The 57,671-nt window shown below is 65.9% G+C and carries 47 protein-coding genes, 1 pseudogene and 1 riboswitch (2 of these 49 only partly in view); of the genes and pseudogenes, 25 read left to right on the top strand and 23 right to left on the bottom strand.

Going from position 1 to position 57,671, the window contains the following annotated elements:
* From EV672_RS10950 to EV672_RS10905, 9 genes and pseudogenes are all read right to left on the bottom strand, one after another.
* Window positions 1–570: the 5' end (the start) of a type I restriction endonuclease subunit R gene (locus tag EV672_RS10950; RefSeq protein WP_133609120.1), read on the bottom strand. The gene continues 2,646 nt to the left of window position 1, outside the view; 570 of the gene's 3,216 nt are visible here — the first part of the coding sequence; the start codon lies at window positions 568–570; the stop codon falls past the left edge of the window.
* A gap of 220 nt (window positions 571–790) precedes the next feature.
* Complete coding sequence (locus EV672_RS10945) at window positions 791–2,182, bottom strand: ATP-binding protein (protein ID WP_243738630.1); 1,392 nt, start codon at window positions 2,180–2,182, stop codon at window positions 791–793.
* Window positions 2,183–2,196: 14 nt separating this feature from the next.
* The gene (locus tag EV672_RS10940; RefSeq protein ID WP_208110757.1) at window positions 2,197–3,486 is read right to left on the bottom strand and encodes a restriction endonuclease subunit S; all 1,290 of its coding nucleotides are present in this window, start codon (window positions 3,484–3,486) and stop codon (window positions 2,197–2,199) included.
* Between the two features lie 19 nt (window positions 3,487–3,505).
* Complete coding sequence (locus tag EV672_RS10935) at window positions 3,506–5,056, bottom strand: class I SAM-dependent DNA methyltransferase (RefSeq protein ID WP_133609114.1); 1,551 nt, start codon at window positions 5,054–5,056, stop codon at window positions 3,506–3,508.
* A 20-nt stretch (window positions 5,057–5,076) separates the two neighbouring features.
* Complete coding sequence (locus tag EV672_RS10930) at window positions 5,077–5,655, bottom strand: hypothetical protein (protein ID WP_133609112.1); 579 nt, start codon at window positions 5,653–5,655, stop codon at window positions 5,077–5,079.
* 226 nt (window positions 5,656–5,881) lie between these two features.
* Window positions 5,882–6,058, bottom strand: a pseudogene (locus tag EV672_RS19055) (IS91 family transposase); the annotation flags it as partial.
* A gap of 181 nt (window positions 6,059–6,239) precedes the next feature.
* On the bottom strand, window positions 6,240–9,080 hold the full coding sequence (locus tag EV672_RS10915) for a metallophosphoesterase (protein ID WP_166643543.1): 2,841 nt from the start codon (window positions 9,078–9,080) through the stop codon (window positions 6,240–6,242).
* Between the two features lie 636 nt (window positions 9,081–9,716).
* Window positions 9,717–9,956, bottom strand: coding sequence for a hypothetical protein (locus EV672_RS10910; RefSeq protein WP_058086778.1), 240 nt, complete (start codon window positions 9,954–9,956; stop codon window positions 9,717–9,719).
* Window positions 9,953–10,981 carry a PRTRC system protein D gene (locus EV672_RS10905; RefSeq protein ID WP_133609106.1) on the bottom strand — a complete coding sequence of 343 codons (1,029 nt, stop codon included), beginning with the start codon at window positions 10,979–10,981 and terminating at the stop codon, window positions 9,953–9,955. The genes EV672_RS10910 and EV672_RS10905 overlap by 4 nt, the downstream gene beginning before the upstream one ends.
* 1,016 nt (window positions 10,982–11,997) lie before the next feature.
* On the opposite strand from EV672_RS10905, the gene EV672_RS10900 reads away from it, so the two are divergent.
* From EV672_RS10900 to EV672_RS10890, 3 genes are read left to right on the top strand one after another with little or no spacing between them, the layout of a single operon-like run.
* Window positions 11,998–13,131, top strand: a complete 1,134-nt coding sequence (locus EV672_RS10900) for an integrase domain-containing protein (RefSeq protein ID WP_166643542.1) — start codon at window positions 11,998–12,000, stop codon at window positions 13,129–13,131.
* Window positions 13,089–14,186 (top strand): hypothetical protein, encoded by a 1,098-nt coding sequence (locus EV672_RS10895; RefSeq protein ID WP_133609101.1) that lies wholly within the window; start codon window positions 13,089–13,091, stop codon window positions 14,184–14,186. The genes EV672_RS10900 and EV672_RS10895 overlap by 43 nt, the downstream gene beginning before the upstream one ends.
* Window positions 14,183–14,809, top strand: a complete 627-nt coding sequence (locus EV672_RS10890) for a GTP pyrophosphokinase (RefSeq protein ID WP_125243784.1) — start codon at window positions 14,183–14,185, stop codon at window positions 14,807–14,809. Before EV672_RS10895 ends, EV672_RS10890 begins: the two co-directional genes overlap by 4 nt.
* A gap of 107 nt (window positions 14,810–14,916) precedes the next feature.
* On the opposite strand, the gene EV672_RS10885 is transcribed toward EV672_RS10890, so the two are convergent.
* Window positions 14,917–16,113: a tyrosine-type recombinase/integrase gene (locus tag EV672_RS10885; RefSeq protein WP_133609099.1), complete on the bottom strand. Its 1,197-nt coding sequence runs from the start codon at window positions 16,111–16,113 to the stop codon at window positions 14,917–14,919.
* A 99-nt stretch (window positions 16,114–16,212) separates the two neighbouring features.
* Entirely contained in the window at window positions 16,213–16,410 is a 198-nt protein-coding gene (locus EV672_RS18715) for a hypothetical protein (protein WP_166643541.1), read from the bottom strand.
* Window positions 16,411–16,655: 245 nt separating this feature from the next.
* Between EV672_RS18715 and EV672_RS10880 the strand changes: the two genes are divergently transcribed.
* Complete coding sequence (locus tag EV672_RS10880) at window positions 16,656–17,816, top strand: acyltransferase family protein (RefSeq protein WP_166643540.1); 1,161 nt, start codon at window positions 16,656–16,658, stop codon at window positions 17,814–17,816.
* Here the strand turns inward: EV672_RS10880 and trpE are convergent.
* Window positions 17,779–19,266: an anthranilate synthase component I gene (gene trpE, locus EV672_RS10875; RefSeq protein WP_133609094.1), complete on the bottom strand. Its 1,488-nt coding sequence runs from the start codon at window positions 19,264–19,266 to the stop codon at window positions 17,779–17,781. The two genes, EV672_RS10880 and trpE, sit on opposite strands and share 38 nt — an antisense overlap.
* Before the next feature lie 391 nt (window positions 19,267–19,657).
* Between trpE and EV672_RS10870 the strand changes: the two genes are divergently transcribed.
* On the top strand, window positions 19,658–20,320 hold the full coding sequence (locus tag EV672_RS10870; protein WP_133609092.1) for a chalcone isomerase family protein: 663 nt from the start codon (window positions 19,658–19,660) through the stop codon (window positions 20,318–20,320).
* A gap of 33 nt (window positions 20,321–20,353) precedes the next feature.
* Here the strand turns inward: EV672_RS10870 and gph are convergent, their stop codons facing one another.
* Entirely contained in the window at window positions 20,354–21,085 is a 732-nt protein-coding gene (gene gph, locus EV672_RS10865; RefSeq protein ID WP_133609090.1) for a phosphoglycolate phosphatase, read from the bottom strand.
* Between the two features lie 268 nt (window positions 21,086–21,353).
* Between gph and EV672_RS10860 the strand changes: the two genes are divergently transcribed.
* The gene (locus tag EV672_RS10860; protein WP_133609088.1) at window positions 21,354–22,826 is read left to right on the top strand and encodes a flavin-containing monooxygenase; all 1,473 of its coding nucleotides are present in this window, start codon (window positions 21,354–21,356) and stop codon (window positions 22,824–22,826) included.
* Between the two features lie 18 nt (window positions 22,827–22,844).
* Here EV672_RS10860 and EV672_RS10855 read toward each other — a convergent pair whose 3' ends face one another.
* Window positions 22,845–23,747: a DUF1571 domain-containing protein gene (locus tag EV672_RS10855; RefSeq protein WP_133609087.1), complete on the bottom strand. Its 903-nt coding sequence runs from the start codon at window positions 23,745–23,747 to the stop codon at window positions 22,845–22,847.
* A 117-nt stretch (window positions 23,748–23,864) separates the two neighbouring features.
* Window positions 23,865–23,999: riboswitch (yybP-ykoY riboswitch) on the top strand.
* A gap of 82 nt (window positions 24,000–24,081) precedes the next feature.
* Between EV672_RS10855 and EV672_RS10850 the strand changes: the two genes are divergently transcribed.
* The 9 genes from EV672_RS10850 (at window position 24,082) to EV672_RS10810 (ending at window position 34,037) form a co-directional block, all read left to right on the top strand.
* Entirely contained in the window at window positions 24,082–24,684 is a 603-nt protein-coding gene (locus EV672_RS10850) for a TMEM165/GDT1 family protein (protein WP_133609085.1), read from the top strand.
* The gene (locus EV672_RS10845) at window positions 24,681–25,580 is read left to right on the top strand and encodes a nickel/cobalt efflux transporter (RefSeq protein WP_133609083.1); all 900 of its coding nucleotides are present in this window, start codon (window positions 24,681–24,683) and stop codon (window positions 25,578–25,580) included. The genes EV672_RS10850 and EV672_RS10845 overlap by 4 nt, the downstream gene beginning before the upstream one ends.
* 147 nt (window positions 25,581–25,727) lie before the next feature.
* Window positions 25,728–26,528, top strand: a complete 801-nt coding sequence (locus EV672_RS10840; RefSeq protein WP_133609081.1) for an SDR family NAD(P)-dependent oxidoreductase — start codon at window positions 25,728–25,730, stop codon at window positions 26,526–26,528.
* 22 nt (window positions 26,529–26,550) lie between these two features.
* Window positions 26,551–27,738 (top strand): acetyl-CoA C-acyltransferase, encoded by a 1,188-nt coding sequence (locus EV672_RS10835; RefSeq protein ID WP_133609079.1) that lies wholly within the window; start codon window positions 26,551–26,553, stop codon window positions 27,736–27,738.
* Window positions 27,739–27,745: 7 nt separating this feature from the next.
* Entirely contained in the window at window positions 27,746–28,897 is a 1,152-nt protein-coding gene (locus EV672_RS10830) for an acyl-CoA dehydrogenase family protein (protein ID WP_133609077.1), read from the top strand.
* Window positions 28,898–28,941: 44 nt separating this feature from the next.
* Window positions 28,942–30,480, top strand: a complete 1,539-nt coding sequence (locus EV672_RS10825) for a CoA-acylating methylmalonate-semialdehyde dehydrogenase (RefSeq protein WP_133609075.1) — start codon at window positions 28,942–28,944, stop codon at window positions 30,478–30,480.
* A 49-nt stretch (window positions 30,481–30,529) separates the two neighbouring features.
* Window positions 30,530–31,444: a 3-hydroxyisobutyrate dehydrogenase gene (gene mmsB / locus EV672_RS10820; protein ID WP_133609073.1), complete on the top strand. Its 915-nt coding sequence runs from the start codon at window positions 30,530–30,532 to the stop codon at window positions 31,442–31,444.
* Window positions 31,445–31,486: 42 nt separating this feature from the next.
* Window positions 31,487–32,263: an enoyl-CoA hydratase gene (locus tag EV672_RS10815; RefSeq protein ID WP_133609071.1), complete on the top strand. Its 777-nt coding sequence runs from the start codon at window positions 31,487–31,489 to the stop codon at window positions 32,261–32,263.
* Between the two features lie 34 nt (window positions 32,264–32,297).
* Window positions 32,298–34,037, top strand: a complete 1,740-nt coding sequence (locus tag EV672_RS10810) for an ABC1 kinase family protein (RefSeq protein ID WP_133609069.1) — start codon at window positions 32,298–32,300, stop codon at window positions 34,035–34,037.
* Window positions 34,038–34,337: 300 nt separating this feature from the next.
* Here EV672_RS10810 and EV672_RS19050 read toward each other — a convergent pair whose 3' ends face one another.
* On the bottom strand, window positions 34,338–35,855 hold the full coding sequence (locus EV672_RS19050) for a CapA family protein (protein ID WP_243738629.1): 1,518 nt from the start codon (window positions 35,853–35,855) through the stop codon (window positions 34,338–34,340).
* Between the two features lie 87 nt (window positions 35,856–35,942).
* Window positions 35,943–37,547, bottom strand: coding sequence for a flavin-containing monooxygenase (locus EV672_RS10800; RefSeq protein WP_133609067.1), 1,605 nt, complete (start codon window positions 37,545–37,547; stop codon window positions 35,943–35,945).
* A 214-nt stretch (window positions 37,548–37,761) separates the two neighbouring features.
* On the opposite strand from EV672_RS10800, the gene EV672_RS10795 reads away from it, so the two are divergent.
* Both EV672_RS10795 and EV672_RS10790 read left to right on the top strand, forming a co-directional pair.
* Window positions 37,762–38,763, top strand: coding sequence for an AraC family transcriptional regulator (locus EV672_RS10795; RefSeq protein ID WP_133609065.1), 1,002 nt, complete (start codon window positions 37,762–37,764; stop codon window positions 38,761–38,763).
* Window positions 38,764–38,894: 131 nt separating this feature from the next.
* Window positions 38,895–40,226 (top strand): Hsp70 family protein, encoded by a 1,332-nt coding sequence (locus tag EV672_RS10790; RefSeq protein ID WP_133609063.1) that lies wholly within the window; start codon window positions 38,895–38,897, stop codon window positions 40,224–40,226.
* A gap of 30 nt (window positions 40,227–40,256) precedes the next feature.
* On the opposite strand, the gene EV672_RS10785 is transcribed toward EV672_RS10790, so the two are convergent.
* The 4 genes from EV672_RS10785 to EV672_RS10770 all read right to left on the bottom strand — a co-directional run bounded on the left by EV672_RS10785 (window position 40,257) and on the right by EV672_RS10770 (window position 44,686).
* Window positions 40,257–41,285, bottom strand: a complete 1,029-nt coding sequence (locus EV672_RS10785) for an NAD(P)H-quinone oxidoreductase (RefSeq protein ID WP_133609061.1) — start codon at window positions 41,283–41,285, stop codon at window positions 40,257–40,259.
* A gap of 8 nt (window positions 41,286–41,293) precedes the next feature.
* Window positions 41,294–42,352, bottom strand: coding sequence for a putative solute-binding protein (locus tag EV672_RS10780; RefSeq protein WP_133609059.1), 1,059 nt, complete (start codon window positions 42,350–42,352; stop codon window positions 41,294–41,296).
* Between the two features lie 134 nt (window positions 42,353–42,486).
* Window positions 42,487–43,644 (bottom strand): methionine aminotransferase, encoded by a 1,158-nt coding sequence (locus EV672_RS10775; RefSeq protein ID WP_133609057.1) that lies wholly within the window; start codon window positions 43,642–43,644, stop codon window positions 42,487–42,489.
* 28 nt (window positions 43,645–43,672) lie between these two features.
* A complete protein-coding gene (locus EV672_RS10770) occupies window positions 43,673–44,686 on the bottom strand; it encodes an AraC family transcriptional regulator (protein WP_133609055.1) in 1,014 nt (337 codons plus the stop codon).
* 90 nt (window positions 44,687–44,776) lie between these two features.
* Between EV672_RS10770 and EV672_RS10765 the strand changes: the two genes are divergently transcribed.
* The 3 genes from EV672_RS10765 to EV672_RS10755 all read left to right on the top strand — a co-directional run bounded on the left by EV672_RS10765 (window position 44,777) and on the right by EV672_RS10755 (window position 48,031).
* On the top strand, window positions 44,777–46,300 hold the full coding sequence (locus EV672_RS10765) for a flavin-containing monooxygenase (RefSeq protein ID WP_133609053.1): 1,524 nt from the start codon (window positions 44,777–44,779) through the stop codon (window positions 46,298–46,300).
* Entirely contained in the window at window positions 46,297–47,238 is a 942-nt protein-coding gene (locus tag EV672_RS10760) for an alpha/beta hydrolase (RefSeq protein WP_133609051.1), read from the top strand. Before EV672_RS10765 ends, EV672_RS10760 begins: the two co-directional genes overlap by 4 nt.
* A 97-nt stretch (window positions 47,239–47,335) precedes the next feature.
* Entirely contained in the window at window positions 47,336–48,031 is a 696-nt protein-coding gene (locus EV672_RS10755) for a class I SAM-dependent methyltransferase (RefSeq protein WP_133609050.1), read from the top strand.
* Window positions 48,032–48,046: 15 nt separating this feature from the next.
* Here EV672_RS10755 and rpe read toward each other — a convergent pair whose 3' ends face one another.
* Window positions 48,047–48,751: a ribulose-phosphate 3-epimerase gene (rpe, locus tag EV672_RS10750; RefSeq protein WP_133609048.1), complete on the bottom strand. Its 705-nt coding sequence runs from the start codon at window positions 48,749–48,751 to the stop codon at window positions 48,047–48,049.
* Between the two features lie 99 nt (window positions 48,752–48,850).
* Window positions 48,851–50,611, bottom strand: a complete 1,761-nt coding sequence (locus EV672_RS10745) for an alkaline phosphatase D family protein (RefSeq protein WP_166643539.1) — start codon at window positions 50,609–50,611, stop codon at window positions 48,851–48,853.
* A gap of 148 nt (window positions 50,612–50,759) precedes the next feature.
* Here EV672_RS10745 and apaG point away from each other — a divergent pair, with 148 nt between their 5' ends.
* Together apaG and tlpB are read left to right on the top strand one after the other, a co-directional pair.
* A complete protein-coding gene (gene apaG, locus EV672_RS10740; protein ID WP_133609044.1) occupies window positions 50,760–51,134 on the top strand; it encodes a Co2+/Mg2+ efflux facilitator ApaG/CorD in 375 nt (124 codons plus the stop codon).
* On the top strand, window positions 51,134–53,281 hold the full coding sequence (gene tlpB / locus EV672_RS10735) for a transporter-like protein TlpB (protein WP_133609042.1): 2,148 nt from the start codon (window positions 51,134–51,136) through the stop codon (window positions 53,279–53,281). The genes apaG and tlpB overlap by 1 nt, the downstream gene beginning before the upstream one ends.
* On the opposite strand, the gene EV672_RS10730 is transcribed toward tlpB, so the two are convergent.
* Window positions 53,239–53,427, bottom strand: a complete 189-nt coding sequence (locus tag EV672_RS10730) for a hypothetical protein (RefSeq protein ID WP_133609040.1) — start codon at window positions 53,425–53,427, stop codon at window positions 53,239–53,241. The genes tlpB and EV672_RS10730 overlap by 43 nt on opposite strands.
* A gap of 172 nt (window positions 53,428–53,599) precedes the next feature.
* Here EV672_RS10730 and mltA point away from each other — a divergent pair, with 172 nt between their 5' ends.
* From mltA to EV672_RS10715, 3 genes are all read left to right on the top strand, one after another.
* Window positions 53,600–54,709, top strand: a complete 1,110-nt coding sequence (gene mltA, locus EV672_RS10725) for a murein transglycosylase A (RefSeq protein WP_243738628.1) — start codon at window positions 53,600–53,602, stop codon at window positions 54,707–54,709.
* Between the two features lie 196 nt (window positions 54,710–54,905).
* Window positions 54,906–57,458, top strand: coding sequence for a right-handed parallel beta-helix repeat-containing protein (locus EV672_RS10720; protein WP_166643538.1), 2,553 nt, complete (start codon window positions 54,906–54,908; stop codon window positions 57,456–57,458).
* Window positions 57,459–57,630: 172 nt separating this feature from the next.
* Window positions 57,631–57,671, top strand: partial view of an MHYT domain-containing protein gene (locus EV672_RS10715; RefSeq protein ID WP_133609034.1) — the 5' end (the start) only. 3,415 nt of this gene lie beyond the right edge of the window; only the first 41 of its 3,456 coding nucleotides appear in the window; the start codon lies at window positions 57,631–57,633; its stop codon lies off the right edge, out of view.

The raw sequence follows: 57,671 nt of genomic DNA, 5'->3' as shown, positions 1-57,671 counted from the left end.
GACCAACACCTCGTTGTACTGGAACACATCGGGGATCTGGGCCTTGTAGGTCTGGATCTGGTCGTAGGCCTTCCAGATGTCGGCGACTTGGTCGGCAGGGTTCTTCAACTCCAGCAGCACCAGCGGCAGGCCATTGATGAACAGGATGATGTCGGGGCGGCGGGTGTGATGCGGTCCCTTGATGGTGAACTGGTTGACGGCCCAGAACTCGTTGCGCGACACGTCAGCCCAATCGACCAGGCGAACGAAGTCACCCCGGGTATCGCCGTCTTTCTGGTACTGCACCGGCACGCCGCCCACCAGCAGCTTGTGCAAAGCGCGGTTGGCAGGCAACAAAGATGGGATGCCGAGGTCCAGCACCTGCTGCAGGGCGTCTTCTCGCGCTGCGGTGGGGATGCTCGGGTTCAAGCGCTGGATGGCTTCGCGCAGCCGGAACGGCAGGATGACCTGGCGGTAGTCGGCGCGCTGAGGGTTGGCGCCGTCTTGCGCAATGTCCAGGCCGGAATGAACCGCATAGCCCACCTCGGCCAACCAGCCCAGTGCTTCTTGTTCGAGTTGGTCTTCGGTCATCGGCACCCTGATGCTTATTGCTTGCTTGACGCGAGGTAGTTAAAATGTAGCCCAAGTGGATTGGGGGTTCCCGGTTGGCGCTGCAGCCTCGGTGGGTTCATCGGGGCTTTTCGCTTTCTGCCAGTCGCGCCGTGTTTTGCGTTTAAGCACTTAAGCCGTTGAATTTAAAGACAAATTCCACCTCCGACCCTGTAGCAAAGGTTTTGCTTTTAAGCACTCTCTACGCCCAGAACGGCAGGTAGCGCGCATAGCGGGTGGACACGGTTTCAGACTCGTCAGCCTTGATGAGCCCCGCATCCTTGGTTGCGCCGATGACCTGTGAAGCCGTGGCCGCTTTGGACTCCGGCAACTTGAATCGCTCCCGCAGGCTCTGGTTGGACATGCGCTCGTTGCTGACGTACTTGAGCGCGCAGTGCTGATAACAGGCGCGAATTCGGTCGGCCTTGCTCATGTCGGCAAAATCTTGGTGAGCGAACAAAATGGCCGTTGTTCGGGTCTCACTGGTGCGAAAGTCTGGCGCAGGCAATTGGTAGACCTCGGCCAGATGCACCACCTTGTCGATGCCACTGCCCTTTTCCTCACACAAGCCCATCCGCCGCATCAACTCGGCCAGCCGCTCATTGCGTGAGCGAAACTCGTCGATGAAGCGCTCCACCTTGATGTTGGGCAGGCCGGGGTTGGACACCTCCAGGCGATCGGCATACATCTCGACCATGACGGATTGGCCCGTGGCCTCAAACTCCTGATGCACCAAGGCATTGGCAATCAGCTCGCGAATGGCCTGCCTGGGGAACATCTTGACCTCTTCACGCACCACCTGCTCCACAAAGTGATTCATTGGCGCAGATGAATGCACGAAGTCGATGAGGCTCTCAAAGGCGATGGCATAGCCTCGCACACCTGGCTTGTCATCACGCGTGACCAGCTTGTTCATGCCTTCATAGATCACGACCCTGGGCGCCTTGCGTGCCAGCTCCGGCGAGAAAGCGTCTAGGCGCTTGGCCAACAACACAGCGGCCAGGTTGCTGATGCACCAACCGCATGCTTGCGGCGCAATCAGGCGCTCTTGCGCCATGCGTGCCAGAACGCCTTCACGGTTGGTGGGGTATGGCAAGCCCATCAGCTCAAAGAAGGCCTGCGTGTCCAGCAGGGCCACGACCTCGTCAGGGCTGACGCCCTCACGGGCTGAGCGCTCAAACCAATCTGGCCCACCTTCGGACATGATGCGCCTGAGCTGATCGGCAGACATGGGCACCAGGTCTTCACCAGCACGCATGAGGTAGGCGCCTTCGTGGTGCAAAGGCGTGCCGGTGGGCCTTGATGGCACCGCGAACACCAGCACACGCCCCTGGGGGTGCGACAGCTCTTGCACGTCAACCCGAATTCGCAAGGCCGCCAGGATGCGCGCGGTGATGTCGCCCGGGTTCAAGAAGGCTTGGGTGCCAACCACATGCCTGGGGCGCTTGTCGGTGACGCCCAGCACCAAATGCCCGCCACCTTCATTCGCCAGGGCAACGCAATAGCGCAGCAGTTTGGTTGTGTCGTACTGTTGTTTGGCCTCTTTGAACTCAAGGTGTTCGCTCTCGGGCGCCGAAACCAGCCAGTGGTTCAAGGTGTCTAGCGTGATCATGCTGCGGCCTCTTCAATCTGGTGCTGGGCCTCGGGCAAGCGCAGTTGGCCAGAGATGAGGCGAGGGATGAGGGTATCGCGGAGAATGGCAAGTGTCCGCAGCTGCTGTTCGTTCTTGACAACTCGCCGGTCGATTGGAGACGTAAGCTCGTCGTACGCCCTAAGCACACCGTCGTCCGGAGAGATAACCGGCAGCGCTTGGAAGTCTTTCTTGTTGATGGAGCCAAAGACCGTGCCTTCCGAATCAAACATCTTGAACTGTTCGCCCAAGCTTCGCATCGCGTAGAAAGCAAATCCTCGATAGTCCTTGGGATGGCGAACCGATGCAACGCCTCGACCGATGCAGCAACGCTCAATAGCCATGTTGACATCTCCCACTGGAGCCCGAACACTGACCAATGTGTCGCCAACTTCTGCGATGCGACTGGGCTTCACACAAAACACACGTTGTGTCGGAAATCGAAACCCAAAGTCTGTCCGGCCTTGATAAAAGGCTAGTCCCTCAGCGGCATCGTTGTAGGTATCCCCTGGAGGCGACTGCCCCATCGTCAAGACGAATGACTCACCAACGGATGAGTACCCCCACCCCTTCGGCACCGCCCCCAACTCAGTATCTTCGAACGCTTCGGGGAAGAGCGCAGCGGTGGCCTCGTCCATGCCTTTGGGCGCGAGGCCAGCCAGCTTGGCACGCACGGGGTCGAAATCGACAAACCAGGATTTGAACAGGGCCTGGGCGATGGCCTCTAACGTAGTATTGGTTTCGCGCAGGACAGTGATACGTTCGTCGAACGCAGAGAGCACAGATGCAATTGCTCGCTGAGTGCGCACATCCGGTAAAGAAATCGGGAAGCTCTTCAAGTATCCAAGGTTGATCTTTGGAACGCCCGTGTGTTCGGAGTCGCGAATGATTTTTTCAATCGATTCACGTTGCGCCAGATAGTAATAGACGAATTCTGGATCGGCGCAAGCACCATCAACCCGCATGCGCATTTGATTAGATGAAAGCAGGTAAGTTGAATGCCTTCCAAAGGGAACCAACCCAATCTGCCCAAGGGTTCCCTTCTTCGTAAAAACGATGTCATTTGGCAAGCACAAGCTGCGTGAAAGCTGCCCTGCTGTCTCACTGGACACGTAGACAAACTCATCACTCTTAAAGCGCTCGGTTCCTTTGGTTAGATTACTGCCCCGAATAACGGGGACTCCAGCCTGTGTGTATGCGCTGCTAGGCAAATTTGAGCCGAACGGTCCATCAACTAAACCGTCCTTACCTGGCAAAGCGATGTCCACCAATCGGTGAGAGCGCCACTCAGAACTCATACCCCAGCCCCCCCAGCTTTTGCCGAATCAGCGCATCCAGCTCGGCGCCCTTGGCCATCTGCTCACCCAGCTTCTCCGAGAGCTTTTGCATCTTGTCGGCAAAGGCTTCGTCGTCGTCTTCCACTTCTTCGGCGCCAACGTAGCGGCCAGGCGTCAGCACATGGCCATGCTGGGCAATCTCGGCCAGCCTCACACTGCGGCAGTAGCCTGGCACGTCTTCATACGCGACTGCCTCGGCCTCGCCACGCCATGAAGCCACCGTGCCTGCAATGCGCTCGATCACCTCGTCGGTGAACTCGCACTGCACACGGCTGATCATGGTGGCCAGCTTGCGGGCGTCGATGAACAGCACCTCGCCCTTGCGCTGCTTCTGCTTGGCCAGGAACCACAGGCAGGCCGGGATCTGGGTGTTGAAGAACAACTGGCCCGGCAAGGCAAGCATCACCTCGACGACGTCGGCATCGACCATGGCCGCGCGGATCTGGCCTTCGTTGTTCTGGCTGGATGACATCGAGCCATTGGCCAGCACGATGCCCGCGCGGCCTGTTGGCTTGAGGTGGTGCAGCATGTGCTGCAACCAGGCGTAGTTGGCGTTGCCTTGCGGTGGGTCGCCATAGTGCCAGCGGGGGTCGCCTTCCAGGCTGCCGTGCCACCAGTCGCTGATGTTGAAGGGCGGGTTCGCCAGAATGAAATCGGCACGCAGGTCCGGGTGCTGGTTCTTGGTGAACGTATCGCCGGGCTCGCGGCCGAGGTTGAAGTCGATGCCGCGAATGGCCAGATTCATGGCGGCCAAGCGCCAGGTGGTGGGGTTGGCCTCTTGCCCGTAGATGGACACGTCGCCCAGGTGGCCACCATGCGCCTCAATGAACCTCTCGGATTGCACAAACATGCCGCCTGAACCGCAGCACGGGTCGTACACCTGCCCTTGATGGGGGGCCAGCACAGCCACCAAGGTTTTGACGATGCTGGCGGGCGTGTAGAACTGTCCGCCCCGCTTGCCTTCGGCGCTAGCGAACATGCCTAGGAAGTATTCGTACACCTGGCCCAGCACGTCGCGGGCGGTGCTGGCGTCGGTACCAAAGCCAATGGTCGAGATCAAGTCAACCAGCTCACCCAGCTTGCCATCGGGCAACTGGGCTCGGGCATAGCGTTTGTCGAGGATGCCTTTGAGCTTGGGGTTCTCTGCTTCGATCAGGCTCAGGGCGTCGTCGATGTGCTTACCTATGGTGGGCTGCTTGGCTGCGGCACGAATGGCTTCCCATCGGGCGGGCTCGGGCACCCAGAACACGTTGACCTCGCGGTAATAGTCGCGGTCTTCCAGCTCGGCATCAATGTCTTCCTGGCTGGCATCGCCATAGAAGTATTCATCCTTGGGGTCGCGCAGGCGGGTGCTCAACTCGGCGCGGCGGGCCGCAAAGGTGTCCGAGATGTACTTCACGAAAATCAGGCCGAGCACGAGGTGCTTGTATTCAGCGGCGTCCATGTTGGCGCGCAGCTTGTCGGCGGTGGCCCAGAGTGTTTTTTTGATGTCGTCAATCATGGGGCGATCTTATCGGGCGTTCAATCCTCTGTTTTCCGGCTTTTCAGACAGAAGCTGTAGACGTTGTGGGCCGTCCGCGATGGCAGGGCCAAGGCGGCATTGTCTCTAGTGCGCGGCGCCCAGGCCATGGATGCCAGCCAATGGCTCACCTGCCAACGCAGTCGGCACGTCGTCAGCCAACGGCCCAAAACACGCAACGGCAGGTACATCAGCACTACCGGCACGGTGAGCACCAGGCTCCGAACGTCCCAGGCAACCGCTGCGGCCAGGCCGCCAGCTAGGATGACCAGCACCGCCAGCGCATCGCACTTGCGCAGCAACATTGGCGGATCCTCTGACACGAAATTCACCTGCCGCCCCGTCGTCAGGTTGGCCAACCCGACCACCCAATCGCCCAGCAGCAGCACATTGACCTGATGCCCCCGCCGCGCAGGCATCACTCGGCCGTGAACAATGAGCTTGATGTCACGACCATCATCGGCGGCAATCCAGAACTCGCGCCGTTCGCGGGCAGGGTATTGCTCGCACCATCGCATCGGCACATTGATGTACCGCTGCAACTCGGCCAGCTCGCCGGTGATGTACCAAAACTTGCGCATGTCGGGTCTCCTTGCATTGACCCGATCACGGTCACATGCAAGCTTGGCGAGTCAACCCCGGTGAGCAGCTGTTCACGCGCAATAGAGTCTGCGACAGTCGTCCAACGGCGGCCCTCCTGCGCGGTCCTCGCCACGAGGAGGACGACCGGTCGGTGATGACCCCTTTGCAGCGGTAGCTGCCGTTGACGAATACCCGCTGCAGGGAATTCCTGTAACTCCTCAAAAACCCATCAACCAAGCAGACATGGAAGTACACATGACCGTTGAGGCTGGAGCCGGAACGGCGGATGAAGGCCACCGCACCGATTTACAGAGCACCCCTTCCCACATTTTCCGCATCGGGGCTGTGGTTCTGCTGGCTTTGCGCGATGATCCGCAGAAAAATACGCGGCAGCATGTTCACCTGTCGCTGGCCAAGGAGGCGCTCTATGAAACGCCTAATTGTTGGGCGGAGGTGGCGGGGTGAGGAAGATGCAGAAATGACGCCGTGCGATGTGCGATGTGAAGTTGACTTGGGTGCGCATGTGGAATTTGATGGGATTGAACGCCACGCTGTAATGGGGTTCTTGCTTCGGACTCTCAAGTTACTTTTTTGGGGAATTGACAAAGTTCAATGTCAGTTCATTCAATCCATCAAAGGCCATTTCTTCCGCTTTGGGCAACAGTTCACCGATCCGCACGTCCAATCCAATCCGCTCGGCGGCAACGATGCCTGCCTGCAACATCGGGACGGCCTGCTTTAGCTCAGGTTTTCTGGCCCCTTGCGCAGTAGCCTCTTTGGCATGTTTTTCGAAATAGCCCTTGGACGTAGCATCGAGACGCAGGGTTTGGCCCAAGACGACCACAGCCATGCGGGCATCGCGGAAAGCGGGGTCGCGGTATGCGTCATATAGGGCGCCGAACGGAACGCCCAAGCCAGTTAAAGATTTTTGGGCCTGAACGTTGTCGATTCGGCGCTGAGAGCTTTGGTCAGCAAGGGAATACGCGGCGAGCATGACGTTTTCTACGTCATGGCTGCATTCGCCCTCGGTCACCCCCCACTCGTAATAAAACGCTCTGTTCCCCTCAACCAGGGTTTTTATCTCCCTGAATACTCGTATCGCCTCGTCTGGTTTCTTTGCCCTGCGGTATAGGTTGGCGACATGGGTGCGAGTCAGGGAATTCGTCGGTTCTCGGTCAAGAACGGCCTCGGCAATGTGGAAGGCCAATTCATGTCGGTTTTGGGCCAGGAAATGGTTGGAAATTTCAAATCGCCACTGTTTCAAATTCTCGGGAGCGGGGATATGTGAAATATTTGAGTAATCAATTGCAGCTTGGCTCAGTTCAACATAACGCGCTCCAATATCTTCCCCAAACTCCTTCTCCAGTACCGATACCATCGTCTCGGCAATTCGCCAGTGGCGGGTAAAAATGAAGGACGAGGTGGTAGTGGCAGCCGCCTCCTGGCCTAGGGGTACCAGTACCTCACGATGCAATTTTTCCAATGGGCAGCCCAGAGCCTGTGCCAAGACTGGACGGGAGAGGAATTCCAGCCCTTCGGCGTGCATAGTGGCGATATAGGCCAGGGCATCGCGCAGTGTGCCGCCACTAGGGATTTTGCGTTGCCCCAGGCGATCCAATAGTAGGCGGGCGTGGTTATGCAGATCGGAGCCACTTCGCACCGACAACAGGGCACCGAAGAAAGCCCCGGATCGGGTGCTGACCTCGTCCTTGGCCTGACGTTCGAGGATCGCCGCCCGCTCGACCTCGGGTATTTTTGCCAAGTTGCCCAAGCAGGTGTCGCCGTAGGCCTGCCAGGACTGGACGATGGCTTGGGCATCGGGCAAATCGAGGCCGATCAAGCGTTCCTTGTGAAAATCGGCTGTAGCCGACCAATTCAGGTTGTCCGCCCCTGAAGCTAGCCAATCCGTATCCCGACAGGCCAGCAGAGCATGCACCCGACCATGTAACGACTGGGGTAGGCGTTTGAGCAGAGTTTGCAATTCGCCTGCCGCGTGGTCAGCCTCGTCCAGCAGCAGCAACCAGTTGTAGTTCTTGTCCAATACGGGGAGGATTTCGTCGTACACCAAGGACTGGGACTCGTCCCTGCGTTGTAGGATGCGCCAGTCATTTTTCTTCTCTACGATTGCATAAGCTGCTTGCAGCAGGGCGGTGGTCTTGCCTTCGCATCCTGCTGCCAGCAGCAGTGTGACGATGGGCTTGTCAGCGGTATCGGCATGCTGGAAACGGTCTACCAGGTTGACAACGATGCGGCGGCGAGGAATGGAGGTGGAGAGTGCAGTGTTCCAGTCAGGGACCGCACCGTCGAAGTAGCGCAGCGCGGCTCCTTCATCGAGCGACTGGCAGTGCGTGGCTAGGTCTTCTGGCTTGAACACCGACCAGCCTTTCGGGGGCTGAGCTACGGGCGCGGCGGTGGCGTAATTGACCTTCGTCGGTTGATCACTGGGCAATGAGTAATGCCACCATTCGCCTTGCCGGTGATGTTCATGAAAGGCATCCGTCGCCAACGTCCAATCTTGTTGCTCGGGGATCCACCGCCAGGGTTGTAGTTTGATCTCACCGGCATGCAAGCCCGCCTCGCCCCAAACCAAGCCATTGCGCCAAGGTTCGCCTTCACGCGCTTGAAAACCTGCACCAGTCTGGATGGCAAGATAACTTTGACCACCGCCGTAACTCGGTTCTGCCCAAGCATCGTGCAGGTGACCGTGAAGGTACAGCACGTGGCTTTTGCCCAGCAGGCTCTTGATGGACTTCTGTTGCGTTGGGATGAACCAGTCGACTGGATGATGGCCAAGGACGATGCGCAGCTTTGCCGACTTGATGGTGTCTAAGGCCTTTTCTAGCAAAGGCTTGCCGGGAGTGAGTTTGCGTTCGTCCTTCTCATCTTTGCAGAGCCAAGCAGTATTGATACCGACGATGCCGACTTCCTGGCCATGAATCGTCAAACACTGGGCATAAGCGCCTTCCGGTTTGGTGAATGCGCCTTTGACCGGCGTGCAGTCACTGTCAAGGTAGCCACGAAAACGGGGTATGAGCATATCGCCTCGTAGTCCGGCACCTTCATCGCTGGGGTCCAGATAGTGACTTTCCGGTTTGGCGATCTCTTCCTGGTTAAACGCAGGGTGCTTAGTACGGTCTATATCGTGATTACCCGGTACCACGAAAGTCCGTTCGCTGATGCTGTTGCCGATCTCATCTTGCAATGGGGAGATGAATTCCAACCAGAAAGTGTCGTATTCAATGGCCAGCCCCTTGTTGGCCAAATCCCCTGTGATGAACAGCAGGTCGGGAATGAACCCTTCGCTTTTGCGCTTACGTACATGGGCCAGGATGTAGTCGAACATCTTGCGGGTGGCATAGTCGTCTTTGCCGACGTGAAAGTCGGATAGGTGCAGCCAGCGTACGGTTGCGGCTTCTCTAGTCATGTCTGTTCTCAAGTGGTTGCCTCTGTGCATCTGGGTGATGGGCGTTTAGTGTTTTGACCGATGTAGGCTGGACGGATGGTCAATTCAATCACCTGAAGGCAACTATGACAGTGGCTATGGGCGACCAGGAGCCATTGAATGGTGCGGTTTGAGCGGTCGCAACAGTTTAAAAGCGAGTCCACTAGTCTAAAGATGGATTTGTGTCTGCTGCACAGTCAGTCCTCCTAACTTTGCTTGCGAAATCACTGCTTTGATGCATCACAAAATGGTGCGCTGATCGACCTCATAGTCCGGTGCCGGTTGTGCCGCCAGGTCTCAGTCCGGCTCGATTTGCACCCCGTCATCCATCTGCGCAGCACCACTGTCGGTCCACAGAGGTGCCCCGCGCGCCGGGAATAAGCCATAGCTAACGTCCGGTCTAGAGGAGGCGAATCGTAAAGTGGTACTACCGGTAACAGCCTGAAGCGGTCACGCGCCGGCCCTTGATGTCGCGCACTTTATTGCCCTGGCTCGGTCTTCGGTGTGCTTACCCACGGTCACCGTCGAACCCGTTCGCTGCGAAACGCCCGAGGGGTGCACCGGGCTACCTTGTCGCAGACTATATTGCCCAAGAACAGCAGCGATTCCGGGCACACATCAGTCGTCGGTTGGCTCGCTGAAGACGCCACCAGCAGCGGAGGTGCCGCCTTGCGGGCGCGGCGGCTTGGGCTGTGCGCCAGTTTCAAAGATGAGCCCTTGCAGCGCCAGCATGCGCAGCCGCTGGACGCGCTTGGGGCCCTTGCGAAAGCGAACCAGGTCGGCGTGCAGCAGCGGCGCACTGTCCTGGTCAATCGCCACGTAGATCACAAGCTCGGATTCATCGGCACGGCGCGTCACCGCCGCTGCTCCACCTGGGCCACGGCATCAAGTCCTGCCTCGGCTTCAACCCGGCCCTGTCCCGCAAGCTGGAAGCCGCGCACGTTGGCATAAAGGGGCTCGGCCAACTCCAGCAAGCTGTGCCGGGGGAGCGCTTCCTTGATGTACTTCTTGAATATCTGGGCGCCCCCGCCTGTGAGAACGACGTTGTCAAACCGCTGGGTATCTCCGATTTGGCTGAGCATCGCGCCCACGGCTTGGTGAGCCACGGTCATGGCCAAAGGCTTGAACTTCTCGATGGAATAGGGCTTGCCATACAAAGTCAGTGGACGTTCCTTGCGGAGCGCCAAGTCGATGGCATCCAGATGCAGGTAGATCGCACCAATGTCACGGGATATCTCGCGCGCGATGATGCGCAGCATGTTGTTGACGCCCCGATCAACCGAATGGCTCTTGCGGATCAACAGCCTCATGCCGCGTGTGGACACCCAGTCAAAGGTGCGAGTGCCCACATCAATGATCAAGCTGTCCTGGTGCTGAATCTGATCGAGCACGCCTTGCTGTGCTGCGTAGGTGACCAGTGCCCCTTGCGGCTGCGCCACGGCAAGCGCCCTTTTGACCAGAACCTTGCGGCCCCGCCCAACCGCGTGCTCACCTTCGGCCAGCTTGACCAGGCTGTCTTTCTTGTCCGCGAAATAGGCCACCGGCAGGCCCACCACGAGCAAGTCGATGACCTCGACGTTCATGTAATACAGCGCGCCGCGCATCAAGGCCAGGTACTCAGGCGTGGTGATGAAATCCTCGCCCTTCAACGTTGACCGCCATGGCTCAAGGGCCAATTCAATGTCTGGCCCAACCTCGTAGAAGTGAGGGCCCATTGGCACCGCGACGGTGTCGCGCCGACCACCCAACCCTTGCATGGTGGTGTCGCTTGAGCAGAACTCAGCCATCGATATAAAGCTGCCGCATTCGATGCAGTCGCCGTCAACTCGGCGGATGTACTTGGTGATGCCGTATCCAACATCAATAGCGCGCACGATGCTCATGAAAGTCCCCAAAGAAGAACAGATGCTGATGAGGGTGCGCAAAGGCGGGTCAGCCAGCCACCGGCAATGGGCTCTGAATGGGGTGGATTTCGGCATCAGCCTGATCAATGGCCTCGAACCCAGTCCGGCTCAGTCCCCAATGCGCACGGACCACGCTCATCGACGGCGGGGTCAAGCGCATAGATGGTCTGATTGCGGTCAGCCTGTAATCGGGCGCATTTCGCTTGGCCAGACCGGTTTCGGAGAGAGAGGTATCGCGAAGCCTTGTCAACCCCAAGGGCGCGCAGACCAGGTCATCGGCGATCAGGGGTAATGGCGGGATAATGGCACTTTTTGCGCTTGCATTGAGGTGCTGCCTAGCGCATGCTTTGATGGCGTCAAGCCGGTAGCTTCCATACCGGGCGCCTCGGTCGCCAAAGGAAGCCCTGGAGTCGTGACGCCATGTCACGCTGGACCTTGAGTCCGAAGTGTCCCCGCTGGCCATCGCAAGATGGTGGTCAGCTTGTTTGCGGCACGCATGCCTGCGTGTCAACGTGGATCCACGTCGGTCTTGAACCGACGATGCTTGCCTTGCGCCCATAGAGGCCCTGGCAAACGGCGAGCGCTCTCGCGACGCCCGTGATCCCCCTCGCCCCGCCTCACGCATTGCTTCGAGCATCCCTTGTCATGTCGGCCCGACCGACAGCTTGCGGATTGGCGTGAACAGACCCTGCACCGCGTTGGCTTCGGTGCCATCAGACGGTCTGGCGGCGGCGTTCGAATTGGGTGCCTTGATTGGCATCCCGTACGGGTGACGCCCGTGCAACTTTGCTGCGCAGCCTTCCGGCCAGACCGGTCGATCTGCGGTTCGCCCCGAGCGAGCAGCCACGTGTGCCTGACACCGTGTGCACGGCGTTCACTTTTACGACTGGCCTGGCTGCGCCTTTGTTCGCAACCGAATGCTGACCTTGCGTGCGATGGGATGCACGCGCCTCTCTCAACCCCTTCAACCGTTGACTGCACGAAATGGATTGATCATGACCAAGACTCAAACGCCGCCTGTTGAACTGGACAGGCTACCCCTTCAGCCACAGCGCTGGAAATACGTTCTGGCGCTGATCCTGGAGCGCCACAACTGGCGCCACTCCACGAAAAGCAAAGGGGTGTCGCACGCCACGATGGAGGAGCGCAGGCAGTTTTGCTTCCGCATCTTTTCGTTCCTGCGCGACAACCCCGTCAAATGCTTCAAGCTTGATCCGCGCTCATTCAGCGGGCGGCATGTTGACCTGTTGATGGCCGATTGGCGCCAGCGCGCCGAGCGTGGGGAGCTGGGCGCGGCAACGCTGCAGAAGAACCACAGCTTCCTCACGACCTTTGCGGGATGGATCGGCAAGCCCAAGCTGGTCAAACCACTGAGCGCCTATTTCGACGACCCGGCGCTGATCACGCGCAGCTACATTGCGACCATGCCAAAGGGCTGGCGAGAGCGCGGTGTGGATGTCGATCAGGTTCTGGCGCAGGTCGAATGCCATGACCTGCATGCAGCGGCCTCACTGCGGCTGATGCAGGCGTTTGGATTACGGTTCAAGGAGGCATGCATGCTGCGCCCCCATGCCGACGTGCTGACTGCCGCGCAGGCTGGTCAGGCAGGCTGCGACACCGCGCTGTACCTCTTCACGCATCGGGGAACGAAGGGCGGGCGCAAGCGCTACGTGCCCATCGATACCGCCGCACGCGTGCAGGCCATCAAGTTGGCGCAGGACTTGGTCATTGGAGAGAGCGACAGCATCAGTGATCCACAACTGACGTTGGTTCAGGCGATCCGTCACTTGCGCTATGTGATGGAGCGCTTCGGCGTAACCAAGAAGGCCTTGGGTGTGGTGCCACATGGTTTGCGACATCAATACGCGGAGGATGAGTACCAACATGCGACGGGGTCGGCAGCACCGGTCAATGGCGGCGAAGCAGTGGACTGCGAAGTGGACATGGCAGCAAGGCAGGACATTGCAGCGAAATTGGGCCACGGGAGACCTCAGATCGTCAACGCCTACCTCGGATCGTCGGCCTCCTCATCGCCAGCAGGTGGCCAAGCATCGCACCCTGCACCCATCACCACCGAGGAGAACCCATGCCCTTCCATCTGCGCTCATCGCACACTGCCTTACCTTTAGTTGCAGTTATCATCTTTGAAAATCAGATGCAGGAAGGGGATTCGATGGCAGTCGAGGCGATATATAGCTTTCTCACGTACCCAAAGAGGAGCCATGCCGAAGAAGCGAGCATGTCCGGCACGGAGATCCCTTTAGATGATGGCAAGCTTTGCAAGATGCTTCGAGACATCTTTGACAACGCTGGCAAGGACTGCAATGTTCCCGTCATGTTCACATCCGACGGAGACAAGCAGGAAAATGCAGTCCGCAGTGAACTGCTTGCGCTGCTGGAGACCCCTGGTGTAGCGACTGCCGCGCCACTCGCCAGCCGACTTCAGAATGCGACCTCTGGCACGTCCGGCATGGGGCTATTGTTCATTTGTATGGGCCAGGGCGCCGACCACACACGCGTCGTCATTTCTCGCTTCCCCGCCGACGAGGGGGTAGTTGCCGAAAAATCGACCAGTAAGCTTACAGTCCAGTTCGTAGAGCAAGTGTTTCTCAAGAGTGCCTTCTCGTACAAAGCGGCCACCTATACGTCGAACGGCAAGCCGAACCAACTTTGGTCCGGGCACGTTGTAGACAAGCAAATTAACCACGGCAGCAAAGCCGTCGCTGACTACTGGATCGTCGACTTCCTGCGCTCCGAGTTCTCAACAACCGCCGCACAGGGAACAAAGCGGTTGGCAAGCGCATTACGGGCAGCCATAGCTGCCACGACGACCATGGAGATCAAGGGCGAGATCACTTCAGCGGCTCATCTGGCTGGCAACCTCCCCAAGAAAGCGATGACCATCGCTGATTTTTGCGACAGCTTTCACTTCTCTGAACGGACGAAGCAGGCGATTTTGTCCAAGGTTAGTCCAGCACGCCTTGTCCACGAGAAGTTTCGGTTCGATGCAGCTGAATTCTCGCGTCACCTTGCCTACAAGCAAGTCGAACTCGACAATGGCGCCGTACTGACTGCTCCAGCCGACAAATTCGAAGAATGCTTTAAAGAAACGAAGCGCAAAGACGTGCACACTTTTTCCACGACCGGCGCAGTCGTTGATGAACGCTTGAAGAAGACGAAATGACCGACGCGGAACTTCTTGCGGATTACCGCGCTCGCCACATCGGGATACTGCAATCTTTGGCCGAGCGACTCACCTCGCACCTACAAGACATGCTGAAGGACATACCCCGCATCGACAGGGTCTCAGCTCGTGCCAAAAGCCCGGATAGGTTCTTGGCAAAGGCCAACAAATTACAACCTGATGGAGGGCGCAAATACGAGCACCCTTTCGATCAGATACAAGATCTTGTGGGCGCTCGGGTCATCGTTTTTTACAAGCAAGATGTGGAGGTGGTCAGCGAGGAGGTTGATCGCTACTTCCGTCGAATCGAAAGCAGAGAGCTCATCCCAGACTCTGTCAACGAATTCGGATATGTAGGCAAGCACTTCATCTTGGCATTCCCGGAAGATCTGTTCGACGATAGTGCGGATCGAGGAAGGACACCGCAATTCTTCGAGTTGCAGGTCAAAACGCTCTTCCAACACGCCTGGAGCGAAGCCGAGCACGATCTCGCATATAAGCCCAGCGACCCATTGACACCGCTGCAATGCCGACAAGTGGCCTTCACAGCAGCGCAGGCTTGGGGCGCCGACCAGATCTTTGCCCAACTCCACGATGAGCTAAACGGGACTAGCAGTCACTGAAGGTGCTGCGCCAAACGCGCCTTCGACCACACGTTCCCTGATCGAACCAATCCACGCGAATAGGTTCGGATATACGACATCGTGAACGCCAATGGTGTGCAAGAAATTCACAGCAACGGACCTTTGTCCGACACCACTCCGTCCAACCAATCAGCCCAGGCTTGCATCATCTGCCGCCGTTCCGGCAAATAGTCAGCATGGTTGTAGGCCGCCTTAACGCGGTTGCGCTCGGTGTGCGCCAATTGCAGCTCGATGATTTCGGATCGATAGCCCATCTCGTGCAAGCGCGTTGAGGCAGTGGCCCGGAAGTCGTGGCCCGAGACTTCGCCAACAGCAAAGCCCATGATGGAAAGCGCGCGGTTGACCGTGGTGCCGCTCATCACGTCATGCGGGCGTCGGGTGTTCGGGAAAAGGCAACGTCCATCACCAGTGACGGTCTTCAATTCACGCAAGGCCTCAATGGTCTGCCTTGCCAGCGGCACGATGTGCATGCGGCGCATCTTCATCCTCTCGGCAGGAATGCGCCACTCGGCTTCCTCCAGATGGAAGTCAGCCCATTCGGCATGCCTCACTTCAGTGGTTCGGACAAAGGTCAACAGCAAGAGTCGCACGGCAATGATGGTGGTCCGGTGTCCGCCGTACACAGCGAGTCGCCTTTGCAGGTCTGCGATATCTTCTCGTGACAGCGGCTTGCTGTGCTCAACGGGTGGCCGAATGACTGCACCACGCAAAGGCGCCGCAGGGTCAAGGTCCGCGCGCAGCGTTGCGACGGCATAGCGAAACACCGCCGAGCACCACTGGCGCAAATTGAGCGCCACGGTTTCCGCTCCGCGCTTTGACGCACGGTCCAGGATCGCCAGGACGTCTGCCGATGTCACTGCGCGGATGGGCAGTCGCCCAATGCGCGGGTAGATGTCCGTCTTCATGCCCCGCTCGATTTGCAGCAGGTAGTAGGGCGTCCAGCCACCACGCTTCTTCTCGATCCACTCCTGCGCGATGGCCTTGAAGGTGTCGCGGTTGCTTGCAATGGTCTGGCGTCGCCCGTTCTGTCGATCATGTGCAGGGTGCTGCCCCTTCTTGATCAGTTCGCGTGCGTCGTCGCGGACCTTGCGCGCCTCGGACAGGGTGATGGTCGGGTAGTCGCCAAGGGCAAACAGGTTCTCTTTGCCATCGATGCGATACCGGTAGCGCCAGAGCTTCGAGCCGTTGGGCTTGACCTCCAGGTACAGGCCATTGCCATCAGAGAGCTTCAGCGGCCTTTCGCTGGCCTTGGCCTGACGGATCTTGATGTCGGTGAGTGGCATGGCTGCTCCGCTGAATTCCCCGGCGCGCACAGGCGAGCCGACCTGAATTCATCTTTGCAGCCATGCCTGGCGCGTCAAGATCAGTGGGTGCAATGCTGCTTACAAGGCACCGTCAGACGGGTGCTTTGACCATGGCAACGGCTCAAAACCGATACCCGCTTTGATACCCGCTTTTTCCCGGGATGAGAGGGGCTTTGGTGAGACGTCAAGAGCCACGCTTCCCAGGAGAACGCCGGATTTTGAGTCTGTATGGGACGCCAGAAAACGACCTTGGGGCTGGTCGATCATCAGCAGCATGGCCGCAATCCTCGCATCTCAGGATGGGTTCACGGGGTGGCTTTGTACCATCCCCTCAGGCGGGGCCGGACGCTGGTGGGCAGCGTTGCTCGGCCTTCCCCGGTCGGGACCCTTGTCTGGGGCGGCCGCACGGTGGGGGGCCGGCGCGCAGGGTCAGGTGGTCATGGCTGGCGTCACCGCCACCAGCGGGAATCCTTCAGAACGAGGATGGACATGACCTGTGCTTGCTGCATGATGCCCATTCTATGCCACCCCCTGCCCCCATGCAGCGCCCTCCTTTGCAGCCTCACCACCCCACCGCCGCTGGCGACAAGTCACTGCTGGGCCTGGAATTGCTGCGCTTTGCCTGCGCCATCTCGGTGCTGCTGTGGCACTACAACCACTTCTACGTGGTGGGCGCGGCGCACCAGGGTTTCAGCGTGAGGGCGCAGCCGCTCTACGGCCTGCTCAAGCCGTTTTACGAGGCCGGCTGGCTGGGCGTGCAGGTGTTCTGGGCGCTGTCGGGCTTCATCTTCTTCTGGAAGTACGCGCAGCCGGTGCAGCGCGGCGAGGTGTCGGCCTGGCGCTTCGCCGTGCTGCGTTTTTCGCGGCTCTACCCGCTGCACATCGCCACGCTGCTGGCGGTGGCGGCCATGGCGTGGTGGTACCGGCAACAGCACGGCGTGGATTACGTTTACCAGTTCAACGACTGGCCGCACTTCGCGCTGCAGCTGCTGCTGGCCAGCGACTGGCCGGGGCGCTCGGAGTGGTCCTTCAACGGCCCGATCTGGAGCGTGTCCATCGAGGTGCTGGTCTATGGCCTGTTCTTCGCGCTGTGCCGCCTGGGGCTGACGCGCTGGTGGCAGGTGCTGGGCATCATCGGCGTGGCAGGCGCGGTGTACGCCAGCAAGCGCACCGAACACCCCATCGTGCTGTGCGTGTTCTTCTTCTACCTGGGCGCCTTGACGCACCTGGCGCACGAGGCGTTGGGGCGGCTGGGCCCGAGGCTGCAGCAGGCGCTGCTGGCTGCAGGGGTGTTGCTGCTGGTGGCCGGCACGGCGGTGACCGCCCTGGGCGCCCTGCGCCCGATGTTCTACACGGCCTTGCTGGCACCGCTGGCCATGCTGCTCTTGCTGCGCTGGGTGCGGCCCGCGTCGCCCTCGGTGTCGGGCCTGATCGCCACGCTGGGCAACACGACCTACGCCAGCTACCTGCTGCACTTCCCGCTGCAGTTGCTGGTGGCCAACCTGAGCGGCGGCCAGCCAGAGCGCCTGCCGCTGGCCTCACCGGCCTGGCTGCTGGGCTACCTGGCGCTGACCTTCGGCCTGGCCGTGTGGGTGTTCCGGCGCTTCGAGGTGCCGACACAGGCGGCGCTGCGGGCGCGGCTGCTCACAGCCCCTGCTCGACCATCTCTGCCGCGCGGATGACGGCGCGGGCCTTGGCCTCGGTCTCTTGCCATTCGAGCTCGGGCACCGAGTCGGCGACCACGCCGGCACCGGCCTGCACGTAGAGCGTCTGGTCCTTGATGACGCCGGTGCGGATGGCGATCGCCACGTCCATGTCGCCAGCAAAGCTCAGGTAGCCCACCGCGCCGCCATAGACGCCACGCTGCACGGGTTCGAGCTCGTCGATGATCTCCATGGCGCGGATTTTCGGGGCGCCGCTCAGCGTGCCCGCCGGGAAGCTGGCGCGCAGCACGTCCAGGCCGGTCATGCCGTCTTTCAGCGCGCCCTCGACGTTGCTGACGATGTGCATGACGTGCGAGTAGCGCTCGATGCCGAAGGCCTCGGTGACCTTCACCGTGCCGGTTTTGGCGATGCGGCCGATGTCGTTGCGCGCCAGGTCGATCAGCATGACGTGCTCGGCGCGTTCCTTCGGGTCGGCCAGCAGTTCGCGCTCGTTGGCCACGTCGGCCTCGGGCGTGGCGCCGCGCGGGCGCGTGCCGGCAATCGGACGGATGGTGACGGTTTCGCCGCCCTCGGCGTTGTGCTCCTGGCGCACCAGGATCTCGGGGCTGGAGCCCACGACGTGGTGGTCGCCCAGGTCGTAGTAGTACATGTAGGGGCTGGGGTTGAGCGAACGCAGCGCGCGGTACAGGCTCAAGGGCGAGGCGGTGAAGCGCTTTTCCAGGCGCTGGCCAATGACCACCTGCATGCAGTCGCCCGCGGCGATGTAGTCCTTGCACTTGCGCACAGCGGCTTCGAAATCGGCCTTGGCGAAGTGGCGCTCGACGGGGTGGCGCTCGGCCTCGGGCAGGGCCGCGATCGGCGGCACCGGCACCACGGCGTTGAGCTGCGCCTGCAGCTCGGCGATGCGCGCCACCGCGCGGTCGTAAGCCCCCGCCTGGGCCGGATCGGCATAGACGATCAGGTAGAGGCGGTCGGCGAGGTTGTCGATGACGGCCAGCTCCTCGCACTGCAGCAGCAGGATGTCGGGCGTGCCGATGCTGGGCGTGTCGGGCCGGCGGGCCAGGCGTGGCTCGATGTGGCGCACCGTGTCGTAGCCGAAGTAGCCGGCCAGGCCACCGCAAAAGCGCGGCAGGCCTTGCGGCACCGCGGCCTGGAAGCGCTGCTGGTAGGCGGCGATGAAGTCCAGCGGGTTGGTCTCGTGCGACTCGACCACCACGCCATCGGTGACGACTTCGACATGGCGACCGCTGGCCCGCACCAGGGTGCGCGCCGGCAGGCCGACGAAGGAGTAGCGCCCGAAGCGTTCGCCGCCCACCACCGACTCCAGCAGGAAGCTTTGCGGCCGTCCTTGCGTGAGCTTGAGGTAGAGCGACAGCGGGGTGTCGAGGTCGGCCAAGGCCTGGGCGACCAGCGGGATGCGGTTGTGCCCTTGCGCGGCCAGGGCCTGGAATTCGTGGTGGGTGATCATGGTTCGCGGGGCCTCCGTGCCCCAGGTACGTCGGCCAGGGCGCGGCAGGGTGCGCAGCGCTGGCATGGAAACAGACAAGGTCGCCAACGGCATGTGCGGCGTCTTCAGGCGGACATCAACGACGCCAGGGCCAGGCTCCCCGGTCGTGTGCACCTCTGGTCTGTTTGCGTGGAACGAACATGAATTCAGTGTAGCAGGGCGAGGGTTGGCACAGGCGGCACCCCATGCCTCCTGGCAAGGCGTGATTTAACCCCCATCGTGCGTGGTCAGCCCCCTGGAATGGGCGTCGGGATGTTCCGGGGCTTCACCTCCGCCACCGGGAAAACGCACATGGCGTGAAACGCTGCACGGGTAACAATCGATTACCGGTCACTTTCCACAAGAGACAAACATGCTGCACCAATGGAATCTGCGCGCCCGGGCCGCAGGCGGGTGTGTCGCCACCGGACTTGCCGCCGCGTCCCTGAGCCTGGGCCTGAGCCTGGTTTCGGGCACCAGCGCGCTCGCACAGTCCGCCGACACGGTGGGCGTGCACTACAACCAGGCCATCAAGGTTGAAGGCACCCCGCTGACGCTCAATGGCACGGGGGTGTCCTACCGCGCCGTGGCCAAGCTCTACACCGTCGGCCTGTACGTGCCGCAGAAGTCGTCCAAGGCCGACGTCATCTTCTCGACCAACGGCCCGAAGGAGCTGCGCTTCGTGATGCTGCAGGGCATGCGCGTCGATGAAATCGGCAAGGTCATCACCAAGGGCATCGAGGCCAACAGCAGCCGCGAAGAGTTCTTCCGCCTGATCCCGGCCATCCGGACCATGGGCGAGCAGTTCTCGCGCATCCGCCGCATGAACGCCAACGACGTGCTGTCGGTGGAATATGTGCCCAAGCGCGGCACCATGTTCTACGTCAACGGCGCGCCGGTGGGCCTGCCCATCGAAGATGCGACTTTCTTCCCCGCCGTGCTGCGCGTGTGGCTGGGCAGCCACCCGACCACGCAAGACCTGAAAGACGCGCTGCTCGACTTCCGCGCACCGCCCGTGCTGGACGCGCTGCTGTGAGCAGCGCCTGGCGCCTGGGTTCAGCCCTGGCGTTCAAGGCCTGAACAGGCCGGCCCAGTCCACCTGGTCCAGCCGGTCCACATGGGCCAGCGCCGGCACCGCCTCGATGGGGTGGCCGTGGTTGTAGCCATAGCGCACCAGCAGCACCTCGCAGCCGGCCGCACGCGCGGCTTGGGCGTCGTTGCTCGAATCGCCCACCATCAGCGTCTGCGCGGGTGACACGCCCAGGGCCTCGCAGGTCTTGACCAGCGGCAGCGGGTCGGGCTTCTTGCGCGCGAACGCATCGCCACCGAACACGTGCGCGAAGTGAGCGCGCAGGCCTTTGCGCGCCAGCAGTTGCTCGGCGAAGGCCGTGGGCTTGTTGGTCAGACAGGCCAGCGGCAGGCCCAGGGCCGTCAGTTGCGCCAGGCCTTCGGCCACGCCCGGGAACACATCGGCGTGCTGGCCATTGAGGCGCAGGTAGTGCGGCTCGTAATGGCGCCAGGCCTCGGGCACGGCCTCGACCGCCTCGACCGCGTCATCGGGCAAGCCCCAGGCATGGGCCAGGCTGCGGCGCAGCAGGTCTTCGGTGCCCTTGCCGACCGTCATCTCGACGAAGCCGCGGTCCACCCGGGCGATCTCGATGGGGTTGCAGCCCATGTCGGCCAAGGTGTGCTGCAGCACGGCCACGAAGTCGCCGAGGGTGTCCACCAGGGTGCCGTCGAGGTCGATGATGGCGGCGCGCAGGGGGTGGGCGAGCGTCAGGGCGGGGCGGGCGGCGTTCATGGGGCTGGGCGGGTGTCCCGCAGGGTGCGAAGGCACCGATTTTCGCCCATGCGCCCACACCCCCCGCGAGCGCGGGGTGCCCGCGGGATGCGCCGATGACAGAACGCCCCGAACCTTGACGCGCCCATGACCCAGATGGGGTATTTCTTCATTTGACAACGCATCTTTTCACATATAAAGTCGGCAGCCATTGACCCTCATCAAACCGCAGGCGCCACACGGAGACACGCCTGCCGGCCCACCCGGGCCAGCACACTGGAGTTGCCGCATGTCTGAACACTTTGACGTCGTGATCGTGGGCGCTGGCCTGTCCGGCATTGGCGCCGCCCGCCACCTCAAGACCCAGTGCCCCGGCAAGACGTTTGCCATCCTGGAAGGCCGCGATACCATCGGCGGCACCTGGGACCTGTTCCGCTACCCCGGCATCCGCTCCGACTCGGACATGTACACCCTGGGCTACAACTTCAAGCCCTGGACCGAGCCCCAGGTCATCGCCGACGGCGACCGCATCCGCAACTACATCCGCGAAACCTCGCGCGAGAACGGCATCGACAGCCACATCCGCTACGGCAGCAAGGTCGTGTCGGCCGACTGGAACAGCGAGACCGCCGCCTGGACGCTGACGGTGCAGAAGAAGTCGGGCGAGACGCAACAGGTCAGCTGCAACTGGCTGATGATGTGCTCCGGCTACTACAACTACGAAGAGGGCTTCACGCCCGACTTCCCCGGCCGCAACGACTTCAAGGGCCAGGTCATCCACCCGCAGTTCTGGCCCGAGAAGCTCGACTACAGCGGCAAGCGCGTGGTCGTGATCGGCTCCGGTGCCACCGCGATCACCCTGATCCCGTCGATGACGGACAAGGCCCAGCACGTGACCATGCTGCAGCGCACGCCCAGCTACGTGATCTCGGTGCCGCAGTTCGACCCGATGGTGCGCGTGCTGCTGAAGTTCCTGCCCGAGATGACGGTCTATAAGATGAGCCGGGCGCGCAACAACTTCATCACCCAGCTGATCTTCAAGCTTTCGCGCAAGTACCCCAACGCGGTGCGCAAGTTCCTGCTCAAGCAGGTGAAGGTGCAGGTCGGCCCGAACTTCGACATGAAGCACTTCACGCCGCCCTACAACCCCTGGGACCAGCGCCTGTGCGCCGTGCCAAATGGCGACATGTTCAAGGTGCTGAAAAAAGGCAAGGCTTCGGTGGTGACCGACCACATCGACCGCTTCACCGACAAGGGCATCCTGCTGAAGTCGGGCCAGACGCTGGAAGCCGACATCATCGTGACGGCCACCGGCCTGAACCTGCGCCTGTTCGGCGGCATGACGATGAGCGTGGACGGCAAGGCCATCCAGATGAACGAGCACATCTCGTACAAGGGCCTGATGTTCAGCGACATCCCCAACTTCTCGAACACGCTGGGCTACACCAACGCTTCGTGGACGCTGAAGGCCGACCTGATCGCCGAGTACGTCTGCCGCCTGCTCAAGCACATGGACAAGACGGGCACGCGCATCGCCGTGGCCGAGCGCAACGACCCCAACGTCAAGCCCGCACCGCTGCTGGACATGAGCTCGGGCTACGTGGCCCGCGCCGAGGCCCACCTGCCCAAGGGCGCCGACCGCGCCCCGTGGAAGCTGTACCAGAACTACGCCATGGACATGGACCAGCTGCACAACGGCAAGCTGGAAGACGGCGTGATGACCTTCCGCAAGCCCAGCGCGGCGCAGCGCAAGGCGGCTTGATCACGGGGCTGTGATCGCTCAAAACCGGTAAGCGGCGTTGGCCGGGTCGAAGTCGCCATCGGTGAAGGTGGCCGGCACGATCTTGTCGAACAGGATGCGTTCCTGGATGTCGCCCTCCGCGTCCCAGGACTCGACCTGCAGCACCCAGGGCTGGCGCAGGTTCAGGCAGATGCGGGTGCGCGCGGCGTAGTGGGCTGGCGGGCCGGACGACGGTGTCCAGCCCAGGGCCAGGCAGCGCTGGCCGGCCACCGTCAACACCTCGAAGCTGTCGGCCTGCGGGCTGCGGCCTTCGGCGCGGTAGCGTTGCAACTCGGCCGCGACCACGTCGGCGATGAAGCGCGGGCTGAGGTCCAGCACGCTGTGGTTGGAGTTCTCACGCGCCAGGCTGCCGTCCAGCGCCGTCCAGATCGACATGACGTTGAAGGCGCCGCCCAGGTGGCCGTACATGGCGTCGGGCCGCCGGCGTGCGTCGTAGAGGATCTCCTGGCCGGCTTTGGGGCCGCCCGGCAACCAGGCCATGTACACCTGGCGGGGCTGGCGCCGGTACTTGATGTGGTTGAGGAAGGGCTTGTCGCTCCAGCGGCCGTGGATGCGCTCCTGGCGCTTCATCCAGATCTCCAGACCTTCGTGCTGGCTGGCACCCAGTGCCAGCGCCGTGGCCAGCACCTCGGGCGACAAGGCCCGGAAGCTGCGCACGAGGGCCTCGTCGTCCAGGGCCAGGAAGGCCCCGGCGTGCCAGCGCTGCAGCAGGTCGCGGGCCTGCTGGCGCACGTCCTCGGTCTGCCACGGCGGGTGGCCCTGGGCATGCAACCCGTGCGGGGCCGCGGCCAGCCCGCACACCCACACGGCCAGGCCCGCCGCGCGCATCGCCCGCAGGCAGGCTTGGCGGCGGCTGGATGGAGGAGGCGGTTCGGGATGCATGGCGCCAGCTTAGGAAGCCGCTGACAGCAGGGTCTTGCGACAGCGCAAACCCATGCGGCCCAGGGCCAGGCTGTGGGGGCATGAAACCTGCCAGCCGTGGGACCCCGGCGCTATACTCCGCCCGTCACTGGGGAGTAGCCGCTGCCCGCCGTGTGCGCCCCAAGCGCCGCGGCCCATGGCTGACGTCAACACACTTGGCCCGCAGGCCATGGCGTCAGCAGCCTCACCGCACCGCACCGCGTTGTGGGGCCTGGCAAGACCTTTGACCACCACGCTGTCGTCCGGGCCGGAGCAGCGTCGTGGTCATCCGTCTTTTTCCGGCCTGTGAGTTGCCATGCAAGCCTTCCTCGAATCCTTCACCGTGTCCACCGGCGTCGTCGCGCTCGCCGAAATCGGGGACAAGACGCAACTGCTGGCCTTCCTGCTGGCCGCCCGCTTCAAAAAGCCCCTGCCCATCATCGCGGGCATCTTCGTGGCCACGGTGCTCAACCACGGTCTGGCCGGCGCCTTGGGCTCCTGGATCACCGCGACCGTGAGCCCCGATGTGCTGCGCTGGGTGCTGGGCATCTCCTTCATCGGCATGGCGGTGTGGACGTTGATCCCCGACGAGATCGAGGACGACGAGGCCCAGGTGGTGCAACGCTTCGGCGTGTTCGGCGCCACGGTGGTGACCTTTTTCCTCGCCGAAATGGGCGACAAGACGCAGTTCGCCACGGTGGCCATGGCCGCGCACTACAGCAGCGATGCGGCCGGCCCGCTGTGGGTGATCGCTGGCACCACGCTGGGCATGATGATCGCTGACGTGCCCGCCGTGTTCGTGGGCGACAAGCTCGCGGCGAGAATCCCGATGCGGCTGGTGCACGGCATCGCCGCGGGCATCTTCGGTTTGCTGGGCGCCGCCACCCTGATGGGCGCCGGGAAAGGATTCGGGCTGTGACCTCACTGAGCGCACTTTTGCAAGAAGGCCATGGCTGGCTCTTCGTGCCGAGCGCCATCGCGCTGGGCGCCCTGCACGGCCTGGAGCCCGGGCATTCCAAGACGATGATGGCCGCTTTCATCGTGGCCATCCGCGGCACCCTGACGCAGGCCGTGCTGCTGGGCCTGTCGGCCACGCTGTCGCACACCGCGGTGGTCTGGGCCGTGGCGCTGGCCGGCCTGTACTTCGGCCAGCACTGGGACGCCGAGGCCTCGGAGCCCTGCTTCCAGCTGGCCTCGGCCGCCATCATCATCGGCGTGGCGCTGTGGATGGCCTGGCGGACGTGGCGGGGGCAGCATGGGCGCCACCATGGCCATCACGACGATCACGGCGATCACCACCACCATCACGACCATGGCCACGACACCGGCCACAGCCATGCGGCAGGCGGCCACGCGCATCCACACGGGCACACCCACGTGCATCCGCACGACCACAACCACGCCCCCCTGCACCTGGACCACGACGCCAGCGACGCCCACGCCCGCGCCCACGCCGAGGACATCCAGCGCCGCTTCGCCGGCCGCGAGGTGACGACCGGCCAGATCATCGTGTTCGGGCTGACCGGCGGGCTCATTCCCTGCCCGGCGTCCATCACCGTGCTGCTGCTGTGCCTGCAGCTCAAGCAGGTGGCGCTCGGTGCCACCCTGGTGCTGGGTTTCAGCGTCGGCCTGGCGCTGACGCTGGTGGCGTCGGGCGTGGTGGCCGCGCTCGGCATGCGCCACCTCAGCCGGCACGCCGCCGCCCGCTGGCCGGGCCTGCGCCACCTCACCGAGAACGCGCCCTACATCTCCAGCGCGCTGATCACGCTGGTGGGGCTGTACGTGGGCTGGCAGGGTTGGCACGCCCTGGGCTGACCGACCGCCTCCCAGCGTCAAGCAATTGACGCGTGGGGCTGCAGACACAGTTCACGCAGCCCCTGGGTGACCCGCTGGGCAAGCCACGGGCCTTGGGGCAAGATGGTTTCATCCCATGCTGACCCGGGCCTGTGCGCCCCGCCCTCCATGAAACTCGCAGACAGCGTCTTCCTGATCACCGGTGGCAGCTCCGGCCTGGGCGCGGCCACCGCCCGCATGGCCCTGGACGCCGGTGCCCGCGTCCTCATCGCCGACCTGGCGCCGCCGCGCGAAGGCTTCGTCACCCCGCAAGACGGCGACCGCCTGGCCTACCTGCCCACCAATGTGGCGGACGAGGCCAGCGCCCAGGCCGCGGTGGACACCGCCGTGCAGCGCTTCGGCCGCCTCGATGTGCTGGTCAATGCCGCCGGCATCGGCCCGGCCGAAAAAATCCACGGCAAGAACGGCCCGCACCGGCTGGACAGCTTCGCCCGCACCGTCCAGGTCAACCTGATCGGCACCTTCAACATGATGCGGCTGGCGGTGGCGGCGATGGTGGCGTCGGGCGTGCCGGGTTCTGGCGCATCGGGCCAAGGAGAGGCCCACCCCGAAGACTCGCAGGGCGTGATCGTCAACACCGCCTCGGTGGCGGCCTTCGACGGCCAGATCGGCCAGGCCGCCTATGCCGCGTCCAAGGGCGGCGTGGTGGCCATGACCTTGCCCGCCGCGCGCGAGCTGGCGCGCGACCGCATCCGCGTCATGACCATCGCCCCGGGCATCTTCGAAACGCCCATGCTGCTGGGCCTGCCGCAGGAGGTGCAGGACAGCCTGGGCCGCAGCGTGCCCCACCCGGCGCGCCTGGGCCGCCCGGCCGAGTACGCCGCGCTGGTGCGCAGCATCGTGGACAACGACTACCTCAATGGCGAGGTGATCCGCATCGACGGTGGCATCCGCATGGCCGCCAAGTGAAGGCCACTTTCAGGAGCCCCCCATGAACGATCCCGTCGTCATCCTGGCCGCACAGCGCACGGCCATCGGCAGCTTCCAAGGACAGTTCCAAAGCGTGAGCGCGCCGCAACTGGGCGGGGCCGCCATCCGCGGCGCCATCCTGAAGGCGGGCGTGCACGCCAGCGAGGTGGACGAGGTGCTGATGGGCTGCTGCCTGATGGCCGGCCTGGGCCAGGCCCCGGCGCGCCAGGCCCTGTTGGCCGCCGGCCTGCCCGACCACGTGCCCGCCACCACCTTGACCAAGATGTGCGGCTCCGGCATGAAGACGGTGATGCTGGCCCACGACCAGCTGCTGGCCGGCAGCGCCAGCCTGCTGGTGGCCGGCGGCATGGAGTCCATGAGCCGCGCGCCCTACCTGTTGCCCTCGGCCCGCAGCGGCCAGCGCCTGGGCCACGGCCAGATGCTCGACCACATGTTCCTCGACGGCCTGCAGGACGCCTACGACGGCCAGCTGATGGGCGTGCACGCCGAGGTCACCGCGCAGGAGATGGGCTTCACCCGCGCCGAGCAGGACACCTACGCCCTGGCCTCGGTGCAACGCGCGCAAGCCGCGGTGGCGCAGGGCCTGTTTGCCGGTGAGATCACGCCGATGGAAGTCAAGGTCAAAGGTGACACCCACGCGCTGCTCACCGACGAGACGCCCGGCCAGTGCCGCCCCGACAAGATCACCACGCTCAAGCCTGCATTCGCCAAAGACGGCCAGGGCGGCACCGTGACCGCGGCCAGCTCGGCGTCGATCTCCGACGGCGCCGCGGCCCTGGTGCTGACGCGCGACAGCACGGCCCGCTCCCGCGACTGGCAACCGATCGCGCGCATCGTCGGCCACAGCACGCACGCCGGGCCGCCGCCGCGCTTCACCACCGCCCCGGTGGGCGCCATCGAGAAGCTGTTCGCGCTGACAGGTTGGTCGGACGCCGACGTGGACCTGTACGAGATCAACGAGGCCTTCGCCGTGGTCACGCTCATCGCCATGCGCGAACTCGGTCTGGGCCACGCCAAGGTCAACGTGCACGGCGGCGCCTGCGCCCTGGGCCACCCCATCGGTGCCACGGGCGCGCGCATCCTCGTCACGCTGGTGCATGCGCTGCAACAACGCGGCCTCAAGCGCGGTGTGGCAGCCTTGTGCATCGGTGGTGGCGAGGCCACGGCCATGGCCATCGAGCTGTTGTGAGGACCGCATGAGCCACGATGTGTTGCTGACCGAAGACCAGCGCCTGGTGCGCGATGCCGCCCGCGATTTCGCCCAGTCCGTGCTGGCCCCGAACGCCGCGCAGTGGGACCGCGAGGGCGCCCTGCCGCCCGCCGTGGTCCGCCAGATGGGCGAGCTCGGCCTGCTGGGCATGCTGGTGCCCGAAGACGGGGGCGGCAGCAAGAGCGACGACCTGGCCTACGCCCTGGCCATCGAGGAAATCGCCGCGGGCTGCGCCTCGTGCTCGACGCTGATGAGCGTGCACAACTCGGTGGGCTGCGTGCCCATCCTGCGCTTTGGCAGCGAGGCGCAGAAGGCGCAGTGGCTGCCGCGGCTGGCCTCGGGCGAGGTCATCGGCGCCTTCTGCCTGACCGAGCCGCAAGCCGGCTCCGAGGCCGATGCGCTGCGCACGCGCGCCGTGCTGGATGGCGAAGGTGAGGACGCCCACTGGGTGCTCAACGGCGCCAAGCAGTTCATCACCAATGGGCGCCGCGCGGGCCTGGCCATCGTCTTCGCCGTGACGGACCCGGCCTTGGGCAAGAAGGGCCTGTCGGCCTTCCTCGTGCCCACCGACACGCCGGGCTTCGTGGTCGAGCGCGAGGAGCACAAGCTGGGCATCCGGGCGTCGGACACCTGCGCCATCTCGCTGCAAGGCGTGCGCATCCCGGCCGCCAACCTGCTGGGCCAGCGCGGCGAGGGTTTGAAGATCGCGCTGTCCAACCTCGAAGGCGGGCGCATCGGCATCGGCGCGCAGGCCGTGGGCATCGCGCGGGCGGCGCTCGACGCGGCACGGGCCTATGCACGCGACCGCGTGCAGTTCGGCAAGCCGATTGCCGAGCACCAGGCCATCGGGCAGATGCTCGCCGACATGCACACCCGCCTGAACGCCGCGCGCCTGATGGTGCACCACGCCGCCCGCCTGCGCATGGCCGGCGTGCCCTGCATCTCGGAGGCCTCGCAGGCCAAGCTGATGGCCTCCGAAACGGCCGAGTGGGTGTGCTCCAAGGCCATCCAGGTGCACGGCGGCTATGGCTACCTGCAGGACTACGCGGTGGAGCGCCACTACCGCGACGCCCGCATCACCCAGATCTACGAAGGCACCAGCGAGGTCCAGAAAATCGTCATCGCGCGGCAGCTCTGAGCACCGCGCCCTCCCCGCAACGAGGCAGTTCCAAGGAAGTCCCCATGAGCACCACGCCCCACCTCTACGGCAGCCACTCGCCCGTCAGCCACCCCACGGTGCGCCTGCTGATCCAGGGAGAGTTCGTCGATTCGCGCAGCACCGAGCTGCACCCCGTCGTCAACCCGGCCACGCAAGAGGTGCTGGCCCAGGTGCCCATGGCCACGCCGGACGAGGTCGATGCGGCCGTGGCCGCCGCGCGCCAGGCCTTCGTCACCTGGAAGGCCACGCCATTGGCCGTGCGCATGCGCATCATGCTGCGCTTCCAGGCCCTGCTGCGCGAGCACCTGGGCCGCATCGCCCACGTGCTGACGCTGGAGCAGGGCAAGACCCTGGCCGACGCCGAGGGCGACATCGTCCGCGGCCTGGAGGTGGTGGAGCACGCCTGCGCGGTGGGCACGCTGCAGCTCGGCGAGTTCGCCGAGAACGTGGCCAACGGCGTGGACACCTGCACCCTGCGCCAGCCCATCGGCGTGTGCGCGGGCATCACGCCCTTCAACTTCCCCGCGATGATCCCGCTGTGGATGTTCCCCATGGCCATCGTGTGCGGCAACACCTTCGTGCTCAAGCCCTCGGAGCAGGACCCGATGAGCACGATGGAACTCGTGGACCTCGCCATGCAGGCCGGCGTGCCGGCGGGTGTGCTCAACGTCGTGCACGGCGGCAAAGACGTGGTCGATGCGCTGTGCACCCACCCCGACATCGTGGCCGTGTCCTTCGTCGGTTCGACGGCCGTGGGCACCCACGTCTATGACCTGGCCAGCCAGCACGGCAAGCGCGCGCAAAGCATGATGGGCGCGAAGAACCACGCCGTCATCCTCCCCGATGCGCACCCCGTGCAGTCGCTCAACGCCCTGGTGGGCGCGGCCTTCGGGGCCGCCGGCCAGCGCTGCATGGCCACCTCGGTGGCGGTGTTCGTGGGCGCCGCGCGCGACTGGCTGCCCGAGGTCGTGAAGCGGGCGCAGGCGCTCAAGGTCAACGCCGGCACCGAGCCCGGCACCGACGTGGGCCCGGTGATTTCGCCGCGCGCCAAGGCCCGCATCGAGGCGCTGATCGCCAGCGGCGTGGCCGAGGGCGCCGAGCTGCTGCTCGATGGCCGCGGCGTGCAGGTGGCCGGCTACCCCCAAGGCAACTTCGTGGGCCCGACCGTGCTGGCCGGCGTGCAGCCGCACATGCAGGTCTATGCCCAGGAAATTTTCGGGCCGGTGCTGGTGTGCATGGCCGTGGACACGCTCGACGAGGCCATCGCCCTGGTCAACGCCAACCCCTTCGGCAATGGCGTGGGCCTGTTCACGCAAAGCGGTGCGGCAGCGCGCAAGTTCCAAAGCGAGATCGACGTCGGCCAGGTGGGCATCAACGTGCCCATCCCGGTGCCCGTGCCCTTCTTCAGCTTCACGGGCTCGCGCGGCTCCAAGCTGGGCGACCTGGGCCCCTACGGCAAGCAGGCTGTGCAGTTCTACACCCAGACCAAGACGGTGACGACGCGCTGGTTCGACGACGCCTCGGTGAACACCGGCGTCAACACCACCATCAGCCTGCGCTGACGGCCCCGCCGCTCAGACACACCGTTCAAGCACACCGCCAGGAGACACCATGCGCATCGCCTTCATCGGCCTGGGCCACATGGGCGGCCCCATGGCCCGCAACCTCGTCCAGGCGGGCCACCACCTGCGTGTGTTCGACCTCAGCGCCGAGGCCGCGCAGGGCCTGGTGGGCCTGGACGCGCAGCGGGTGCAAGCCGCCACCTCGCCGGCAGAAGCCGCCCGCGACGCCGAGTTCGTCGTCACCATGCTGCCCGCGGCCAAGCACGTCGAGGCGGTGCTGTGCGGGCAAGGTGGCGATGGCAGCGGTGTTTTGGCGACCGTGCCGCGCGGCGTGCCCATCGTGGACTGCAGCACCATCGACCCGGCCACCGTGCAGCGCCTGGCCCAGCTGGCCGCGGCGCAAGGCAACCCGCTGGCCGATGCGCCGGTGTCGGGCGGCACGGGCGGCGCGGCCGCCGGCACGCTGACTTTCATGGTGGGCGCCACGCCCGACCTGTTCGCGCAGGTGCAGCCGGTGCTGCAGGGCATGGGCCAGCACATCGTGCACTGCGGCACCACCGGCACGGGTCAGGTCGCCAAGATCTGCAACAACCTCCTGCTGGCCATCTCCATGATCGGCGTGGCCGAGGCCATGAGCCTGGGCGCGGCACTCGGCATCGACCCGCAGGTGCTGGCCGGCATCGTCAACACCTCCTCGGGCCGCTGCTGGAGCGCCGACACGTACAACCCTTACCCCGGCGTGATGCCGAATGCGCCGGCCTCGCGCGGCTACAGCGGCGGCTTCGGCGTGGACCTCATGCGCAAGGACCTGGGCCTGGCCAACGACGCCGCCCGCCAGGTGCACCAGCCCCTGCCGCTGGGCGCGCAGGCCTTGCAGCTCTACGAACTGTGGAGCCGCCAGGGCCACGGCCAGCTCGATTTTTCGTCCATCATCCAGCTGCTGCAGGGCCAGCGCCCTGCCTGAGCTTCCCGCACCAACGCATCTTTGACCTCCGAGAGACCGCCCATGATCGACCTGCACCTCGATGGCAGCGTGGCCACCGTCACGCTGAACCGCCCGCCCGCCAACGCCTTCAGCCGCGACGGCCTGCTGCAGCTGCGCGACACCGTCCGCCAGCTCGAAGCCAACCCGGCCGTGCGCGCCCTGGTCATCACCGGCCAAGGCCCCAAGTTCTTCAGCGCCGGCGCCGACCTCCACACCTTCGCCAGTGGCGACAAGGCCGCCGCGCTGGACATGATCTCGGCCTTCGGCCAAGCCTTCGAGACGCTGGCCAACACGCCCCTGGTCACCGTGGCCGCGCTGAACGGCTACGCCATGGGTGGCGGCCTGGAGTGCGCCCTGGCCTGCGACATCCGCATCGCCGAAGCGCACGCGCAGATGGCCTTGCCCGAGGCCGGCGTGGGCCTGCTGCCCGGCGGCACCGGCACGCAGACGCTGGCATGGCTGGTCGGCGAAGGCTGGGCCAAGCGCATGGTGCTGACCGGTGAGCGCGTGGACGCCGCCACGGCCCTGCGCATCGGCCTGGTCGAAGAGGTGGTGCCGGGCGAGGCCGGCCAAGGCCTGGCCCTGGCCAAGGCGCTGGAGATCGCACAGCGCGTGGGCAAGCAAAGCCCCGACAGCGTGCGCGCCTGCAAGCAGCTCATCCACGCCGCGCGCAACGGCGTGCCCCGCGGGGCCGCGCTGGCGCAGGAACGCGAAGCCTTCGTCGGGCTGTTCAACGGGGCCAACCAGCGCGAAGGCGTCAACGCCTTCTTGGAAAAGCGCGTGCCGACCTGGCAATGAGGGCCTTGAAGACCCGCACCCGGCAGGAGGCGCCATGCTGTGGCAAGCCCTGAGCTCGGTGCGCGACCTGGGCCGGCTGGAGACCATCGCGTCCGTGCTGATCCGCCATGGCTTTGGCGACCTGGTGCGGCGCATGGGCCTGGCCGATGCCCTGGAGAAGGCCGGCCACGCCCTGCACTGGGACGACGCCCAGGCCTACGCCCACATGCCCCCGCCGCAGCGCGTGCGCCGCGCGCTGGAAGACCTCGGCCCGACCTTCGTCAAGCTCGGCCAGATCCTGTCCACTCGGGTGGACCAGTTCGAGCCCGACTGGATCGCCGAATTCAGCCAGCTGCAAGACCACGCCCCCGCCTGCGCCTGGCCCGAGGTGCACGCCCAGCTCTGCGAGGACCTGGGCGCGCCGCCTGAAACCGCCTTCGCGCACTTCGACCCCGAGCCCCTGGCCGCGGGCTCCATCGCGCAGGTGCACCGCGCGCGCCTGGCCGATGGCACCGAGGTGGTCGTCAAGGTGCGCCGCCCCGGCATCGTGCCCCTGGTGGAGGCCGACCTGCGCTGGCTGGCCCGCCTGGCCGAGATGGCAGAAGCCGACAGCCCCGAGCTGCGCGCTTTCCGCCCGCGCGAGGTGGTCAAGCAGTTCGCGCGCTCGCTCAGGCGCGAGCTGGACCTGTCCACCGAAGGCCGCCAGTCAGAGCGCATCGCCGCCAATTTCACGCGCTACCGAGACGGCGATTCGCCTGCGCCCATCGAGGGCGTGGTGCCCGAGCCGCCCATCGTCATCCCGCGCATCCACTGGCCCTGGACCCGCGAGCGCGTCTGCGTGCAGGACTTCGTGCAGGGCCTCTCAGGCCACGACATGGCGGCCCTCACCGCCGCCGGCCTGGACCGCCAGCGCCTGGCACGACGCGGTGCCAGCGCCGTGCTGAAAATGATCGTGGAAGACGGCCTCTTCCACGCCGACCCGCACGCTGGCAACGTCTTCTACCTGCCGGGCGACCGCATCGCCTTCATCGACTTCGGCATGGTCGGGCGCCTCACCCCGCGCCGGCGCGACCAGCTCGTCCGCCTGCTGCTGGGCCTGGTGCAGCGCGACGCGCACACCGTGGCCGACGTGATGCTGGACTGGGCCGGCGAAGACCCGCAAGACGCCGTCACCGACGAAGACGGCCTGGTCGGTGACCTCGAAGCCTTCGTGGACCAGTACCACGGCCTGACGCTGCAGCAAATCAAGCTGCCGGCCATGCTGTCGGAGATGGTCGGCATCCTGCGCCTGCACCACCTCAGCCTGCCGCCCGACCTGTCGCTCTTGTTCAAGGCCTTCGTCACCCTGGAAGGCATGGGCCGCGAGCTGGACCCGGCCTTCAACATGGTGGATGTGGCCCTGCCGCTGCTCAAAGCGGCCATGCGCAAGCGCTACGCCCCCAAGGCCTTGCTGCAGCGCGGCTGGCGCGCGGTGGACGAGGCCCTGTCCCTGCTGGGCGGGCTGCCGCAGGACCTCTCCCGCCTGATCAAGGCCGCGCGCCGCGGCCGGCTGGAGATCCACATCGACATCGCCAACCTGACGCGCGTGGGCCACCTGCTGGAATCCGCCATCAACCGCCTCGTGGTCGGCCTGGTGGTGGCGGCGCTCATCGTCGGTTCGTCCATCGTCATGACGGTGCAGGGCGGGCCCACCCTGTGGGGCTTGCCCCTCTTCGGCCTGCTGGGCTTCGTCGCCGCGCTGCTGGGCAGCCTGTGGCTGTTGGGCTCGATGGCCCGCAGCAATCGGCGCGAGTGAGGGCGGGGCGCAGCGGCACGCCGCCCATCCCGGGCCATGCGCCGCCCGTTTTGACTCGCGCGCCGCACTCTGCGGGTGGCGCGCCACCGAACTTGGCCCGCCCGCCGGGTTGCGAGCCTGGACCGATCACACGCACGCGTCTTGCGCGCCGCCCCCAAGCCGCGGCGCGCGACCCCCAACAGGCGGCGGCTGGCTCAAATTGACTGACCCGCCAGATTCACCTGCCCGGCGTGCCGCTCACAACGGGCGGCAGCCCGCACAGAACGGCTTGTGCACGGTCCGGACCGTGCGGCACCTGGCTCAAGGTCGCTCGGCAGCCCCAAGCGCAGCGGCAGACGCGCCGGGCGGCAGCGGCACCGGCCAGGGCGTGCCATCCACATCGGTGCGCACGGCCTCGGTGTGCCAGTGGCGCACGCCCTCGCGGCCCACGGTCATGAAGAGCATCCAGCCGGTGCGGTTGTCCAGGCTGCTGAAGCCATCGAAGACGAAGTTGCCCAGGCTGTAAACGATGGGTTTGCCGCGGTAGGTCTCGGTGTCCTGCACCACGTGCGGGTGCGTGCCGACCACGGCATCGGCGCCCGCGTCGATCATCAAGCGCGCGAGCTGGCGCTGGCGGGCGTTGGCCACGGGCTCGTGCTCCTGGCCCCAGTGCATGAAGGGGATGACGATGTCGGCGCCGTGCACGCTGCGCGCGCGACGGATGTCATCGACCACCTGCTCGTCTTCGCTCCAGGCCACGCCGGGGTGGTCGTGGCCAGCCTCGAAGTGGCGCGGGAAGAACTCGTCGTAGCCCAGCAGCGCGATCTTGAGGCCATGGCGCTCGATGAGGTGCGGCGCGTGCGCCGCCGCCAGGTCGCGGCCCCCGCCGATGTGCGGCAGGCCGGCGGCGTCCAGGCGCTGCAGCATCTCGGCAAAGGCCGCGCGGCCGAAATCGCCCGAGTGGTTGTTGGCCAGCGACACCACATCGACGTGCCGCCGCAGCACGTCCAGCACGCGCGGGTGGGCGCGGAAGGTCCAGGGCTTGTCGAGCGCCTTGCCGCCGCGGGCCACCACGCACTCCAGGTTGGCAATGCGCACATCGGCCTGCTTCAGCCGCGCGGCCACCGGCGCGAAGGGGTCGCCGCCGCGCGCGATCAGGCGACCCGGCCCGTCGGCCAGCATCACATCGCCCAGGAAGACGAGGCGCACGGCGGGGCTGGCATCGGGGCTGGAAGCGTCCGGCATCTGCGCCGGCTGCGGGAGTGCTGGGATGTGTGCTTGAGTCTGCGCTTGAGCCTGCGCTTGGGTTGGCGGCTGGCTCGGCACGGGTGGCTGCGGCGCCGGCACGGCCGCCGCGCCATCGTCCCGGCGCAAGGCACAGCCATAGACCAGCTCGCGGCCCAGCACGCTGGAATGCACGTGCTGCCAGCCCGTCAGCGCCGGCACCTCGGTGCCCGTGGCGAAGGGGGCCGACAAGCGCTGCTGGTGGACCAGCGCTGGCGCGCCTTCGGCTTCGAGGTCGTAGGCGTAGAGGCTGATGTGGGTGATGTGCTCAGGTGTGCGCTCGGGTGTGCCGCGCGCCACGGCCTTGAAGGCGAAGCGCTGGCCGATGTCCACGCTCGGCACGCGCAAAGGCTCGTCGGTGGGGCGGGCGTCCACCTGCCAGGTCTGGCTGGCGTAGCGCACCTCGCAGTGCACGTGCTCTGCGGCCGATGCCGAGCTCGACGCCACAGCACACGCCCACGACAACGCCGCGGCAAGCGCCACCGCCCATCCCTTGCCCGCTCGACCCACCGTGCCACCTGCCGCCATGCCATCCCCCGTGTGCCCGCGCCACATGCGGCCTGTCGGCAGCCCACATGGAAAAAGGGCCCGCCACGCATGACGGACCCGCTGCAGTTTGCCACCGGGCGGACGACCCAGGCTTCAGCGCTGCACCATGCGCGCCATCGCCTGCTCGCCGGCCAGCGCCCCGATGCCTGCGCCGCTGCCCTGTGCCTTGCCAGCGCCGGTCCCCAGCGCCTTGCCTGTGCATTGGCCAAACACGTAGTCGGCCTCGTTCACCTTGCGGGTCTCCAGCCAGTAGCGCCAGGTGCTCTTGGGCCAGATGGCGAAGTTGATGCCGTCGGCGGTCTGGTACCAACTCTTGCAACCCGAGCTCCACACCGTGCCCTGCAGGGCCTGCGTCATCTCGCCCAGGAAGCGCGTCATGGCCTCGGGCTTGACGTCGATGTAGTCGGCGCCCTTTTGCTTGACCAGCTTCATGCACTCGATGATGTAGTTCACCTGCGCCTCGATCATGAAGACGATGGAGTTGTGACCCAGGCCCGTGTGCGGCCCCACCAACTGGTACATGTTGGGGTAGTTGGCGGTGGTGATGCCGTAATAGCTCGTCGGGCTGACCTTCCAGTCCTCCTGCACCGTGTGGCCGCGCAGGCCGCGCAGCTCGAAGCTCTTCATGTAGATGCGCGGGTCCACGACGAAGCCCGTGCCCAGGATGATGCAGTCCAGCTTGCGCTCTTTGCCATCCTTCGTGACGATGCCGTCGGGCGTGATCTCGCGCACGGCCTCGGTCACCAGCTCCACATTGGCGCGGTTGAAGGCCGGGTACCACTTGTTGGAGATCAGGATGCGCTTGCAGCCCAGGGTGTAGTCGGGCGTGAGCTTCTTGACCAGCGCCGGGTCCTTCACCTGGTAGCTGATGAACTTCTTCAAAGCGGCTTCACCGATCTTGGCCATCCAGGGGTTGAGGATGGGCCACAGGCGGGACTCGTTGGTCCAGTAGCAGCGCCAGCGGTGCAGCGTGCGTGTGAAGGGCAGGGTTTTGAACGTCCATTTGCGAAAGGCCGAGTAAGAACGCTCGTCGCGCGGGATGACCCAGGCCGGCGTGCGCTGGAACACGTGCAGCTGCTTCACATCGGGTGCGATCTCGGGCACGTACTGGATGGCCGAGCCGCCCGTGCCGATCGAGGCCACGCGCTTGCCCTTGAGGTCGTAGCCGTGGTCCCACTGGGCCGAGTGCATGACCTTGCCCTGGAAGTCCTTCAGGCCCGGGATGTCGGGGATGGCCGGCACGTGCAGCGGGCCCGAGGCCAGCACCCAGTGGCGCGCCATGAGGGTCTCGCCCCCGGCGGTCTTGATGACCCAGCGGCCCGTGCCTTCGTTGAAGACGGCACTGACCACCTCCTGGTTGAAGTGGATGTGCGGGCGCAGCTTGTACTTCTTGACGGTGTCCAGGATGTACTGCTGGATCTCGTGCCAAGGCGCATAGCGCTTGCTCCAGTCGGACTGGGTCTCGAACGAATACGAGTACATGTGCGACTGCACGTCACAGGCCGCGCCGGGATAGTGGTTGTCGCGCCAGGCGCCGCCGACCTCCTTGGCCTTCTCCAGGATGAGGAAGTCGTGGATGCCGTTTTTCTGCAGCTGGATGGCCATGCACAGGCCGCCGAAGCCGGCGCCCGCGATGGCGACTTCGACTTCGCGCACGTTCGTGGAGGGGGTGATGGGGTCGCGGGTGGGGTCGCTCATGTCGGCACCTGTTTGTTCGAGGTTGAGGGCTGCGCCGCCTGCGTGAACCTGGCCAGATGCTGGTTCAGCGGCTTGTCTCCGTGTGCCCCCATGGTGCGGACCGACGCCCATGCGCACCATGTTAGATTCGCCCAATGATTGATCTTTTCGGCCACATCGGGCGTCAAAACCGGCCTCCCAGCCCACCCGACGGGGTCAGATTGACCTGCATCAAATGAGCACACGCTCCATCCTCGGCCTCATCTACCTGGTGCAAGGCCTGCAGCAACTCGGCGAAGACCCACAGCCCGTGCTGGCCCGCCATGGCCTGAGCCTGGACCGGCTCGACCCCACCACGCGCATCGACCGCACGCGCGAGTTGCGCATCTACGCCGACCTCGCCGAGGCCGTGCGCGACCCGCTGGCCGGCCTCAAGCTCGGCGGCTTCTACGGCTTGGCCGGCTACGGGCCCCTGGTGATGCTGCTGATGACCTGCGGCAGCGCCTACGACGCGCTGCAGGCGGGCATCCGCTACCAGCGCCTGACCTACATCTTCGGCACCCTGAGCTTCGAGCCCGGCGAGCAGCTCAGCGCCCTGGTGCTCACGCCGATGGCGATGGAGGCGCGCGCTTTCCGCTTCCGCGTCGATGGCGAGGTCTCGGGCACCTACAAGCTGGTGCGCGACATGCAGGTCTCGCTGGGCCTGGACATCCGCGCCGAGCGCATCGACATGCCCTGCCCGCGCCCGCCCGAAGCCGCCGCTTACGAGCAGTACTTCGGCTGCCCGGTGAGCTTTGGCCACACCCAGGCGCGTTTCTGGATCCGCAACGAACACCTGCGCCTGCGCCTGCCCTCGGCCGACCCCAACGCGCACGGCATGTACCGCGCCATGTGCGACCAGCAGCTCGTGGCCCAGCAAGCCAGCACCGAGACCCTCGCAGACCGCGTGCTCACCCACCTCGGCCTGTTCAGCGGCAGCTACCCGAACGCCGAAGCCGTGGCGCAGTCGCTCGGGCTGTCGGAGCGCACCCTGCGCCGCCAGCTCAGCGACGAAGGCCACAACTTCCGCGACCTGCTGGCCCAGGCCCGCTACGCCAAGGCGCAGCACCTGCTCAAGCACACCACCCTGTCCACCGAGGCCATCGCCCAGCAGCTGGGCTACGCCGAATCGGCCGCCTTCATCCACGCCTTCCAGCGCTGGGCGGGGATGACACCCTCGGCGTTCCGGGCGCGCTGAGCACCGCCATCGCACCACCGTCGCACCACCATGGCGCAAGCCAAGCGCGCACTGACCCCGCCGCGTCATCACCACACGCCTACAATCGCGGGCCTTGTTTCTCGACCTGCTCCGGCCGGCCCCTGCACCCCATGTCCTTCTGCGCCATCGACTTCGGCACCTCCAACTCGGCCATCGCCATCCCCACTGCGGGAGAGGCGGGCTCGGCTGGCATGCGCCTGGTCCCGCTGGAAGGCGCGCACCTGACCATGCCCACGGCGGTGTTCTACGCCACCGACGCCGACGACCAGCCGCCTGCCGCCCGCCCCGGCCCCACGGCCGACGACCCGCTGCCGCGCTGCTTCGGCCGCGCCGCCGTGCAGGCCTACGTCGATGGCTACGAGGGCCGGCTGATGCGCTCCATGAAGAGCGTGCTGGGCACCGCCCTGGTGGACCAGACCACCGAGGTCGGCCAGGGCCTGGGCGTGAAGTACCTCGACATCGTCACTGGCTACCTGCGCCACCTGCGCCAGCAGGCCGAGGCCGCCGGCGGCCAGGCGCTGAACCAGGTCGTGCTGGGCCGCCCGGTGTATTTCGTCGATGACGACGTGGTGCGCGATGCCGCCGCGCAGGCCTCGCTGGCCGCCGCCGCCCGCGCCGTGGGCTTCAGCGACATCGCCTTCCAGTTCGAGCCCATCGCCGCGGCCTTCGACTTCGAGCAGCACTGCACGCAGGAAGAGCACGTGCTGGTGGCCGACATCGGCGGCGGCACCTCCGACTTCTCGGTGGTGCGCGTGGGCCCGCAGCGCGCCACCCGCACCGAGCGCCGCGACGACATCCTGGCCAGCCACGGCATCCACATCGCCGGCACCGACTTCGACCGCCACATCTCGCTGGCGCGCATCATGCCGCTGCTCGGCCTGGGCGCCTTCGGCCCCAGCGTGCTCGGCCAGCCTCCGCGCCCCGTGCCCAGCCGCGTCTATTTCGACCTCACCACCTGGCACCTGATCAACACCGTGTACCAGCCCTCGCGCGTGAGCGAGCTGCGCAACATGGCCGACTTCTACGGTGACCCGGCCCACCATCGCCGCCTGATGAAGGTCGTGCAGGACCGCCTGGGCCACGCCCTGGTGGCCCGCGCCGAGACCGCGAAAATCGCCGTGGCCGACGGTGGCCACACCGACATCGACTTGGGGCTGGTGGAGGCCGGCCTGCACAACGGCCTGGACGCCGAGCAGGCCGCCCGCGCGCTGGAAGCCGACGTGGAGCGCATCACCCTGTGCGCCCTGGACACCGTGCGCCTGGCCGGCCTCAAGCCGGGGCAACTCGGCGCGCTGTACTTCACAGGCGGCTCGACCGGCCTGACCTTGCTGACCGACGCCCTGCAAGCGGCCTTCCCCAGCGCCCGCGCGGTGCGCGGCGACCGCCTGGCCTCGGTGGCCACCGGCCTGGGGCTGTACGCCGGGCGCTTGTTCAGGGGCTGACCGGAGGCTGATCGGGGACTGACCGGCCCGTCAGACCGTCAGCACGATCTTGCCGATGTGGCCACGGCCTTCCATGAGGCGGTGGGCCTCGGCGGCCTGCGCCAGCGGGAAGGTCTGGCACACATGCGGCACACAGCGCCCGGCCGAGAGCACCGGCCAGACGTGCTCGCGCAGGCCTTGGGCGATGGCGGCTTTCTCAGGTGCCGTGCGCGCGCGCAGGGTCGAACCCGTGACCACCAGGCGCTTGAGCAGGATCGGCATCAGGTTGAAGCCCTCGACCTGCACCCCGCCCATGAAGCCGATCAGCAGCAGGCGGCCGTCGCGGGTGAGGGCGCCAAGGTTGCGCTCGACATGCGAGGCGCCCATGATGTCCAGGACGATGTCCACGCCGCGCCCGCCGCTCCAGGCCATCACCTGGGGCAGGAAGTCGGTGCTGCGGTGGTCGATGCTGAGCTCGGCGCCGAAGCGCTGCGCCCAAACGCCCTTCTCGGGCCCACCGTCGGTGGAGATGGCCTTCAGGCCGAATTCGCGCGCCAGCATGAGCGCGGTGGAACCGATGCCGCTGGTGCCGCCGTGCACCAGCAGGGTTTCGCCGGCACGGGCGCGCCCGGTCTGGAAGAGGTTGGCCCAGACGGTGAAGAAGGTTTCGGGGATGGCTGCGGCCTGTGCGGCGCTCAGGCCCGCGGGCTGGGGCAGCAGCTGGGTGGCCGGCACCACGCAGTACTCGGCGTAACCCCCGCCCTCGGTGAGGCCGCAGACGGCGTCACCGATCCGGAACGCCGCGCTGCCATCCTGCACACCCTCCCCCAAGGCCACCACCGTGCCCGCCACCTCCAGGCCCGGCGTCGGGTTCACGCCCGGGGGCATGGGGTAGAGGCCGCGGCGCTGCAGCACGTCCGGCCGGTTCACGCCCGCGGCAGCCACCTTCACCAGCACCTCGCCCGCTCGGGGCACCGGCAGCGGCACCTGGCGCGGCTGCAGCACCTCGGGGTCGCCCGGCTGGGCGATGGTGACTTCGGTCATCGACGTGGGAAGGGAGGGAAGGGCGGTGGGCGTCATGGGTGGGCTCAGTCCTCTTCCTGCTTGGTGCCGCACTCCGCGTCGGCCGCGTTGACGTGGCAGCGGATGCGCTTGAGGATCTTCAGGCCGCGCTTGTCGTACAGGCCCTGCTGCGTGAGCTGCATGCGGGACTCGCGCAACAGCTGGGTGTAACGCACATTGTCCTGCGGCTCCAGGTCCATCCAGGCCTGCGGCGGCACGGAGGCATCGGCGCGGCGGATGAGCTGCATGACCCGGTCGAACTGGCCGGCCCAGAAGGTGCGCGCCTGGACGCCGAAACCCGGCGGGAACTTGCTGTGCCGGACCACCATCTGGTAGGTCACGACCAGCAGCGGGAAGCGCGTGATGGCGCCCTTGCTGCCCAGGCCTTTGTTCAGCTCCAGCGGCAGGTAGGCCATGGTCGGCGCGGCCAGCATGTCCACCTGACCGCTGTTGAACTTGAGGTGGAAGTCGGAGATGGTGGCCGGCACCGGGATGCCCTTGATGCGCTGGACCATGGCCGCCTGCGCCGGGTCATAGGCCAGCGCGATGATGCGCTTGCCGGCCAGCGCCTCCACCGAGTTGAGCTTGCGGTCCACCATGAAGGGGTAGGCGATGCCGGCCGGCGTGATGCCCGCCACCTCGTGCTCGCCCTGCACCATCAGCTTGGCCACCTGCGGCGACGGCGAAGCGAAGGTGTGGATGAGCTTGCGCAGCACCTCGTAGGTGCCGGGGACGTCCACGTTGCCGTTGCGCACGATGGTGGTGGCGCCCAGCGAGTCGGTCGAGGCGGCCACCGCGTTGAACTGGCGCGTGCGGAAACCCGTGGCCAGCAGGCCATCGCACTGCCCGGCGATGTAGGCGTTGAGCGCCTGGCCCTCGTCGTTGTAGCCCTTGAGTTCCAGCTCCACGCCCTCGCGCTGCATGGCCACGGCGAAATCGCGGGCCAGGTTGAAGGCATCGCCCGAGGTGCCCAGGAAGTCGAAGATGCAAACCTTGGTGGCGGCCTGGGCGGGCGCGGCGAGCGCGAACGCAGCAAGCATCGCGGTGGCGCTCACGGCCAGGCGCAGACAACGGCGGAGTGTCATGGGCGGGGTCCCTGTGTTTGGAGGTCGGTGGATGCCATCCGATTGTCGGACCGCATGCCGCTCACAACGGACCTCATCCCCCATCGGCGTGACAGGGCTTTCCCCAGGTTGGCCGCCGCGGCGCCCTCCATGCTTCAGAGCTTGGTCAGCCGCTCCAGCGCACGCCCCAGGGTGTCGGCCGACTTGGCAAAGCAAAAGCGGATGACGCCGTGGTCGCGCCCATCCGGGTAGAAAGCCGACACGGGGATGGCGGCCACGCCGTGCTCGCGCGCCAGGCGCTCGGCGAAAGCGCGGTCGCCCTCGTCGCTGATGGCGCCGTACTTCACGCACTGGAAATAGGTGCCTTCGCAGGGCAACAGCTCGAAACGCGAGCCGGCCAGGGCCTGGCGGAAGATGTCGCGCTTGCCCTGGTACAGCGCCAGCAACTGGGCGTACCAGCCGGGCTTCTTCATGAACTCGGCCAGCGCCACCTGCGAGGGCGTGTGCACCGTGAACACGATGAACTGGTGGGCCTTGCGGAACTCGGCCATCAGCTCGCGCGGGGCCAGGGCGTAAGCCACCTTCCAGCCGGTGGCGTGGCAGGTCTTGCCGAAGCTGGAGACCACGATGCTGCGCTGAAGCAACTCGGGGTGGCGCATCACGCTTTCATGGCGCACGCCGTCATAGACCATGTGCTCATAGACCTCGTCAGACAGCACGACGATGCCGGTGCCCTGCACGACGTCGGCCAGCGCGGCCACGTCATCGGCCGTCCAGACGCTGCCCGTGGGGTTGTGCGGGCTGTTGACGATGACCATGCGGGTGCGCGGCGTCACCAGCGCTTTCACGGCGGCCCAGTCCGGACGGTAGGTCGGTGCCAGCAGCTCGGCGTGAACCACCCGGCCCCCTTGCAACTCGACGGACGGCGCGTAGCTGTCGTAAGCGGGCGCGAACACGATGACCTCGTCACCCGGGTGCACCAGGGCCGCGATGGCGGTGAAGATGGCCTGCGTCGCGCCTGCCGTGACGGTGACCTCCGAGGCCACGTCGTACTGCGCGCCATAGAGCGCCTCGACCTTGGCCGCGATGGCCTCGCGCAGCACCGGCATGCCGGCCATGGGCGCGTACTGGTTGTGGCCGGCGCGCGCGGCCGCGTCGAGCGCATCGAGCAATTCGGCGGGCGCGTCGAAATCGGGGAAGCCCTGCGACAGGTTGATGGCGCCGCACTCCTGCGCCAGGGCCGACATCACCGTGAAGATGGTGGTGCCGACCGTGGGCAGGCGGGAATTCAGGGGGTGGGCAAAGCGGGGCATGCGCGCAGCATAGCCTTGCCACCGACGCTCAGCGCATGCGGCTGGGCGCGACGCCGAACCAGCGCTTGAAGGCCTGGGAAAAACTCGACAGGTCGCTGAAGCCCATCTGCTCGGCGATGTCGGACAGCGACAGCGCGCGGTTGTTCAGCAGCTCGCGGGCCTGCTGCTTGCGCACGTCGATCAGCAAGGCCCGAAAGCTGGTGCCATCGTCTTGCAGGCGGCGCTTGAGCGTGCGCTCGCTGAGCTGAAGCAAGCGGGCGACCTCGGGCAGGTCCGGTGTGCGATCCAGGGGCGCCACCGCCAGGTAGCCTCGCACCAGCTCGGTGACGCCCTGGTCTGCACGGCGCCGCGCCATGAGCTGCGCGCCCGCGTCTTCGCACACCGCGACGGTCAGGGGGTTGGCCTGCGGCAAGGGCTGCGACAGCCACCGGCGCTCGAAGCCCAGCGTGTTGGCTGCCGCGCCGTGGCTCGGGCGCACCCCGAACTGGCGCGCGATGCGCTCCTGAAGCTCGGGTGAGGCCGCCTCCGGGCTGCGCAAGGTGAAGCGCGTGAGCACGCCGGTCTGGCCCAGCGTCTCGTGCAACAGGCGGGCGGCGGCGGTCATGTCGCGCTCCACCAGGAAGCGGCGCAGGCCCGCGGACACATCGGGCTCGCCAAAGCTGAGCACCGCGGTGTCGGCGTCTTCGTGGAAAGCGATGAGGGAGAAGGCGTAGGCCAGCGGCATGGAGCGCAAGGCCAGGCTCAGGGCGTCGGCCGCGGTGGCGCTGCTGACCAGGCCCAGGCCCCAGATGCCGTAGGTGGAAAAGCTGTAGCGCAGGCCCACCTCCATGCCCAGGCCGGGCGCAGCGCCCAAGGCCTGCAAAAGGCGCTCGGCGATGCGCAGCTCCTGCAAGGCGGTGATGTCGGTGTGCGGGTCGTCGAGTTGGGCGCGGCTCAGACCCGCCGCTGACAGCAAGGCGGCCACCGGGGCGCCCCGCTCCTCGGCGAAGGCCAGCATCAGGCGGGCGCTGGCCGGGCTGCGGGTGAAGTCGAAGAAGCGCATGTGGCCCAAATCATAAAGCGGCTGGCCCCGCGCAACATTCAGGTCTGACCCGGCCCCTGCCACCATGCGAGCCCAGGCTCAGGAGACCCCATGCAGGACACGCCCCCCATCCACGGCACGCTCATCATCGGCACCGGCTTCGCTGGCATCGGCATGGCGGTGGCGTTGCAGCGCAGCGGTCGCCACGACTTCGTGCTGCTGGAGCGCGCCGCGGACGTCGGCGGGGTCTGGCGCGACAACACCTACCCCGGCGCGGCCTGCGACGTGCCCTCGCACCTGTACTCGTTTTCCTTCGCGCCCAACCCCGAGTGGTCGCGCGTGTTCGCCACCCAGGCCGAAATCCACGCCTACCTGCGCGATTGCGCCGAGCGCTTCGGGCTGCGCCCGCACATCCGCTTTCAGAGCGAGGTCAGCGCCGCCCGCTGGGACGAGGCCGAGGGCTGCTGGCAGGTCACGCTGGTGGGGGGCGGGTCGCTGCGCGCGCGCGTGCTGGTCACGGGCATGGGCCAGCTCAGCCGGCCTGCGCTGCCCCGCATCCCCGGCCTGGCCGACTTCCACGGGCCCTGCTTCCACTCGGCCCAGTGGGACCACGGCTGCGACCTGCGCGGCAAGCGCGTCGCCGTGATCGGCACCGGGGCCTCGGCCATCCAGTTCGTGCCCGCCATCGCCCCAGACGTGGCGCAATTGCACGTCTTCCAGCGCTCGGCGGCCTACCTGCTGCCCCGGCCCGACCGCGCCTACCGCCCTTGGGAGAAGGCGCTCTTTCGCCACGTGCCCGCCGCCATGAAGCTGCACCGCGCCTGGGTGTACCTGAGCTACGAATCGCGCGCGCTGGCCTTCACGCGCCTGCACAGCCTGATGACGCTGGCCGGCGGCCTGCCCTTTCGGCGCATGCTGAAGCGGCAGGTGGCCGACCCGGCCTTGCGCCAGCGCCTCACGCCCGATTACCCCATCGGCTGCAAGCGCATCTTGCTGTCCAGCGAGTACCTGACCACCATGGCGCGCCCGAACGTGAGCCTGGTCACCACCGGCATCCGGCGCATCACGCCCGATGGCGTGGAGACCGAAGACGGCCGCCACCACGCCGCCGACGTGCTGGTCCTGGGCACCGGTTTCGCCGCCACCGAGTTCCTGGCGCCCATGGACGTGCGCGGCCGCGACGGCATCGCGCTCGGCCAGGTGTGGTCGCAAGGCGCGAAGGCCCACCTCGGCATGACCGTGCCCGGCTTCCCCAACTTCTTCATGCTGTACGGGCCCAACACCAACCTGGGCCACAACTCCATCGTTTACATGCTGGAGAGCCAGATCGCCCACGTGGTGCGTTGCATCGACCAGCTGGACCAGCAAGGCGCGCGCAGCATCGAGGTGGACGCCCAGCGCCACGACGCCCACAACGCGCGCATCCAGGCGCGGCTGAAGCGCACCGTCTGGCACGGCTGCACCAGCTGGTACGTCGATGCCAAGGGCCACAACAGCACCAACTGGCCCGGCTTCACCCTGAGCTACCGCTGGCTGACCCGCCGCCAGGACTGGGGCGCCTACCATTTCCAGCCGATCACCCCGGTCACTCCCACCCACACCAGCCGCACCAACCGCACCACCACGACCCCATGAACCGCCCAACCGAACGCCGCTACCCGGACACCTCCCACGTGCGCGTGCGCCGCGTCAAATCCACCTTCCAGGCCGAAGGGGCGCTGTGTGCCGCGACCCTGCACCTGCCGCCCGACGCCACCCCCGAGGCACCGCGGCCGGCCATCCTGATGGTGGGCGGCTGGGGCAGCGTGCAGATGGCGCTGACCTCGTCCTTCGTGCACCGCTTCGTCGAAGCCGGCTACGCCGTGATGGAGTTCGACCACCCCGGCTGGGGCGACAGCGGTGGCTTCCCGCGCCAGGGCATCAACCCCTGGCGCCGTCGCCGCGTGAGCGACACCGCCCTGGTGCACCTCAAGGCGCAACCGTGGGTCGCCGCCGACCGCATCGTGCTGTGGGGCACCTCCTTCGGTGGTGGCCACGTGGTGGACCTCGCCGGCCAGCACCCCGAGCTGCAAGGCGCCATCGTCCAGGTGCCCATGCTCGATGGCCTGGCGGCCACGCTGTCGATGTCGCCGCTGCGCCAGCTGCAGTTCACGGCGCTCGGCCTGATCGACCTGCTCAAGCCGGGGCCGCCGCTGTGCGTGCCGACCCTGGCGCCCCCGGGCGATTTCGGCACCATGGACCGCGACGGCGCCTGGGACGCGCTGCAACGCGCCCTGGCCGCCTGGCCGAATCGGCGCTACGACAACCGCGTGGCCGCGCGCTCGACCCTGACCATGCCCTTCTACCGCCCCTGGAAGCGCCTGAAAGACGTGCAGGTGCCCCTGCTCATCCTCGGGGCCACCGGCGACACCGTCGCACCCTTCGTGGCCGACAAGGTCGCGCGCGTGGGCAACCCGAAGTTGCAGGTGGTGACCGTTGATGCCGACCACTTCGACCCCTACTTCGAGCCGCTGTTCCCGCAGGTGCTGCAACACCAATTGGCTTTCCTGGCGCGCGTGCTGCCGTTAAACTGACGAGATTCCGTTCTGCCCCTTCGTGAGTGCCCCCTTGTGCGTTTGGGGGATTCAGGTCGCTGCATGGCGCCCACTCACCGAACCAGGGGACGTCCGCATGCCGGGCTACCAGACCAAGCAAGAAAGCGTCGCCATCCACGGCGCGCCCCACCTCCTCATCCAGTCGCTGCTGGACCGCCAGCAGTTCGCCGATCCGCTCGGCGAGGCCGAGGCGCTGGGCATCTCCAGCGCCATGTGGCCGCTGTTCGGCCTGCTGTGGCCCTCGTCGCAAGAGCTCGCCAGCTGGATGGAGCGCCGCGCCACGGTGCCGCAGGAACGCATCCTGGAAGTGGGCTGCGGCCTGGCGCTGGCCAGCCTGGTCATGCACCGCCGCGGCGAAGACGTCACCGCCTCCGACTGCCACCCGCTGACATCGCGTTTCCTGAGCGACAACACCGCGCTCAACGAGCTGCTGCCGCTGCCCTACCGCCATGGCAACTGGGCCGATGCCGACGACGCGCCGGTGCGCGCAGGCCGCCCGGTGGTGGAAGGCCGCTTCGACCTCATCATGGGCAGCGACGTGCTCTACGAGCGCGACGACTCGGGCCACCTCTCGCGCTTCATCGCCCGGCACGCGCAGCCCACGGCCGAGGTGCTCATCGTGGACCCGAACCGGGGCAACCGCAGCGGCTTCAACCGCCGCATGGCCGCCGAGGGCTTCGCGCTGGAAGAGGTGGACCTGAGCCACGCCCGCGAAGGCGAGGCGCCGTACCGCGGGCGCATGCTGCGGTACAAGCGAGACTCACTGCGCTGAGCCCGCGCTGAACGCTCAGCGCGCCAGCTCTGCCCGCATCGCGTCGATGACGTCCTTGTAGCTGGGCTGGCCGAAAATGGCGCTGCCGGCCACGAAGGTGTCGGCGCCCGCGTCGGCGATGCGGCGGATGTTGTCCACCTTCACGCCGCCGTCGATCTCCAGGCGGATGTCGCGGCCCGTTTCGCGGTGATGTGCGTCGATCAGCTTGCGCACCTTCTCGGCCTTGCGCAGCGTGCTGTCGATGAAGCTCTGGCCACCGAAGCCGGGGTTGACGCTCATCAGCAGCACCACGTCCACCTTGTCGATGACCCACTCCAGCACGTCGATGGGCGCCGCCGGGTTGAACACCAGCCCCGCCTGGATGCCCTCGGCCTTGATGAGCTGCAGGGTCCGGTCCACGTGGGTGGAGGCGTCGGGGTGGAAGGTGACGATGTCGGCGCCGGACTTGGCGAAGGCCGTGGCCAGCGCGTCAACGGGCTGCACCATCAGGTGCACGTCGATGGGCACCTTCGTGCCATCGGCCTTGACGCTGTGCTTGCGCAGGGCCTGGCAGACCATCGGCCCGAAGGTCAGGTTGGGCACGTAATGGTTGTCCATCACGTCGAAGTGGATCCAGTCGGCGCCCGCGTCGATGACGTTGCGCACTTCTTCGCCCAAGCGGGCGAAATCGGCAGACAGGATGCTGGGGGCGATGCGGAAGGTGCGGGGGGCGGACGACATGGCGGCGGGCCTCGTGGGCGACGGACGGTTGGAACAGACTCAGCCGCCATTGTAAAAAGATCCGCCGCCTGACTCAGCGGCCCGGCTCAGCGGCCTGACTCAGTAGCCCCAGGTGCTTTGCGGCATCAACCACGGGAAGCCCATGTACTTGCGCTGGCGGGCCACGCAGCGGCGCGAGGCGGTGGCGCTGTCCACGGTCTTGTCCACGGCGTAGCTGACCCACTCGGCGTGGCTGTCGGTCAGCTCCAGCGTGGAGTAGCCCGAGCTGCTGCTGTTGAAGAAGCGGATGTGCGGGTTGGCCACCTGCACCGCCGGCGCCACCAGGCCTTGCACGGCCAGCTCGCGCACCTTGGGGTCGGCGTTGGCAGCCAGCAGCTCGCCCAGCGTCGAGGAGGTGATCGAGGGCGTCATGAACTCCGCGCCCAGGTAGTTCGCCTTGTCGATCAGGTTGGGGCTGGTGTAGTCGAACTTGATGTCGCTGGCGATGTGGGTGTGCAGGTCCCCGGTGACGACGAGGAAGTTCTTGACCGCCGCCTGGCGCAGCGCGGCCGAGATGGCCAGGCGCTCGGCGCCGTAGCCGTCCCAGGCGTCCACGTTGAAGGGCGTCAGCGGGCTGGCGATCGGGGTCAGCGAGAGGCGGCCGAAGTAGGTCTGGTTGCCCATGAGCTTCCAGGTGGCGCGCGAGGTGGTCAGGCCGTCCACCAGCCAGTTGTGCTGGGCCTGGCCCAGCAGGGTGCGGCCGCCCGCGTCGCCCTGGCTGCAGCCCAGCGGGGCGTAGCGCTGCAGGTAGTCGCCTTCGCCGCAGGGGTGGTTGCTGCGGTAGGTGCGGTTTTCGATCATCAGCAGGTCGAGGAAGCCAGCGAAGTCGAAGCGGCGATAGACGGTGAGCGCGTCAAACGGGTGGGTGGCGTTGCTGTTGAAGCTGACGCGGGCCGGCACGTACTCGGTCCAGGCGCGTTGCGAGTCCAGCTTGAGTTGCTTGAGCAGGGCGGGGCTGTTGCCGTATTTCGGGTCGGTCGTGTAGGGGTGGTCGGGTGCGCCGAGGGTGTCGCGGGCGTAGTCCCAATAGACGTCGTTGGCCGTCTCATGGTCGTCGGGCACGCAGATGAAGGTGTGGCGCTCCATGGCGGCCTGCAGCTTGCGATCGCCGCGGATGGTGCGGTAGATGAAGCGGTAGTCGGCCAGGTCCAGGGCCACGGTGCCGCCGGAGGGCAGCACGATCGTGCGGTCGGCGTAGGGCAGGCTCTGGAAGCGCGGGTCACCGGCGGTTTCGTAGATGAAATCGCCCAGGTGCAGCACGAAGTCCAGGCTCTCGTCGCGCGACAGGTGAGACCAGGCGCCGTAGTAACCGTTGGTGAAATCCTGGCAGGTGGCCAGGCCGAACTTCAGGCGGCGCACGCCGTTGGGGCTGGCCGGCAGGGTGCGGCAGCGGCCCGTGCGGCTGACGGTGCCGGCGTAGATGAAGCGGTAGAAGAAGCGGCCACCGGCGGGCGTGGCGGGCAGCTGGTCGTCGAGGTCCACCTTGACGGTGAAGTCGCGCTCCGGGCCGATCTGGTCGGGGCGCACTTCGGCTTGCAGCACCAACTGGCTGAACTGGACGTCGGAAGCCACCTGCAGGTAGAGCGATTCGCTGGGGCGCACTTCGCTGGCGCGGAGGTGCGTCCACAGGATCACGCCGGTGGCGCTGGGGTCGGCCGAGGAGATGGAGAGGTCGAAGACGCGGTCCGAGTCGGTGCGCAGGTTGGAGACGTCGATGGGGCTCAGGCCCAGCTTGGCGAAGGTGGCGGCTTGCGCCTGCCAGGTGACCAGCAGGCCACCGCCCAGGGCGCCCAGCGCCGACAAAAATCCACGACGGTCCATGGTGTTGCTCCTCGGTGTGCGCGGCCTTTCTGGCCACATCCATAGTCAAAAATGGTTAGGCGCATCCTCGCCAAGTCGCGTGACACCCCCATGACGAAAAGGGTCGGGAAGCCGGACACCCCCCATCCGTGTGCCTAGAATGGGCCACATGAACCATGCCGAATTCAGCTGCAGCGTGCAGCCCAGCTACCTCGAAGAGCAGAGCAATCCGGCGCGTCACGAGTACGCGTTTGCCTACACCGTCACCATCGTCAACAGCGGCACGGTGGCCGCGCAGCTCATCGGCCGGCACTGGCTGATCACCGATGCCACCGGGCGGGTGGAAGAGGTCCGCGGCCTGGGCGTGGTGGGCCACCAGCCCATGCTCAAACCCGGCGAGCGCTTCGAGTACACCAGCTGGGCGCGCCTGGAAACGCCCCACGGCAGCATGCAAGGCAGCTTCTTTTGCATGACCGACGAGGCCCGCCTCTTCGAAGCCCCCATCCCCGCTTTCACGCTGGCGCGCAGCCAGTCGCTGCACTGATGGCAGTGTTCTCGCGGTGGGTCCGCCCCTTCACCCGCCGGGCCTGGTGGCCGCGACCCGGCAACGGATTTGACATCGAGGCCTTGCTCGATGCGGCCGATGCACAGGCCGTGCCGGTCGAGCGCCACATCTGGCTGATCCGCCTGCTCGACTGGGTGCGCCGCGGCGAGCCCGTCAGCGGCATGCAGTGCGTGGTGCGCCTGCTCGACGCCTCGGCCCACCCGGCCCGGCGCGAGCGCGTGGTGGCCTTGCTGGCCGCCACCTGGCGCGACACCGACGTGGCCGCCCTGCTGGCCGACTTCGGCTTCTCGCCACGCGCGGCCTTCCTCAACGAACTCGGCGAGCGCCTGCGCGGGCGCGTGCTGCCGCAAAGCCCCGAGACCCACGACCTGGCCGTGCTGTTCGGCCTGCTGTTCAGTGACGCCGACGACGCCGACTGGCTGGCCGCGCTGGACGCCGCCACGCTCGATGGCATCGGGGCCCTGTGGCAAGACGCCCTGGCCCACGACGCCACCCCCTTCGGCGACCCGCAACGCGCCCCGCTGGGCTGGCGCGACGCCTTCTACGACGCCATGCTCTACCTGGCCACACAGGTGCGCGCCATCGGCTTCTCGCCGGCCTTCCGTGGCCGCATGGGCATCAGCGTGAGCCGCGATTTCGACGTGGTCGGTGCCGACCCCAGCGACGGCGAGCTGGGCGGTCAGGGCGACGCCAGCACGCGCGCGGCCTTCCGCCAACTCACCCACGTCATCGAGCGCATGCGCGACCACGCGCTGGCCATCGCCTCGGCGCCATCGCCCGAGGCCACCCAGGCACCCACGGCCACCCTGCTGCAAGAAGCGCAGTACCTGCGCGTGCTGCTGGACACCTGCGCCGAGGCCGCCCGCGGCCTGCATGGCCACCTCGACACGCAAGGCATCTCGGTCAACCTGGTGTTCCAGATCGACCAGCTGTGCGAACGCTGCCGCCGCATCGCGCTGCTGCTCGACGTGGTGCTCGCGCCGCAACCCGGCCCCGCCTTGCACCGCCTGGTGCTGACGCTGGTGACCATCGGGCGCGACCGCCGCAGCGTGCGCGCGCTGTTCTCGCAGCACACCTCGCAGCTGGCACGGCGCGTGGCCGAGCGCAGCGCCGAAACCGGCGAACACTACATCACCCGCACCCGCGCCGAGTACATGAACATGCTGGCGCGGGCCTCGGGCGGCGGCGCTGTGCTGGCCGGCACCACCTTCATGAAGTTCGTGGTGCTGTCGCTGGGCCTGTCGCCCTTCCTGGCCGGCTTCGGCGCGGGCGTGAACTACGCCGTCAGCTTCGTGCTGGTGCAGTGGCTGCACTTCACCGTGGCCACCAAGCAGCCCGCCATGACGGCACCGGCCATGGCCGCCAAGCTGGCCGATGTGCGCAGCGACGAGGCCGTGGAAGGTTTTGTCGATGAGGTCGCGCACCTGTTGCGCTCGCAGATGGCGGGCATCGTGGGCAACCTGATGGTGGTGGCGCCGCTGGTGCTGGGCGTGCAGGCGCTGGCCTGGTGGGTGAATGGCCGGCCCCTGATCAACGCCCACGAGGCCCACCACGTGCTGGAGACGCTCACGCTGCTGGGCCCGACGCTGTGGTACGCGGCTTTCACAGGTGTGCTGCTGTTCGCGTCCAGCATCCTGGCGGGCTGGGCCGAGAACGCCTTCGTGCTGCACCGGCTGGACAGCGCCTTGCGCTTCAACCCGCACATCCAGGCCTGGCTGGGCGAGGCGCGAGCGGCCCGCTGGTCGGCGTGGTGGCGCGAGAACGTCTCGGGCCTGGCGGCCAACATCTCGCTGGGCCTGATGCTGGGCATCGTGCCGGTGCTGGGGCACTTCTTCGGCCTGCCGCTGGACGTGCGCCACGTGACGCTCTCCACAGGCCAGGTGGCCGCCGCCGTCGGCACCCTGGGCATGCCGGTGCTGCACGAACCGGCGCTGTGGTGGTGCGTGGCCGCCCTGCCGCTGACCGGTGTGTTGAACGTGGGCGTGAGCTTCGTGCTGGCCCTGCGCGTGGCGGTGCGTTCGCGTGGCGTGCGCGTCACCGACCGGGCGCGGCTGTGGCGCGCGGTGCTGCGGCGCTTGTTGCGTCAGCCGGGTTCGTTCCTGCTGCCGCCGCGTTCGCTGGGGTGATCGGACGGGGGCAGGGCGTCAGGGGCATCGGCAACATCCGCATCCTCGTGACGCTCGCCCCGCTGGCGCCCCGAGAACATCGTCCACCAGATCAGGAAGACGAACAGCGCCAAAGCGCCCACAGCTTCCAGCACAATCAGCGACATGGCTTGGGTTTCCGGGTGGGATGTGATGCAGCGTTTTGGAACCGTCGCGCCGCGCGGTGTGCGGTGGGTGGGCTTGGTTGGGATTGTAGGCAGCCTGGCGGGCTGTGGCAGCCTGAGCGGCCCCGGTGGGCATGGCAGTGTGGGCCCCGCCCCGGTGCTGAGCGCCCCTGGCATGCCCACGCCGACCCCCGGCACCACACCGGGCACCGCCCTCACGCCGGAAGGCCCCACCATGCTGCGCACCAAGGCCCGCTGGACGCAGGCCAGCTGGCGCGACCTGCCCGGCTGGGAGAGCGACCGCAGCAGCGCCTGGTGGCCGGCCCTGGCCAAGGGCTGCGCCAAACCCGCGCCGGCTTGGGCCAAGCTGTGCGAGGAAGTGCGCCGCCTGGGCGCCGACTGGGGCCACCGGGTCGGTGACGGTTTCGTGCGGCAATGGGTGGAAAGCCACTTTGAGCCCTGGCGCGTGACCGCCCTGGACGGCGCCAACAGCGGCCTGCTGACCGGCTACTTCGAGCCCCTGCTGGAGGGCCGCCGCAAGCCCGACGCCCGCTTCGCCTACCCGCTGCACCGCGCCCCCGCAGGCCTGGGCCAGCGCAAGCCCTTCTTCTCGCGCAGCGAGCTGGAGTCCACGCCCGAAGGCCGCGCCGCCATCGCCGGGCGCGAGGTGGTGTGGCTGGCCGACCCGCTCGATGTGCTGCTCATCCAGGTGCAGGGCTCGGGCCGCATCCGCCTGCTCGACGAGCCCACGTCACAAGGTTCGCCCAAGGTCATCCGCCTGGCTTTTGCCGGCCACAACGAGCAGCCCTACATGTCGGTCGCGCGCTGGTTGGTGGACCAAGGCGCCTTCACGCTGGAGCAGGCTTCCTGGCCAGCCATCCGCAGCTGGGCGCAGGCCAACCCGGCACGGGTGGGTGAGATGATGGCGGCCAACCCGCGCGTCGTCTTCTTCCGCGAAGAGGCGCTGCCCGACCCCGAAGTCGGCCCCAACGGTGCACAAGGCGTGGCGCTGACGCCCGGGCGCTCCATCGCCGTGGACCGCGACAGCGTGCCGCTGGGCACCCCCGTCTGGCTGGACAGCACGGTGCCGCAAAGCTGGGTGGCCGGCAGCATGCCGCCCGCATCGCCCTTGCGCCGGCTGGTCATGGCCCAAGACACCGGCGGCGCCATCCTGGGCGCGGTGCGCGCCGACTTCTTCTGGGGCTGGGGCGACGAAGCCTTGGCGCAGGCCGGCCGCACCAAGCAGCCGCTGGCGATGTGGGTGCTGTGGCCGGTGGGACCGTGAGGTCCAGGCGGTCGCTGACGAGGTGATTGCAACGCACCCACGCCCTCACCAGCAAGCGTCGTGAAATATCACGGCCATTGGTACTTGCCACGATCTCGCTGACGGAGCTCTGCTGGACGATCCGTTCACCCCCTACCTAGAATGAAGCAGGGTTTGAGGTTCAAATCCTTCACCGAAACATCAAATGGGGAATCACTTGAACACCAAGTACAGCTTCGCGCTGGGCGTGATCGCGTCCACGCTCGCCTTCTCGGCAAACGCAGCGACCTACTACGTCAACGCCAAAGGGGGTGACGACAGATTCAACGGCACAAGCACCCTGTTCCCCTTCAAGACAATTGCCAAAGTCAACATCACGGCAAAAGCTGGCGACACCGTCAACTTCTCGCGTGGCGGTGTCTGGGGTGAAAAGCTCGTTGCGACCTCCGGTGTGACGTACCAAGACTACGCCACCGGCGCCAAACCCATCATCACAGGTGCACGCGCCCTTGGCGGATTGAACTGGACCCTGGAGGGCAACGGCATCTACGTGGCCGACACATCGTCTTTGGGTGGAGCAACCATCACCCAACTCATGTACCGGGGCAGCCGGCTGTACCGTGCTCGCCACCCCAACGTGGACCGGCAATACCTGCGCACATCGGCGAGCACGCCGCCCGAAACCTACCGTGATCAGCTCTTCCCCTCCGCCAACGACGTGCCTGCCGGCATCAACGTCACTGGCGCGACGGCTCGCGTTCTCACGCAGTCCTATGACTTGGCAGATTACGAGGTCATCGGCAGCGCCAGCAGCGGCGCGCAGCTGGCGCTGAAGCGTGCCACGCTGGAACCCAGGGCACCGTCCGCCCAGCCTTACAACTGGGTGATACAGCCCAACATGCCCTACTGGCTTGAGAACCAGAAATGGATGCTGGACGCTGAAAACGAGTGGTATCACGACGTCCTGGCGAACAAGCTGTACCTGAAGCTGCCAGGCAGCATCAAACCCAACGGTCTGGACATCACGGGCTCGGTCCAGAATGCTGGCATCGAGTGCACTCAGTGCACCAATGTGACCCTGCGCAACCTGGAGGTGCGGGAGACCTCCGGCGAAGGCATCTACTTTGCGAAGAGCAGCGGGATTGTGATCCAAGGCGTTGATGTGTATCGCGCTGGCACGCGTGGCATGGCTCTGCCTGGCACAAGCAACAGCGCCATCACAGGTGCCGTGATCGCTGACACATTGCGAGAAGGCATCTGGATGGGCAACTCCCACTTCAATGAAACCATGCCGGGTCGCGCTGTCAGTGTCACCGGCAGCACCGTCAGCAATGCTGGACGCACACTCTACGCACTGGCAGCGATTCAGGCTGGCTTTGCCAACACGATCCAGAACAACACCATCGTCCGCTCCAGCTATCTGGGCATCCTCGGTGAGCAAGACTCCACCATCTCCGGCAACTACGTCGAATCCAGCTGCGTGGACTTCACAGACTGCGGCGCCATCTACCTGACCAACGCGAACCAGCGTTATGGGGTCAGGGATGGCTATGCATTGAATGCCAAGGTCCTCAACAACGTGATCAACAAAACAGGCGGCGGCCTGTTCGGCGGCGGGACAGGCATCTACCTCGACGGGTTCTCCAGAGGCGTGCTCGTCCAAGGCAACTTCATCACAAACACCGATGGGGCATTTTTGCTGAGCTCACCCCGCGATGTGAACCTGAGCAATAACGTTGTGGTCAACAACCGCGGATCGGATGTTTTCTTGAGCTCCGCCTTGAACAATGGCGCTGCTGCGGTGTGCACAGACTATCCAGCCTTGGGCTGCACCAGCAACGCCAGCTACCTGAGCAACAACACCGTGCAGGGCAACACGTTCGTGAACAAAGCCGGGGAGGGCATCGTGATGTTCCGCAACCCGGATCAAGTCACGCGCGCTTCGGTTGATTTCGCCAAGTTCAGCAACAACCGATACGTCATGCAGAACGGGGCCAACTTCGTCTCGGACCTCTCGGAACACATCCATGGTCGCTCATTGGACATGTGGCAGGCCTTGGGCCAGGACGTTGGCTCCACGCTCAAGCGCTATCAACCCACATTGCCGGTGGCTGCCAATGCCAGCAACCTCCTGAGCAACGGTGGATTTGATGCGAACTATGACCTGTGGCTTGCAGAGCAGCTGGGCACGATCAACTTCAACACGGTGCCTTGCGCCACCACCCGGTGTCTGAGCGTTCAGCCGCTGGACACGGCGCAAGCAGCCAAGAATGGTCGCAAGCAGGTCTCGGTGTACACCTACGATGCAGCGCTCGGTAGCATCCCCACGGGAAAATCTTACGTACTGAGTTTCGATGCTCGGGCGACCGAAAGCGATGTCCCGCTGAGCGCTCATCTGATGAACGTGGCTGCATTGGCCTCGGTCGCAGATGCCGCCACGATCGACACGCAGTGGAAGAGCTACCGGATGACCCTCAAGCGCCTTGACTACCTGGCGCAGCCCGGTCGTTTGACGTTCAATTTTGAAATCTCGGCCGGTCAAACCTTGTACCTCGACAACGTCAAGCTGATCGCGGCAGACACGACGACCCTCAATGCCGACACCGTGCGGACCTTGATCAACCCTGGGGCCACCCCAGTGAGCATGAGCTGCCCAGCTTCGACCCCTGCGTTGTGCAGCAAATATGTCAATTTGCGCAACAACATGAGCGTCAGCTTCCCGATCAATGTCCCTGCTCGCAGCGCGGTGGCGGTGGGTCTGCCTTTGTGACACGGTCGTCGATTGAATCGACTTCCATCATCTGCAGGCGCCACCAGCTTGACTGTTCTCACGGTGTGGTTCGCGCAAAGCGTGAATTGAGGTCAAGCTCAGCCGTTCATTCAGGGCATGCCTGACGATCGGGCACCCCACAATTCCAGCATCTGGCATTGTGGGGTTTCCCATGGATTCGTTTTTCTGGACCGCCGGTCCGGACTTTGACCG

The sequence above is a fragment of the Aquabacterium commune genome, from assembly GCF_004362855.1.
Taxonomy (GTDB): Bacteria; Pseudomonadota; Gammaproteobacteria; order Burkholderiales; family Burkholderiaceae_C; genus Aquabacterium; species Aquabacterium commune.
The sequence above is the reverse complement of the archived record's forward strand: the minus strand, read 5'-3'. Positions and strand labels throughout refer to the sequence as shown.

Excerpts from the sequence above, each read along its gene's own strand:
- EV672_RS18715 (WP_166643541.1), bottom strand. The coding sequence starts at position 16,410 with ATGCTGCTGATGATCGACCAGCCCCAAGGTCGTTTTCTGGCGTCCCAT.
- tlpB (WP_133609042.1), top strand. The coding sequence starts at position 51,134 with ATGGCAGTGTTCTCGCGGTGGGTCCGCCCCTTCACCCGCCGGGCCTGG.
- mmsB (WP_133609073.1), top strand. The coding sequence starts at position 30,530 with ATGCGCATCGCCTTCATCGGCCTGGGCCACATGGGCGGCCCCATGGCC.
- EV672_RS10900 (WP_166643542.1), top strand. The coding sequence starts at position 11,998 with ATGACCAAGACTCAAACGCCGCCTGTTGAACTGGACAGGCTACCCCTT.
- EV672_RS10825 (WP_133609075.1), top strand. The coding sequence starts at position 28,942 with ATGAGCACCACGCCCCACCTCTACGGCAGCCACTCGCCCGTCAGCCAC.
- EV672_RS10790 (WP_133609063.1), top strand. The coding sequence starts at position 38,895 with ATGTCCTTCTGCGCCATCGACTTCGGCACCTCCAACTCGGCCATCGCC.
- EV672_RS10905 (WP_133609106.1), bottom strand. The coding sequence starts at position 10,981 with ATGAGCATCGTGCGCGCTATTGATGTTGGATACGGCATCACCAAGTAC.
- EV672_RS10860 (WP_133609088.1), top strand. The coding sequence starts at position 21,354 with ATGTCTGAACACTTTGACGTCGTGATCGTGGGCGCTGGCCTGTCCGGC.
- EV672_RS10810 (WP_133609069.1), top strand. The coding sequence starts at position 32,298 with ATGCTGTGGCAAGCCCTGAGCTCGGTGCGCGACCTGGGCCGGCTGGAG.
- EV672_RS10915 (WP_166643543.1), bottom strand. The coding sequence starts at position 9,080 with ATGACTAGAGAAGCCGCAACCGTACGCTGGCTGCACCTATCCGACTTT.
- gph (WP_133609090.1), bottom strand. The coding sequence starts at position 21,085 with ATGAACGCCGCCCGCCCCGCCCTGACGCTCGCCCACCCCCTGCGCGCC.
- EV672_RS10840 (WP_133609081.1), top strand. The coding sequence starts at position 25,728 with ATGAAACTCGCAGACAGCGTCTTCCTGATCACCGGTGGCAGCTCCGGC.
- apaG (WP_133609044.1), top strand. The coding sequence starts at position 50,760 with ATGAACCATGCCGAATTCAGCTGCAGCGTGCAGCCCAGCTACCTCGAA.
- EV672_RS10800 (WP_133609067.1), bottom strand. The coding sequence starts at position 37,547 with ATGAGCGACCCCACCCGCGACCCCATCACCCCCTCCACGAACGTGCGC.
- EV672_RS10850 (WP_133609085.1), top strand. The coding sequence starts at position 24,082 with ATGCAAGCCTTCCTCGAATCCTTCACCGTGTCCACCGGCGTCGTCGCG.
- EV672_RS10745 (WP_166643539.1), bottom strand. The coding sequence starts at position 50,611 with ATGGACCGTCGTGGATTTTTGTCGGCGCTGGGCGCCCTGGGCGGTGGC.
- EV672_RS10930 (WP_133609112.1), bottom strand. The coding sequence starts at position 5,655 with ATGCGCAAGTTTTGGTACATCACCGGCGAGCTGGCCGAGTTGCAGCGG.
- EV672_RS10830 (WP_133609077.1), top strand. The coding sequence starts at position 27,746 with ATGAGCCACGATGTGTTGCTGACCGAAGACCAGCGCCTGGTGCGCGAT.
- EV672_RS10890 (WP_125243784.1), top strand. The coding sequence starts at position 14,183 with ATGACCGACGCGGAACTTCTTGCGGATTACCGCGCTCGCCACATCGGG.
- EV672_RS10780 (WP_133609059.1), bottom strand. The coding sequence starts at position 42,352 with ATGACACTCCGCCGTTGTCTGCGCCTGGCCGTGAGCGCCACCGCGATG.
- EV672_RS10730 (WP_133609040.1), bottom strand. The coding sequence starts at position 53,427 with ATGTCGCTGATTGTGCTGGAAGCTGTGGGCGCTTTGGCGCTGTTCGTC.
- EV672_RS10935 (WP_133609114.1), bottom strand. The coding sequence starts at position 5,056 with ATGATTGACGACATCAAAAAAACACTCTGGGCCACCGCCGACAAGCTG.
- EV672_RS10795 (WP_133609065.1), top strand. The coding sequence starts at position 37,762 with ATGAGCACACGCTCCATCCTCGGCCTCATCTACCTGGTGCAAGGCCTG.
- EV672_RS10855 (WP_133609087.1), bottom strand. The coding sequence starts at position 23,747 with ATGCATCCCGAACCGCCTCCTCCATCCAGCCGCCGCCAAGCCTGCCTG.
- trpE (WP_133609094.1), bottom strand. The coding sequence starts at position 19,266 with ATGATCACCCACCACGAATTCCAGGCCCTGGCCGCGCAAGGGCACAAC.
- EV672_RS10755 (WP_133609050.1), top strand. The coding sequence starts at position 47,336 with ATGCCGGGCTACCAGACCAAGCAAGAAAGCGTCGCCATCCACGGCGCG.
- EV672_RS10885 (WP_133609099.1), bottom strand. The coding sequence starts at position 16,113 with ATGCCACTCACCGACATCAAGATCCGTCAGGCCAAGGCCAGCGAAAGG.
- EV672_RS10835 (WP_133609079.1), top strand. The coding sequence starts at position 26,551 with ATGAACGATCCCGTCGTCATCCTGGCCGCACAGCGCACGGCCATCGGC.
- EV672_RS10815 (WP_133609071.1), top strand. The coding sequence starts at position 31,487 with ATGATCGACCTGCACCTCGATGGCAGCGTGGCCACCGTCACGCTGAAC.
- EV672_RS10775 (WP_133609057.1), bottom strand. The coding sequence starts at position 43,644 with ATGCCCCGCTTTGCCCACCCCCTGAATTCCCGCCTGCCCACGGTCGGC.
- EV672_RS19050 (WP_243738629.1), bottom strand. The coding sequence starts at position 35,855 with ATGTGGCGCGGGCACACGGGGGATGGCATGGCGGCAGGTGGCACGGTG.
- mltA (WP_243738628.1), top strand. The coding sequence starts at position 53,600 with ATGCCCACGCCGACCCCCGGCACCACACCGGGCACCGCCCTCACGCCG.
- EV672_RS10880 (WP_166643540.1), top strand. The coding sequence starts at position 16,656 with ATGCCACCCCCTGCCCCCATGCAGCGCCCTCCTTTGCAGCCTCACCAC.
- EV672_RS10870 (WP_133609092.1), top strand. The coding sequence starts at position 19,658 with ATGCTGCACCAATGGAATCTGCGCGCCCGGGCCGCAGGCGGGTGTGTC.
- EV672_RS10785 (WP_133609061.1), bottom strand. The coding sequence starts at position 41,285 with ATGACGCCCACCGCCCTTCCCTCCCTTCCCACGTCGATGACCGAAGTC.
- EV672_RS10895 (WP_133609101.1), top strand. The coding sequence starts at position 13,089 with ATGCCCTTCCATCTGCGCTCATCGCACACTGCCTTACCTTTAGTTGCA.
- EV672_RS10760 (WP_133609051.1), top strand. The coding sequence starts at position 46,297 with ATGAACCGCCCAACCGAACGCCGCTACCCGGACACCTCCCACGTGCGC.
- EV672_RS10765 (WP_133609053.1), top strand. The coding sequence starts at position 44,777 with ATGCAGGACACGCCCCCCATCCACGGCACGCTCATCATCGGCACCGGC.
- rpe (WP_133609048.1), bottom strand. The coding sequence starts at position 48,751 with ATGTCGTCCGCCCCCCGCACCTTCCGCATCGCCCCCAGCATCCTGTCT.
- EV672_RS10770 (WP_133609055.1), bottom strand. The coding sequence starts at position 44,686 with ATGCGCTTCTTCGACTTCACCCGCAGCCCGGCCAGCGCCCGCCTGATG.